This window comes from Achromobacter sp. SLBN-14 (assembly GCF_006715415.1).
Classification (GTDB): Bacteria; Pseudomonadota; Gammaproteobacteria; order Burkholderiales; family Burkholderiaceae_B; genus Achromobacter; species Achromobacter mucicolens.
In genome coordinates, this window is record NZ_VFNE01000001.1 from 5,288,640 (window position 1) to 5,344,513 (window position 55,874).

Here is a 55,874-nt window from a genome sequence, read left to right on the forward strand (position 1 = left end):
AGTCTTGCGCTGGTCGCCTGTCAGGATGGGCAGGCACCGCTCTTTTCCCCGGGTGCGGCGGACGGGCTGCTGGGCGGGGCCGACGCCGACCGGGGGCGGCGGCTGATCGCCGAACGCGGCTGCACGGCCTGTCATACGGTACCGGGCGTCAGCGGCCCGGCGTCTCGCGTTGGCCCGCCGCTGGGCGACATGGCGCGGCAAGCTTACATTGCCGGGCTGTTGCCCAACACCCCACAGAACATGGTGCGCTGGCTGATGGACCCGCCCGCCGTCAATCCCCGGACGGCCATGCCCGACACGGGCCTGCGTCAGGCCGACGCTGAAGCGATCGCGGCCTATCTGCTGCGGGATGCCGGCCGCGGCAACGCGAGGGCGCCATGAAGCGTTGGACGCGAACCGCGGCCCTAACGCTTGCGGGCGCTGCCGTCACCGGGGGCGTGCTGGGCGGCGCGGTGGTGTATTTCGGCGGGTACGACGTGACCGCCACGTCGCCGCACACCACGCCGGTGCATCATCTGCTGGACGTCGCGCTGACGCGGGCCGTGAAGATGCGATCGGCGGACATCACGGCGCCCGATCTGGACATGCCCGCGCGCATCCAGAATGGTTCGCGCCTTTATCGCGCCAACTGCGCACAGTGCCACGGCGGGCCCGGCGTCGCGCCGCAACCGTACGCGCTGGGGTTGAATCCGGCGCCCGCCGCGCTTGTGGGGTCTGCACGCACCCGTACCGCGGCAGAGATCTTCTGGCTGACGCGCCAAGGCATCAAGATGACCGGCATGCCGGCGTGGCAGTACCGAATGAGCGACGACGAGATTTGGGATGTGGTGGCATTCCTGCGCGTCTTGCCCGCGATGTCTGCCCAGGACTACCAGCGGGACGGCGCGGCACAAGCGGCCGCCGCGCCGCGTGCATCGGCGCAGCCCCCGGTCCGGGAGGCAGACGCCATGGCGGGCCGCATCGCGCTTCAGCAGTACCTTTGCGTCACGTGCCACGCGATTCCGGGTGTGCCGGGGGCATGGAACTACGTGGGGCCGGCGCTGGATCAGATGGGCGAGCGGGCGTATATCGCGGGTGTCCTGCCCAACACACCCGACAACATGGAGCGCTGGTTGCGCGACCCCGCCGCCGTCAAGCCCGGCACGGCGATGCCCGACCTCGGGGTCAGCGAACAGGATGCCCGAGACATTGCCGCGTTTCTACGCACGTTGCCCGACGGGCCTTGAGCGCCCGGCCGGGGCGGGCTGCTCGCGCAGGCCATCGCCGCAAGCCGGTCAGGAACAGCACTTGCTCGCCCGTTCACTACCCTTGATGCACAGGAGCCGTCCATGACTCAATCCAAATCCGGCAGCGCTCGTGATTCCATTCCGGGCCAGCCCGATGTCAACGCGGGCGCGCTGCGCCCGTCCGGTCCCGCCACCACGCCGGAACGCGTGCCCGATATCGACCATCCGCCGAGCGCGCGCAGCCACGACCAGCCGGGCTTCGATCAGGCCGTTGCCCAGGAGGAAGCCGAGGCGCGCAGCGGGGCGCCGACCGGCGGGAGCGGCAATCGTCCCGCGCCCGGCGGCGAAGAGGAATCGCAATGATCGTCGAAGTCTTTCAACGCGCGGATGGTCATTGGGGCTTCCGGGGCATTGCGTTGCTGGGCGTTCAGGAGGATGCGGGCGCTTATCCGACGCGCGATGCCGCCGCTGCCGCGGCGCGTGCCGCATATCCCGGCGAGACGATCTCCGAGGTCGACGCGACGATGGACACCCCGCCGCAGCCGCATTCGGATTGACGCACGGCGCGTCAACATCGCTCCTCTGGCCGCTTCGCTTGCACATGGCCTGCCGGGTCGGGCCGTGAGGTCAGCGCGCGCCGCTCCCACGGACCGTGTTTCTTAGCCGCCGCGCGCCCAGCACGGTGCCGGTGGCGCAGATGGCCAGGCCGCCCAGGCTCAATAGAATGATTGTCAGGTCACGGCCCACGCCGGCATTCAACAAGGCGGGCGTGTCCCAGCTGTGCAGGAAGTAAAAGAGCCAGCGTCCGGCGCGCTGCGCGCGCGACAGGCTTAGCACCGGTTCGCCGGTGCGCAGGTCTACGTAAACGCGATCCCCCGCTGCGTTATCGAAGTCCAATTGCAGCAAGGGCAGGCCACGCGGCGCGCCGCCGTTCATGGCTTCGGCGTGGCGGGCGTAGTAGTAGGCATCGTAGTGGTCAAGCACCTGTGCGTGCATTGCCGCGTCGGGAAACAGCGCGCGGGCGGCGTCGATGACGGCTTGCGGCTGCCAGTCGGTCTGCACGATGAGCGCGCCGTCGTGCCGGCGGATGATCCGGCTGTCGGCCGATGCGTCGCGCGCCAGCACGTAGGGGTCTCCGGCCATCCACCGCCATTCGAGCTGGACAGCTTGAAAGCCCGCGTCATGCAGCGCTTGCAGCACCGGCAACGGCGCCATGTTTGCGGTGCCTACCGCCGTGCCTACCGCCGTGCCTACCGCCGTGCCTGCCTGCACGCCCGTCATGGCTTGCCTGTCGGGCCCTGCGTGGGGCGCGGAGAAAATCCCGCCGGGATTCATCGACATGAGTCCGCTGAAGATCCATGTGCACACGAACGCGCTGAAGACGAGGCCCGTGATGTGGTGCCAGCGCATCCAGACCTCGCGGTACGGCGTGCGTGCGCCGGACTTGTAGCGGCCGCGAAAGCGCCAGCGCCACACGCCGACCACCACGCCGCTGATCGCCAGCACGGTGCACAGGGCGGACAGCACAATCACCGTCCAGCTCCAGACCGGATCGACGGAGCGGTCGCGCGCCATGTACAGCCAATGCAGCCACGCGCCCACGTAGTTCCAGCGCTGCTGCGCAAGGGGCGCGTCCAGGACGACTTCGCCCGTCGCCGAAGAGACATACAGCGTGCCGTCCGCTTTCCCCGACATGCTTACCTTATGCAGCGGGCGATGGCGGTCCAGCCCGCGCGAATGCGTCCAGCGGTCCTCGTCGACCAGGCCCGCATGGCGCGCGGCGCCCGCCGGCCAGAATGCGCGGGCGGCGGCCACCGCCATGTCCGCCGTCACCGTCCCGTCAAAATTGCCTGTCGACGCGGACCATGCGCGCGGACCATCCGGGGTCGGCAGGATGAACGTCGCCTCGCCGCGCACCGACGTCAGCACGGCGGGGCCGGGCGCGGCATGCGCCGCGTCGGGCATACGGTAAGCGTCCAATGCCAGCACGGGCAGGCGGGCGAAACGCTCTTCAGGCGTCAACTTGGGGTAGCCGACATACAGCATGACAATCCCGTTGAGAAACCACCCAAACATCAGCAGGCAGCCGGCCACGCCCAGCCAGCGGTGGGCCAGGTAGGTCAGCCTGCGCAGACGCGCCTTGGCATCCATGGTCGCGCCCTTCAGAACCGGTGGTTCAACGTCAGCTCGAACCGGCGGCTGGGCCCGTAGAACCACTGCGTATTGGTGTAGTACGCGGTGGTGAAGTACGCGCGGTCGAAGACGTTAAAACCCCGGGCCGTGATGGCGGTGTCCTTGTTGACGTCCCAGCGCAGCGCGAGGTCGGTGGTCGTATAGGACGGCAACTCAATGGTGTTGGCGCTGTCCGCATAACGTTTGCCGACATACCGCAGCCCGCCCATTGCCGTCCAGCCCGGCTGGAAGTTCCAGCTCAGCCACAGGTTTGCCAGGCGTTGCGGCACGTTGGGCGGCACATTGCCCGCGCGCGACACGGCCGCGCCGCCGACCGACTCGGAGAAGTCGTCGTACTTGGCGCGCAGCGCGGTGGATTTGGCATCGATCGTCCAGCCGGGCGCCAGCGCCAGCGACAGGGACGCTTCCACGCCCCGCGACGACTGCTCGCCCACCTGCACGCGCAGGCTGGGATCGTCGGCGTCACGCGACAACAGGTTCGTCTTGCGGATCTCGTAGGCCGCCAGCGTCCACTCGCCGCGGCCGTCCAGGAAATTCTGTTTCAAGCCGATTTCGATCTGCTTGCCGCGCGACATGTCGAACCCCGCGTTGGCCGGGCTTAGCATCAACAGGCCGCTGACCGGATCGGCCGCTTCCGCGTACTGTGCGTAGACAGCCAGATCCGGCGTCAGGTCGTACACGGTGCCCACGCGCCAACCCACGTCGGCATACGTACTGGACAGGGTGCGTTGGCCGGTGACCAGATCGTCGCGCGTCACTTTCGCATGGTCGTAGCGCAGCCCGCCGATGAGGGACCACTTGCTCGTCAGCGCGAGGCGGTCTTCCACGAAGAGCGCAAACTGGTCGGCCTCGTTGCGATAGCGCGGAATGAACGGCACGTTGCTCTGGTAGTGGCCATGTGCCGGATCATAGGGATCCACGGGGCCCGAACTGCCGGTGTACGTGTTGTTGATGTGCTTGAACGTGGCGTGGTTGACGTCAAAGCCCACGGACACCGTGTTGTCCAGGCCGGCCAGTTGGCCCTTGAACACGGCGCTGGTCGTCAGGCCGGTCTGGCTCTGGTCGTGCGTGATCTGCGTGTTGTCCGAGCGGTCGATGAGGCGCGTTGCGGGGTTGTACACGTCCCGCTCGGCATTGCGCCAGTCGCGGTCGCTTTGCACGTGGTACAGGCGAGCTCGCACCGTGGTCGCGTCGTTGGGCGTCCAGACGGTGTCCAGTTGCGTCCACTGATCGCGAAAGCGCATGAAGCTGTCGGACACGTTGTAGTTCTGCTTGCGCACCGCGTCGTCCTGCTCGCCGTTGATGAGCGGCGTGCCGAAATACCGCATCGGGCGCTGGTAGCCGTAGGCGTAGCTGAGCGTCATGTTCAGGTCCGGCGTCGCGTCCCACCGCAGCGCGCCGGAGAACGTGGCATCGCTCGCCTGGCCCCGGTCCACATAACCGTCCGTGTAGTTGCCGCTGACGTCCAGGCGATACGACAACGTATCGCTGAGCGCGCCGCCGCTGCCCAGGCCCAGCCGCGCCGTGTCCTGGGTGCCGATCGTGGCCTGCACTTCGTTCTGGATGGGCCCGCGCGTCGGACGCTTGGGGATCACGTTGACGACGCCGCCAATCGCGCCGTCGCCATAGATTTCGGACGCGGGCCCGCGCAGCACCTCGATGCGCTCGACCGACCACGTATCGAACGGAAACGTCAGGCCGACGCCGCCGTACTGGCGCAGCCCGTCGTACAGGCGCATGACCGACGTGCTGTCGGTGAAGCCGCGCACCGACAAGGCGCTGTTGCCGTTGCCCGGATGAGGCGCGGCCGAAAAGCCCGGCGCGCGGGTGATGGCCTCGATCACGCTGGCATCGCCGCGGGACTCGATCTGTTCCCGCGAAATGATATCGACGCTGGCCGGCGTCTGCATGGGCGTCAGGCCCAGATTGGAGCCCGTGGAGGCTTCGGTCGTCAGGGCGGTTTCGGCGCCGCCCACCACGGTGATGGGGGCGAGGGTAGCGGGGGAGGTTTGGGCGGCGGCGTTGAAGGCGGCCAGGAGCAGGGACGTGCCGAGGCACGCGTGCGAACGAGCGATGGTCAAGAGGATCCCTCTTCTTCGATGTCTTCGACAAGATCTGCCGACCGCGGAAAAGCCGGTCGGCAAGGCGCGGCCGGGCCCGGCGCTAGGCGCGGGCGCGGCGGATCAGGAAGACAGGGAAGGCGGGGCGCGTGAACCGAGGGGCGGCCCCAGCGCGGGCAGGGGCGGCGCCGCGCGGTGGACGGGAGTTTCTGGGGCTGCGTAGGCGGCTTGCGCCGTCAGCACGGGCGCAAGACCCGTCTCCGGCAGAATCGCATGCGCCGCCAGCGCGCCAAAGGCGCAGGCATCGCTTGCCGCATGCTTGGACTTCGGCTCTGCCGGCAGGTCGAAGGTCACGCTGATCGCGCCACCGGCTTCGCACAACGAGAGCATCAGCGACGTCGTGGACGGCGCCGCCATGAAGCCGCTCGGGATCAGGGCGCGCAGCACGAAAGCGGCCATTGCCAGGCAGACGAGAAACCGCCAAGGCAGGCCGCGGGGCTTTTGCGCAGAGTCCCGGTGAGTAGGCATGGGCGGGATTCTATTACAGAACTTCACGCATTCTGACCGAATGGAATCGTGTGCGGCGTTCTGTCGCAGGGACGCGTCGCCGCGCCGTCAATGCTTGCCAGGCGGCAGCCGGGCAGACACTCCCGCAAGCTATTCGCGCCGGTCGAACACCACGCACGTGGTGGTGGCGTGCGCGTACAGCTTGCCGTTTTCGTCCTCCACGCGAGCCTGCGCCGTCGCGATCTGTTTGCCGTTGTGCACCAGTGTGGCCGCGGCGCGAAGCGGACCGGTGGATGGCGATGCCGCGCGCACGATGTTGACGCTGAGTTCGACCGTCGTGTAAGTGCGGCCCTGCGCAAGCGCGCTCTGGATCGCACAACCCAGCGCGGAATCCAGCAGGGCCGAAAACCAGCCGCCATGGATGGTGCCGAACGGGTTGCAATGCCGCAGCTCGGGCAGGCCGATAAACACGGCCCAGCCCGAGTCCGCCTCCGCCAGCGTCATGTTCATCGTGTCGTTCATGGGCGGGTAGGGCAGCTCCCCGGCCATCATGGCATGCAGGATCTGCAATCCGTTCATGCCGGCGATCTGATCCGGACGGGCGATATCCGGCTTGCCTCCGCCTGCGACAAGCCGATCGAGTGCAGCCTTGTGCTGGGCCGCCCAGCCCGTCTGTTGATTCCTGTACATGCGAAACCCCTCGTGGTGAAGCCCCCGGCGGGCGGTTGCCACGCCGGATGCGGCGTGAATCAACCGGTCATTACCCGGGAAGCCATGGGTTCAGGGGTAGCCTGCTCGCCGGCCGGACGGATCTTGAACCAGATTGCATACATGGCCGGCAGGAACACCAGCGTGATGATCGTGCCTGCGAACGTGCCACCGATCAGCGTGTAGGCCAGCGTTCCCCAGAACACCGAGTGCGTCAACGGGATGAAAGCCAGTATCGCGGCCAGCGCGGTCAGGATGACCGGCCGCGCTCGCTGCACCGTTGCCTCGACCACCGCGTCGAAGGGCGCAAGGCCTTCCTGTTCATTCTGGTGGATCTGGCCGATCAGTATCAGCGTGTTGCGCATCAGGATGCCGGACAGTGCGATCAGCCCGACCAGCGCATTGATGCCGAAGGGCTGCTGGAACAGAAGCAAGGTCGGCACGACACCGATCAGGCCAAGCGGGCTTGTCGCAAACACCATCACCATGGCGGCGATGGATCTCACCTGCAGGATGATGATGAGCAAGGTCGCGGCAATCATCAGGGGAAACAGCGGCAGCAGGGCAGCGTTTGCCTTGGCGGATTCCTCGATGGAACCGGCCTGTTCGATGCGATAGCCCGCGGGCAATTCGTTGATGACCGGTTGCAGCTGTTTGAGGATCGCGTTTGAAACGTCAGGCGGCTGAAGCCCTTCCGCGATGTCGCCGCGCACCGTAATGGTGGGCGTGCGGTCGCGGCGCCGCATGATGGGATCCTCCATGCGGACTTGTACCGTGCCAACCTGCGACAGCGGCACGCGTTGGCCGTCGGCCCCGGCGAGTGTCAGGCCGGCGATCTTGGCGGGGTCCAGACGGACATCGCCTGCCGCTCGCCCCACCACTTCCACCGAGCGGATGTCTTCGCGAACATTCGTCAGGGGCACGCCACTGAGCAGAAATTGCAGCTGCAGCGCCACCGAACTGGAGCTCAGCCCCACCGCTTGAAGCCGGTCCTGATCCAGCGTGAAATGCAGTGCGGGAACGCGTGCGCCCCAATCGGTGTTCACGGTGCGCATCATGGGATCGGCTCGCATGATGGACTGGACGCGTGCGGCGATCGCGCGCAAGGTGTCGGCGTCGGGACCCATGACGCGATAGGCGACCGGGAACGGAGAGGGCGGGCCGAACACGATCTGCGTGACACGAACCTGCGCCTGCGGCGCCAGGCCGTCCGCGATGGCCTGGCGAAGCCGGAACTTGAGGGATTCACGTTCCTTGTCGTTTCCCGTCAGGATGACGATCTTGGCGAATGATGGGTCGGGCAGCTCGGGCGACATGGCGAGAAAGAAGCGCGGGGCGCCTTGGCCGATGTACGCGGTGACAATCCGGGCCTCCGGCTGCGTGGCAAGCCACGCTTCGACTGCTGCGGTGGCCTGGCTTGTCTGTTCGATGGACGTGCCGTAAGGCATTTGCACTTCGACGAGCACCTCGGGACGGTCTGAAGTGGGAAAGAACTGCTTGTTGACCAGTCCCATGCCAACCACGGCCAGCGCAAAGACCGCGACCACCGTGCCCGCCACCAGCCATTTGCGGCCAATGACGCGCCGGAGCAGACGCCGGAACCGGTTGTAATGGCGGGTGTCGTAGATGGCGTGGTGGCCGCCTTCGATCTTCTTGATGTCCGGCAGCATCTTCACGCCCAGGTAAGGCGTGAAGACCACCGCCACCACCCACGACGCAATCAGCGCAATGCCCACGATCCAGAACATGTTGCTGGTGTACTCGCCCGCGGTCGAGCGCGCGAAGCCGTTCGGCATGAAACCGACCGCCGTGACCAGCGTGCCCGACAGCATGGGGGCGGCGGTGTGGCTCCACGCATAGGCCGACGCCGCGATACGGCTGTAGCCTTCCTCCATCTTGACCACCATCATTTCGATGGCGATGATGGCGTCATCCACCAGCAGGCCCAAGGCCAGGATCAATGAGCCGAGCGTGATGCGGTCGAAGTTCTTGCCGGAGGCCGCCATGATGACGAATACCGCCGCCAGGGTCAGGGGCACGGCGGCCGCCACCACGACGCCCACGCGCCACCCCATGCTGATAAAGCACACCAGCATCACGACCAGCAGCGCGACAAAGAACTTGACCATGAACTCATCCACGGCCGCGCCGATGTTGACCGCCTGGTCGGTGACTTTGGTCAGGCTCATGCCTAGTGGCAATGCGGCATTGATCTTGCCGACTTCCTTTTCGAGTGCGCTGCCCAGGTCCAGCCCATTCCATTCGTCACGCATGACGACGCCCAAGATCAGCGCCGGTTCGCCGTTGTTGCGCACCAGAAAGGTTGCCGGGTCTTCATAGCCGCGTTCCACGGTCGCCACGTCGGCCAGCTTCAGCGTGCGTCCCTGGGCAACGATGGGCGTCTGGCGGATCTTGTCCAGGCTGTCGAATGCGCCGTCCACGCGCAGGAACACCTGAGGCCCCTTGGTTTCGATGGACCCGGCAGGCGTAAGCACGTTCTGTGCGTTGAGCGCGGCAAAAATGGCTTGCGGATCGACGCCGAGCGTGGCCAGGCGGTCGTGGGAGAACGACACGAAGATGCGCTCGGGCTGTTCGCCGATGATGTTCACCTTCTTGACGCCCGGCACGTGAAGCAACTGCTGGCGTAGCGCCTCGGCGTCGCGCACCAGCAGGCGCTGGGGCTCGCCCTTTGCCTTGAGGGCATAAAGCGCGAACGTGACGTCGGCATACTCGTCGTTGACGATGGGGCCGATGACGCCGGGCGGCAGGCGCTTGGCTTCGTCGGCGAGCTTCTTGCGCGCCTGATAGAACTCTTCCTGCACGGCTTTGGGGGGCGTGCTGTCCAGCAGCGACACCATGGTGAACGCCAGGCCCGGCCGCGTGAAGGTCTCGGTCCGGTCATACCACCGCAGTTCCTGCAGCCGCTTTTCCAGCGGTTCGGCAACCTGATCCTGCATTTCCTGCGCGGTCGCGCCCGGCCACGCGGTGACGACGGTCATCTGCTTGATGGTGAAAGGCGGATCTTCGGCACGGCCCAGCTGGAAAAACGCCAGGATCCCGGCGACGGAGACGAGAAGAATCAGGAACAGCGTGATTGAGCGCTCGCGCACGGCGATCGCGGAGAGGTTGAAGCGGCCATCGCTCATCAACGCGCTCCCACGACGCCGGTGGCGTCCGGATCGCCGAGCCTGACCTGCTCGCCTTCATGCAGCAGATGCGCGCCCAGGGACACGACGCGATCCCCGGCCTTGAGGTCGCCGGCGACACGCGCCACATCGTCGCTCAGGCTGTGCACCTGAACGGGCCGGCGCGCCACCTGGGTGGGCGCGCCGTCCACGAGCCAGACGCCCGGACCGCCGCCGTCATCGAACACGGCGCCGATCGGCACCTGCAACATCGGCGCGCCATCCTGCGATTGCGGGATGTCGATCGTGACGGTGGCCCCCAGTGGCGCGTGGGCCAGCGCGCCTTCCAACCTATACCTGGCCTCGAACGTGCGTGTGACGCGGTCCGCGGCATCGGACAATTGCCGCAGTGTGGCCGGGGCAGGAGACTGACGGTCGCCGTACAACACCGCCTGGGCCGCAGAACCCACGGCTGGCCGTAATGTCTCGGGCAGTTGCACAACGGCCTCCCGCTGGCCGGCGCGCGCCAGCCGCACGACGGACTGCCCGGCGGCCACCACCTGTCCGGGTTCGGCCAGGGTGTCCACGACAACCCCGTCGGCATCGGCCAGCAGCACGGCGTAGCTCGACGCGTTCTTTGCAACGTCGGCACGGGCCTCGGCCGCCTTCAAATCCGCACGAGCGGTATCGGCTGCGGCTTTGATCTGCGCATACGCGGACGCCGACACGGCGCCTTCCGCCACCAGGCCGCGATAGCGGGCCTCGTCGTCGGTGGCCTGTCTGGCGCGGGCCCGCGCAGCCGCCACGGCTTCACGCTGCGCCCGGGCTTGCAGGCCAAGATCCTCAGGATCCAACCGCATGAGCGCCTGGCCGCGGGTGACGGGCTGACCCGTATCGACCAATCGCTCCAGGACCTTGCCCGACACGCGGAACCCCAGGTCGCTTTGAATGCGCGCCGCCACGACGCCCGAAAAAGAGCGCGCTGACGCGGAGGCGTTTTGCGCCACGCCCACTCTGACGAGCGGGGGGCCGACGCGGGGATCTGGCGGGGAAGTATCGCCGCATGCCGCAAGAGCGAGAGGCACTAGGCAGAAGGCAAACGGGACAAGCTGACGCCGAACCATGGAAGACCATCCTCACAAAGAAGGTCCCCATTCTAAACAAGTGACCAAAAAGGTCAATGGTCACAAATAAAATTTATGGCGCCAGACTTCGCAGGATCAGGTTCGACAATTGCACCGTGGCCTGCGCCCCGTTCGCCAGGTTGTGCTGAAGGAGCAGGGGGTTGATGTACGGCCGCATGACGAGATAGATCGCATCGGCCGTTTCATCCAGGGGCGTCTTGCGCTCGAAGTCACCCGTCTCGCGGCCTTCGCGGATCACTTGCAGGATGAGGCCCTTGATATGCGCTTCGTAGGCCTGTGCCGAAGGCCACGACTCGCTGGCCGACGTTCGCGCAATGTCGTAGAGCTTGCTGTCCTGGAAGAAGAGCTGGCTGCCGGCTTCCACCAACGCCGTGAACATGCGCCGCAGCCGGTCCGGCGCGGAACGCGCGTCGGCGACAGCGGTGTCCACGGCGACCATGATCGCGTTCAGGCGGTTGGCGCAAATGACCTCGCCGATCGCCTGTTTGGAGTCGAAGAACTTGTAGATGTAGGCCTTGGAGAAGCCAATGGCCTTGGCCAGATCCGACACGGTCGTCTTGTCGAAACCGTAAAGGCCGAAATATTCGGTGGCGGCTTGGACGATCTGATCGCGGACGTCGTGATCCGAGGGGCCGCGCGGCTGAAGGGCGGGGGATGTTGCTTTCGTCATGCGAGGAGCTTAACCCGAGGCAATTTTGTTGACAACGAGTGACTAAATCGTATTATAGTCACCCGAAATTGACAGCTCCGAGGACGCCCATGCACGCCCGTCATTCTCTTGTCCTGCTCTGCGCCAGCTTGCTGGCCGGGTGCGCGGCAGGTCCTGATTACCAACGCCCCGAGGCGCCGCTTCCCAGCCACTACACGCAGGCGCCGGACAGGCAGGCGGGACCGGGGCCCGTGCAAGGCCTGGATGCGTGGTGGCGCCAGTTCGACGACCCGCTGCTTGCGCGTTACGTGTCGTTGGCCATTGCGCAGAACCTGGACCTGGCGCAGGCCGCGGCGCGCGTCACGCAAGCCCGCGCGGGGCTGGGTGCGGCCAACGCGGCCTTGTTGCCGTCCGCCTCGGTGCGCGGCACGGCTGCGCGGTTGCACCAGTCGGTGGAGGCCCCGCTGGGACAAGTTGCCAGCGCCATGCCGGGGTACGACCGGTGGGGGAACCAATACGAAGCCAACCTGGAGGCAAGCTGGGAAATCGACCTGTTCGGCGGCCTGCGGCGTGGCCGTGAGGCGGCCATCGCTGAACTGCAGGCCACGGATGCGGCGGCGATCGCCACGCGGCTTGCCGTGGCGGCGCAAACCGCGGACACCTACATCGCCATTCGCAGCCTGCAGGCGCGGCTGGACATCGCGCATCGGCAGGTCAAGACGCAACAGGATCTTGTCGCCAAGGTAGGGCTGCTGCATGAACGAGGGCTGGCGGCCGAATATCAGGTGCGCCAGGCGGATGGCGCGTTGTCGCAAGTGCAGGCCACCATTCCGGTCCTGCAGACGGGGCTCGATGCGGCCATGAACGCGCTGGACGTCATGCTGGGCGCGGTTCCCGGAACCCACCGCGAGGAACTGACGGCGCACGCGCCGATACCCCCTGCGCCCCGCATCGAGGGCATGGGCTCCCCCGCGGATCTGCTGCAACGCCGGCCGGATCTGATCGCGGCAGAACGCCGTCTGGCGGCTTCCAATGCGCGGATCGGTGAAGCCATCTCCGAGTTCTACCCGAAGTTCTCGCTGAGTGGCTTGCTGGGCAGCGCAACGACCGTATCCAGCGGCAATCTGTTCTCCGCAGGAGCAAGCCAGTCCGCGGGCGTGCTGGGACTGCGCTGGCGGCTCTTCGACTTTGGCCGCATCAATGCGCAGATCGAAGGGGCAAAGGGCCAGGAGGCCGAGGCGCTGGCGGCATATCGCCTGGCGGTCCTGCGGGCGACGGAAGATGTCGAGAATGCATTTTCCGCGCTGGTCCACCGCACCGAGCAGTCGACGGTGCTGACCCGAGGCGAGGACGCGCTGACCCATGCGCGGGCGTCGTCGTTCGCCGCCTACAAGCGCGGCGCCGCCAGCCTGATCGACGTGCTCTATGCGGATGCCTCGCTCCTGCAGGCTTCGGACGCTCGGGCCCAGGCACAAGCCGAAGCGGCGCGGGCAGCCGTGGCGGCATACAAGGCGCTTGGCGGCGGCTGGCGCCCGGATGCGCCGGCGCAGATCGCGAAGGGGTAGCCCCGGCGAGGATCGCGCCGTTTCAGGTACAGGCATGCCACTTGCTGCGCCGCCCACCACGGGCAGCAGGTTGTGCCCGCAACCCACGAGGCGATTCCCGTGACCACACTCATTGAAAACCGGTATGCCCTTACCGTGCGCCGCTTCCCCGCGGTGTTCCTTGCCGGGATGTTCCCGTTGTTTCTTGGCGCGGCGCTCGCGGACGCTGCGTATGCGCAGACTTTTCACATCCAATGGAATAATTTCGCGTCCTGGCTGCTCGTTGGCGGGCTGATATTTGGGGCGGTGGCGCTGCTGTTTGCCATCGTCGACCTGTTCAGGGCCACGCAGCGGGCGCGCGGTGTGGTTCCCTATGCCGTGGTGCTGCTGGCAGCCTGGCTGGTGGGGCTGTTCAATGCTTTCGTTCATGCGCGCGACGCGTGGGCCAGCATGCCCAACGGCTTGATCCTGTCTGTCGTGGGCGCGGTGATGGCCCTCGTTGCCCTCTGGCTGGGCTTTCGCACGCCGCACATCCGGGGGCCGCTATGAAGAAGACGAAATTGCTTGCCGGCGTTGCGATGCTGGTGTTGGCGGGCATGTGCGGCGCGCAGACCGCAGGCCAGTATGGACCGTCGCCCGATCTGCCCAAGCCCGAACGGGGGCTGTTGCCGGACATGGTGATCGCCAAGCCCGCCAAATGGGGCGACAAGGTGCCGACGGTGCCCGAGGGCTACAAGATCTCGGCCATCGCCACGGACCTGAAAATTCCGCGTCAGACGCTCGTGCTGCCCAACGGCGACATTCTGGTCGCCGAGGGGCGTGGCGGGAGTGCCCCCGACCTCAAACCCAAGGACGTGATCGCGGGCATCATCAAGGCCCGGGGCACCAGTCCTGTCAAGGGCGGCAACCGGCTGACGCTGCTGCGCGATACCAAGGGCGATGGCACCTACGAGGCCTCCGTCTTTGCGGAAAACCTTAACGCGCCTTACGGCCTGGCCCTCTTCGGCAACCAACTGTATGTGGCCAATCAGGACGCGCTGGTGCGGTTCGCATACGAACCGGGGCAGACCAAGGCGAGCGGACCGCCGGAAACGGTCACGCCGCTGCCCGCCGAGATCAACCACCACTGGACCAAGGCGCTGACGGCAAGCGCCGACGGGCAGTATCTGTACGTGGGCATCGGTTCGAACAGCAATATCACCGAACGCGGCATGACGGCGGAAGTGGATCGGGCGCGTATCTGGCGCATCAACGCCAGCACGGGCGAATACAAGACCTATGCCACGGGCCTGCGCAATCCGACCGCGCTCACGATTCAGCCGGACACGGGCCAGTTGTGGGCCGTCGTCAACGAACGCGATGAGCTGGGTCCGGACCTGGTGCCCGACTACCTCACGACCGTCAAGGAGGGCGCGTTCTACGGCTGGCCTTACAGCTATTGGGGCAAGAACGTGGACGAACGCGTGCGGCCGCAGGATCCCGCCAAGGTTGCATCGGCCATTGCGCCGGATTACAGCCTGGGTTCGCACGTGGCGGCGCTGGGCGTGGACTTCTCGACCGCGACGATGGGCGACCGGTTTGCCAACGGTGTGTTCGTCGGCGAGCACGGCAGCTGGAACCGCGCCGATCCGGTGGGCTACAAGGTGGTCTTCGTGCCGTTCACGGATGGGCGCCCGTCCGGGCCGCCCGTTGATTTCGTCTCGGGCTTTCGCGACGACGACGGCACGACACGCGGCCGTCCGGTGGGCGTGACGGTCGATCCGAAGGGCGCGCTCATCGTGGCCGACGACCTGTCGAACACGATCTGGCGCATCACGCCTGCGCAGGCGCCCAAGCCGGTCGCAGCGGTGCGGCCTTAAATCTTAATTACCGAGGGCCTGCCGAGCGTGCGCGTTGCGCTGCGCCGCAGTATTCGCAGGCCCCGCACAGGAGCAAACATGGCAACACTTCAAGACATCAACATCGCGATTCTGGCCGTCGACGGATTCGAGCAGGTCGAACTCACGGGGCCGCGCGACCGTCTGCACGAAGAAGGCGCCCGCACCGTGGTGGTATCGGCGCGCACGGACCCGATCCAGGGCATGCACCACGACAAGCCCGGCGACAGGTTCCCCGTGGATCTCACGTTCCTGCAGGCTGCGTCCGAGCCGGACGTCTTTGACGCCTTGCTGCTGCCCGGCGGTGTGGTCAATGCCGACGAGATCCGGATGCAGCCCAAGGCGCAGGAACTGGTGCGCGCCTGCATGGACGCGGGCAAGCCGGTGGCCGTCATCTGCCACGGCGCCTGGCTGCTGATATCGGCCGGCGTGGTCAAGGGGCGCAAGATGACCAGCTGGCCGTCGCTGCAGGATGACCTGCGCAATGCGGGCGTGCAGTGGGTGGATGAGGAAGTGGTCGTGGACGGCGTGCTGGTGTCCAGCCGCAAGCCGGACGATATTCCCGCGTTCAATGACGCCTTCGTTCAGGTGCTGGGCAAGGCGGTCAAGGGGCGCGCGGCGAAGTAGGGCCGGGCGCATCGAGCAAAGCCGGTCAGCGCCTCACCCCGGCCGCATGCGCTACGCGCGCTTGAGCGCCACGGTCACCAGCACCGACGCGTTTTCCAGCGCGAACAGCGCGTGCGGCGCGCGGCCCGGCAAGTACATCAGGTGGCCGGGGTAGAGGACGTGCGTGGCGCCTTCGGCGGTGACCTCGATGCTGCCTTCCAGGCACTGCAGTGTGATCTCGCCGGCGACGTCATGCGAGGGCATCGTCTTGCCGGCGAGCAGCACCAAGCGCATGACCTCAAGGTCTTCGGACTTGAAAAGCGCGATCGACTGCTTTTGCGCTAGTGCGGCGCCATAGGGCTTGAGATCGATGACTTGCCCGGGATCCGCATGTTTGAGGGCCATGATGCATCCTTCGCAGGGAGGGGAGCTGTCAACGATACCCCATCCCTACGGCGGCGCCGCGGCCTGCGGTCAATTGATCTTGATGCCGCGTTCCTTGACCAGATCCTTCCACTGCGCCGTTTCCTTTGCCAGGTGGTCGCGCAGCGCGTCCGGCGTGCTGCCGATCGACTCGGCGCCAATTGAATCCAGCGTCGCCTTCACCTTGGGATCGGCCAGCGCGGCGCGCATGGCGTCATTCAGCTTGGCTACCGCTTCCGGCGGCGTGCCGGCGGGCGCAAAGGCAGCGAACCAGGGCATCAGCTCATAACCGGGCACGCCGGCCTCCTGCATCGTCGGCACGTCGGGCAGGGCAGCCGACCGCTTGGTGGTGGTGACGCCCAGCGCGCGCAGCTTGCCGCTCGCGATGTGGGGCTTGGCGGACGTGATGCTGTCGAACATGTAATCCACCTGGCCGCCCAGCAGGTCGGCGACGGCGGGGCCGCTGCCCTTGTAAGGCACGTGCAGCATGTCCACCCCGGTCATCGACACGAACATCTCTCCGGCCAGGTGAATGGAGGTGCCAACGCCCGCGGAGGCGTATGTGTAGTGCTTGGGCTGCGCCTTGGCCTTAGCGATCACGTCCGCGACACTGGTCGCGCCGGTACGCGCTGGATTGGTCACCAGCACATTGGGCACGACCGCCAGCAGCGAGATGGGCGCGAAGTCCTTGATGGGGTCGTAGTTCAGGTCCTGGTACAGCGCCGGATTGACGGCCATGCCGTTGGCGACGATCAGGATGGTGTAGCCGTCGGGCTTGGCGCGCGCCACGGCCGCCGCGCCAATGTTGCCGCCCGCGCCGGCGCGGTTCTCGACAATGAAGGACGTGTTCAGCTGCTTGCCCATCGATTCGCCCAGCGTGCGCGCGATGCTGTCCATCGCGCCGCCGGGCGGGAAAGGCACGATCCACTTCACCGGGTGATCCGGATAGGCATCGGCCTGCGCGGCGGTTGCGCCGGCCAGCAGCGAGGCGGCCAGCAATGCGCGGGCAAAGGGTCTGAATACATGGCGCATGCGCATGGTTGTCTCCGTGACTCTTGATTTATTGGTGGCGAGGTCCGCGCGCGATTAATACTCTGATCGACGGTGCCTGCCCGATGGGCGCAGTATCGCTTGCCTTTTTTTCAAGTGTCCAAGACTATATGGGTTTCAATTCATACCTCCAGGGTCTTAATCGCCATGGAACTCAGGCATTTGCGGTACTTCCAGGCGGTGGCCGACGCAGGCAGTTTCACGCTGGCAGCCTCGCGACTGCACATTGCGCAGCCGCCGCTCAGCCGCCAGATCAAGCAGCTGGAGGAAGAGCTGGGCGTGCAGCTGTTCGAGCGCACGACGCGGGCGCTGCGCCTGACCGAGGCGGGCCGTTTCCTGCTGGAGCAATCGCGCCTGCTGACCGCCCGTCTGGACGAAGTGCTGGAAGGCACGCGCCGGTTGGGCCAGACCGAGCGGCGCTGGTTCGGCATCGGTTTCGTGCCGTCGACGCTTTACGGTTTCGTGCCGGAATTGATCCGGCTGCTGCGCGGCGCGGATGAGCGGGTCGAAGTGGGCCTGATGGAAATGAACACGTTGCCGCAGCTCGAGGCGCTGAAGGCAGGGCGCATCGATCTGGGCATTGGCCGCATCCTGCTGGACGACCCCGCGATCGAGCGGCGCGTGCTGATGACCGAGCCCCTGATGGCCGCGGTGCCCTTGCATCATCCGCTGGCTGGCCAGGGCAGCGTCGCCGTCAGCCGGCTGGCGCGCGAGCCTTTCGTGCTGTATCCGGCGCGTCCGCGCCCGAACTACGCGGATCATGTGCTGGGCCTGTTTCGCGCGGCCGGCTACTCGCTGCAGGTGGTGCAAGAGGCCAACGAACTGCAGACCGCGATCGGTCTGGTCGCGGCGGGCCTGGGGGTGACCGTGGTGCCCGCCTCCGTGCAGCGCCTGCAGCGCCAGGATGTGGCCCACGTGCGCATCGAGGCCGATGCCTTCGTGTCGCCCGTGATCGTCAGCTATCGCAAGGACGATGCGTCGGCGTTTCTGGCGCGGGCGCTGGAACTGGCGGGGGAGCTTGCCAGGAAATAGGCGCGGCCGCGCGGTAGTGGCGTCGCGCTAAGTGCGGCCCGCGGGCGAATACGCGCCCACCACCTCGACGATCCAGTCGATGAAGGCGCGCAGCTTGGCGCTGACGTGGCGGTTGGGCGGGAACGCCACGTACATCGGCATCGGGTCCAGGCGCCAGTCCTCGAAGACCGGGACCAGCTCGCCTTTGGCCAGGTGCGGCGCGGACATGTAGTCCGGCAGCCACATCACGCCCATGCCGGCAAGTCCCGCCGCCAGGTAGGCATTGCCATCGTCCACCGCCAGAACGTAGCGGCCGTGCACATTGACGACCTCCTTGCCGCGCCGCATGGCATAAGGCAGCGCGCGCCCGGTGCGTTGCCATAGAAAACCCACGATGCGGTGGTGTGTGTCTTCGAGCTCGCGCGGGTGCGCGGGCTTGCCGGCCAGCTTCAGGTACGAGGGCGCGGCGTAGACACCCAGTTGCAGGTCGCCAATGCGGCGGGCCATCAGGGACTGGTCAGTCAGCTCGCCGCCCCGCACGACACAATCGATGTTTTCGCCGATCAGGTCGACGATGCGATCGCTGACGCCCATGTCGAGCTGGATGTCGGGATAGCGCGCGTGAAAGTCCGGCAAGGCGGGCACGAGCACCATGCGCGCCAGCGGACTGGGCACGTCCACGCGCAGCCGGCCGCGCGGCGCTTCCGCGGCGCTGGACAGGCTGGTTTCGGCATCGTCCATGTCGGCCAGCAGTTTGATCACGCGCTCGTAGTACGCCGCGCCATCGGCCGTGACATTGACCTTGCGCGTGGTGCGGTTCAACAGGCGCACCCGCAGGCGTGCCTCAAGCTGCTGGACCAGCTGCGTCACGCTCGTCTTGCTCATGTGCAGGGTTTCGGCGGCCTTGGTGAAGCTGCCGGTTTCCACCACGCGCGCAAACGCGGTCATTGCGTCGAATCTGTCCATGGCTGCTCGAAGAGAATTGGGATTGTTTGGATTCTACAAATAGTGATGGCTGCAGTTGACCGTTTATCCCCGGGGCGGGCGCTTTTACAGTTTGCCCAATGTCAACGCGGGCTGTCGGACAGCCCACCACCAGGAGAACGCCATGACCAAACGCGACGTTGTTTTTCCTCCCAATCGCCATGCGCTCTACGAGCGCAACCGTTATTCGCCGGCGGTTCGCTCCAACGGCTTTCTGTTCGTGTCCGGCCAGGTCGGCAGCCATGACGACGGCTCACCCGAGCCCGACCTGCGCGAGCAGGTGCGGATGGCCTTCCGGAATCTGAACGCCATCCTGCACGCGGCGGGTGCGTCGTTTGACGACGTCGTCGACGTGACGGTCTTCATGGTCGATCCACAGTCGCAGTTCGAAACCATGTGGGAAGTGGTGCCCGAATTCTGGGGCGAGGCGCCGTATCCGAACATTACGGCGGTGGGCGTCACCTGGCTGTACGGATTCCAGTTCGAGATCAAGGTCATCGCCAAGGTGCCCGACGCCGCGGCTGCTTGATCGGGCGGGGCTGCGTCTTATCAAGGCTTGCGGAAGACGACGACCTTGCTTGTCAACTTCTGCAGCGCCTCGTCGCGCTGATTCGATGTGATCGATTCCACGACCACGATGGCGCGATCGGGCTTGGAGCGCGATGGCGTGATGCTGATCACGGTGCTCGTCACCTTGACCACATCGTCCGGCCGGGTGGGCAGCGGCCACGCCAGTTCGGCGCCTGCGCCAATGACCCCGCGCGCCACGGGAAAACTCTCGACCAGCAGCTTCATGGTCAGCGCCGCCGTATGCCAGCCGCTGGCCGCCAGCCCCTGGAACAGCGTGTCGCGCGCCGCCTCCGGATCCAGATGAAAGGGTTGCGGGTCGAACTGCGAGGCAAAGCCGACGATCTGCTCGGCGTCCAAGGCATGGGTCTTGCTGACGAAGACGTCACCGACGGACAGGTCTTCCAGGTAGATCAGCGGCGGCTTGGGGGTCTGTGGCATCGATGGCTCCGGCGAGTATCTGGTGGGTGGGGCATTATGGGCGCGGGTTCGCGCCTCGCGCAATGCAGCGGGCGATGACCATCGCCGAAATCGGGTCCATAATCGGCATGTCTCGTTTTATGGATGTCGCACCATGGCAGAAACCCCCACGTCGTCGCAAGAGATCCGTCCGCTGGAGATCGGCGACATCACGGTCATCGACAACACCAAGCTCAAGAAGGCCGTCACGGCGGCGGCGCTGGGCAATGCAATGGAATGGTTCGACTTTGGCGTCTACGGTTTCGTGGCGTTCGCACTGGGCAAGGTGTTCTTCCCGGACGCTTCGCCCGCCGTGCAAACCATCGCCGCGCTCGGTACGTTTTCCGTGCCGTTTCTGGTGCGACCGTTGGGAGGCGTGTTCTTCGGCGTCATGGGCGATCGCTTCGGGCGACAGAAGGTGCTGTCGCTCACCATCATCATCATGGCCATCAGCACGTTCTGCATTGGCCTCATTCCCGCATACGCCACGATCGGCCTGTGGGCGCCAATCCTGCTGCTGCTGTGCAAGCTGGCGCAGGGTTTTTCCGTCGGGGGCGAATATACCGGCGCGGCGGTTTTCGTGGCGGAGTACGCGCCGGACAGACAGCGCGGTTTCCTGGGCAGCTGGCTGGACTTCGGCTCGATAGCCGGCTTTGTCGTGGGCGCCGGCATGGTCGTGCTGCTGCAGACCATGCTGGGCGAGCAGACGTTTCTGGACTGGGGCTGGCGCATTCCGTTCTTCGTGGCGGGGCCGCTGGGCCTGTTGGGCTTGTATCTGCGGCATGCGGCCGAAGAAACCCCGGCCTTCACGCAGCAGCTCGAACGGATGGAAAAGGAAGATCGCGACGCCGTGCAGGAAAAGCCGTCGGTGTCGTTCCGCGAGATCTTCGCCAAATACCGCCGCGCCTTGCTGGTCAGCATCGGCATGGTGCTGGTGACCAACATCACCTATTACATGCTGCTGACGTATATGCCGACTTACCTGTCGGGCAGCCTGGGCTACACCGAAGGCCACGGGGTGCTCATCATCGTCGTGGTGATGGTGGGCATGCTGTTCGTGCAGCCGGTGGTGGGTTTCGTCAGCGACAAGGTCGGGCGCAAGCCGTTTCTGCTGGTCGGCAGCTTGGGGCTCTTGGTCACCGCGATCCCGTCGTTCTTCCTGATCGGCAGCGACAACACCGCCCTTATCTTCCTGGGACTGCTGCTGATCGCCATTTTCCTGAACTGCCTGATCGGCATCATGGCCTCCACGCTGCCGGCGCTGTTTCCGACGCGCATCCGCTACAGCGCGTTGGCCAGTTCGTTCAATGTAACCATCATCTTCGCCGGGCTTACGCCCACCGTGGCCGCGTGGCTGGTCGAAGAGACCGACAACCTGATGATGCCGGCGTATTACCTGATGGCGGCGTCACTCATCGGGCTGATCACCTCGTTCTTCCTGCCCGAGACCGCCAACCGGCCGCTGCGAGGCGAGACACCGACCGCTTCCAGCCGCAAGGAAGCCAAGGTGCTGCTGCAGCAGGCGTACGAGCACATCGAACAAAGTGTGCAGGACGTCGATGCCGAGATCGCGGCGCTGGAAGAAAAGCTGGATGCGCTGCGTGTGCGCCGCCAACGGCTGGCGGACAGGCATCCAGGGATCGAATGAACGGCGTGCCGGCCCCGTGCCGGTCCGGCACGCGGCAATCACCGGAACCACCATTGCCGCCCGGTCCGCACCCGGGCGGCGCTTCATGTAAAGGAGCAGGTCATGAGCGTGCCATTCAAACAGGTGGATGTATTTACCAGCGAACCCTATCGCGGTAATCCCGTCGCGGTGGTGCTGCAGGCGCAGGGCATGACCGACGAGCAGATGCGGCGCATCGCCAACTGGACGAATCTGTCGGAAACCACCTTTGTGCTGCCGCCAACGCAGCCCGGGGCCGACTATCTGGTCCGGATCTTCACGCCGCAGGCCGAGTTGCCCTTTGCGGGGCACCCCACGCTGGGAACAGCGCACGCGCTGCTGGAAGCCGGCATCGTCCAGGCGCGCGGCGGCAGGCTGGTGCAGGAATGCGCCGCCGGCCTGATCGACCTGTCAGTCACCGAGATCACCGGCGGCAGTCCGCGTATTGCCTTCACGCTTCCGGAGGCCCAGTTGACCGAGCTCGGCGCAGACCTTGTCGATGAGATAGAAGGGATATTGGGTTCGGCGGTGCTGCATGATCCCGCGCCCAAGCTTGTCAACGTGGGCCCGGTGTGGACGATCGCGCAGTTGCCCAGCGCGCAGGCCGTGCTGACGCTGCGCCCTGACTTTGCCCGCATGGCCGAGTTCGACCGCCGCAACCAGGCCGCCGGCATCGTGGTGTATGGGGCGTACGGCGAAGGCGCGGAAAGCGCCATCGAAGTGCGCGCCTTTGCGCCCAGCCTGGGCGCAAACGAAGACCCGGTGTGCGGCAGCGGCAACGGATCGGTGGCGGCGTTCATCCGCGATGCGGGGCAAGTGCAGCAGTTTGGGACGGAATACCTCAGCACGCAGGGCGCGGCGGTGGGGCGGTCGGGCAGGCTGAACATCGCGTTCGGTGCGGACGGGGCCATTCGCGTGGGCGGGCAATCCGTGACGTGCATCGACGGCCGCATTGCAGTGTGAACGTGCGCCGGCATGCGGGGCGGCCGGCGTGGGGGGCGGCCGGCTCATGCGCGACCGGCTCAGGCGCGATCCGTGCCCGGTTTTCGGCCGGCGCGGCGTGCACTATGCTTGAACGTCGCGCATTGCAGCAAGGGTTGAGCGCATCACTTTCCTGCCAAGGAGGAGCAAGATGGCCAGCAAAAACACGATTTGCCTGTGGTACGACGGCGACGCGCTGGACGCGGCGAATTTTTACGCCCGGACGTTTCCAGACAGCGAGGTGGGCGCCGTCCATCGCGCGCCCGGCGACTACCCGTCGGGTCAGCAGGACGACATCCTGATGGTCAACTTCACCGTCATGGGCATTCCCTGCGTGGGGCTCAATGGCGGCGACGCATTTCAGCACAACGAATCGTTTTCCTTTCAGGTCGCGACCGACGATCAGGCCGAAACCGACCGCCTGTGGGACGCGATCGTCTCGAATGGCGGCCAGGAGAGCGATTGCGGCTGGTGCAAGGACAAATGGGGCGTGTCCTGGCAGATCACGCCACGGGCGCTGCTCGCGGCAGTCACGGATCTTGACCAGGCAGCTGCCAAGCGTGCATTCGAGGCGATGATGACGATGAAGAAGATCGACATCGCGACCATCGAGGCCGCGCGCCGGGGATGATGCCGCGGTTTGCAGGCGCTGGCTGCGGGTGCACTGAAACGGCGGGCCAGTTCCGCGGATTGGGATCCCGGTTTTGGGGGCCGTATCAGCAAGAATGACCTGTCGATAGAACAAAAATCCGGGGTCGGATGACAGGCCCCGGTAAGGATGTTGCGCGCGTGGGAAAGCCCCGTAAAATCCCGCAGCCGCCGCGATATTTCGGCGAAATCTCCTGACTTTCGAGATGTACGTCGATCTTCTCACTCTTTACCTGTTGGCAGTCGGAACACTGCTTGTCAGCGCCGGCCTGATGTTCTGGGAGCAGCGGGCCAATCCCAAACGCAGCAAGGAACTGCGCATCCTGGCATCTGGATTCGCCACGCTGGCTGTCGGCTGCGCGGCAGCGCTGTATCGCCGCGACTTGCCTGGTGTCAGCGGCGCGGCGATCAGCAATCTGGTCATCCTGGGTGGCTACCTGCTGGTGCTCAATGGCGTTGCCGCGTTGAGCGGACGGCGTTATGTGCGCACCGCCGTCTGTGTGCTGGTGGGCATGGGGCTGACCTGGGTGATCGGCGGCGTGCGCTGGCTGGACGTCATGTGGACGCACGTAAGCTCAGTGCCGATTGCGCTCGTCAGCGGACTGACGGCCTGGGAGCTGTTGCGCTGCCAGGCGCTCAAGCCACGGCGCTCGCGGTACATCGTGGTTGCGGTTGCCGGGGTGCATACCGCCGTGTATGCGGCACGTGCGCTTGTCCTGCCGTGGTTCGCGATCGAGTCCGGCGGCCAGGTTCTGGCGCTGGCCGGCAAGCTCACCATCTATGAAGGCGTGCTGTATTCCGTGGTGCTGCCGATGATGCTGCTCAAGCTCATCCGCGACGAAACCCACAGCCAGCTGCTGATGGAATCGCAGACCGATTATCTGACGCGGCTGGGAAACCGGCGCTGGTTCGTCGAACAAGGCGCGCGCATCCTGAACGGCAAGGAAGGGCGGGGCACGGTGGCGGTGATGGCATTCGACCTGGATCACTTCAAGTCCGTCAATGACCGCTATGGACATCAGGCGGGCGATCAGGTGCTGAAATCATTTGCCGAAACCGCGCGCGAGGTCCTGGGTGACGACACCATTCTTGCGCGCATCGGCGGCGAGGAATTTGCCGCCCTGCTGTGGGGGGATGACGCGAAGGGCGCCCACACGTTGGGCAAGGCCATGGCCGAGCGTTTCGCGGTCACCGTCTCGAACCGGATGGACGGCATTGGCATTGCCGCCACGGTAAGCATCGGGTTGGCCCGCTTCGAGGGCGACACGCCCACCATCATGAACGCGCTGGCCATCGCGGACCAGGCGCTCTACCGGGCCAAAAAAATGGGCGGCAACCGGCTGGAACTGGCCGGCGAGCCCGCGCCGGTCACGGCTTGATCGGCAGGCCCCCTGGGGTCATTGCTGCGCCACGTAGGCCTTGCGCGTTGCGTCGTAGGCGTAGATGACGGCGTCGGCCGGACCCAGCTTGCGGGTCTTGCCCGGACCGGAGATGGTGTTGCCGGAGAACTGCACGGTCACGCGCGGCAGGTCGGCGGTGCCGGTGGCGCTAAAGACCAGTTCGCCCTCGCTGCGCGTGCACGGCATGACGTCGCCGTCCGCACAGGCCGGACCGTTGTCTTCGCCTGCAATCACCTCGCCCGCATACGCCCACACCTTGTCTTTGGCTTCGTCCTGGCGCTTTTCCGGCGGCGTGAAGACGAGCAGCGTGTAGCCGCTGATCGTGATGCCGTTGTCGAACGTCTCGGTGGGCACCGCCAGCAGCAGCTTGCCGGCTGCCGTGAGGTATTCCCGCGGCTTGCGCCGGGTGTCGACTTCCGGCGGCCGCTCGTACGCGCCGAACTCGCCGATGGTCGGTTCCATGCCACGGAACTTCCAGGGGCTTGACGGCGATGCGGGATCGCGGATGAAGGTCGCCTCGGCAAGGTTCACCGTCGTCATTGGACCGACGTCTTCCTCTCCCGGCTTGCCATAGCGTTCGGCGGTTTCCCACACGAAGCCCGTGTAGTACGGCGTGCCATCCAGTTCGAAGGCGTGGCCGAACCAATAGGTGGCCACGCTGCCGTTGGCCACGTCGGCCGAGTCGGCGCCCTTGCTGTCGACCTGGTGGATCGCGTAGAGGACCGATGCGGGGTCGGGCAGGGCGGCCTGCGCGCTGGCGGCGGGGGAAGGCGTGGGCGCGGCCGTGGCCGAGGCTGGGTTAGCCGGTTCCGCGGCAGCGGATACTGCGGCAGCCGGTGCTGCGGCAGCCGGTGCCGCGGCGGCCGGCGCTCCGGCAGCCGGTACTGCCGGCTTCTCTTGCGCTGCGTTCCCAGGCGTCGGGCTCATCGCCGCGAATGCGGCAGTGATCGCCGCCACCAGGAGGGCGGCCGCTGCCGCGTTGCCCGTCCGCAAACCCTTTCCTTCCGACTTGCGTGTAGACGCCATGTTCTTCTTCTCTCTCTATCGCGATATGCAGCCATCGCCGGTCGCCGCCGGCGCGCCATCGGGTCGCGGCGCGCGTGGGCGCCGCAAGACGGGCTGCATGGGGAATTAATAGTGCCAAATCGACCGGCGGGCTCGACCATAGAAGGGGGGCGAGAAGGGTGTCAAGGCAACTCTTGCGCGGCATAGAGGCCCGCGCATGCCGCCGGCGCCCGCGGCCAAGGCGGGCGCGGGCGTGCGTATGCCCAGGAATTGCGGGGGATTCGCAACGGAAGGGACGCGGCGGGCATGGGTAAAAGGCCCTTAACGCCCTGTTACCTTGGCAATACTCAGGGTTACCGGAAAGGCGGCGTGGCGCGATCCGGGCTCCGTCGGATCGCGCCACGCGCGTGCAAGCGTCTGCGGCGGCGCCGCAGTCTCTTGCATGCCGGTCAAAGGTCACTCGGCCTCGATCTTCGCCTCTTTAACGACCTTGCCCCACTTGTCCAGGTCCGACTGGATCACCGCCGCGTATTCCTGCGGCGTGCCGCCCTGGACTTCGATGCCCGCGGCTTCCAGCTTGGCGCGCACGGCCGGCTGCTTGAGCACCGCGTTGATCTCGGCGTTGAGCTTGGCGACGATCTCCTTGGGCGTGCCTGCTGGCGCAAGGAAGCCGCCGTTGGTGTTGGCGTCGTAGCCCTTCAAGCCTTGTTCCTGCGCGGTCGGCACGTCCGGCAGCGCCTTGGTGCGATTCGCGGTGGACACGGCCACCGCGCGCACGTTGCCGGCCTTGACCTGCTCCTGCATCGCGCTCAGCGTGTCGATGTACAGCACCGTGCGGCCCGCCAGCAGATCGGGGTGCGCGGCGGACGAACCCTTGTACGGGATCAGCAGCATGGGCGCGCCGCTGACCATGCGGAACATTTCGGCCGCCATTTCCTGCGCGCTGCCGCGGCCAGACGTGGCGACCTTGGCGTCGTCGGGATGCGCCTTCATCCAATCGACGAGTTCGGGCAGGGTTTTGGGCGGGATCTTCGGATAGACCGCGAACACCAGCGGAATTTCGTGGGTGTAGACGATCGGCTCGAAGCTCTTTTGCGGATCCCAGCCCAGGTTCTTGAAGAGGTACTTGTTGATGTTGTGGCTGCCGCCCACGATGCCGATGGTGTAGCCATCGGGCTTGGCGTTGGCGAGCAGCGCGGTGCCCAGGTTGTTGGAGGCGCCCGGCCGGTTGTCGACGATGACGGGCTGGCCCAGCGACTGCGACAGCTTTTCGCCGACGACGCGCGCAATCATGTCGATGCCGCCGCCCGGCGGCGCGGGCACGATGATGCTGATGGGACGGGCGGGATAGCTCTGCGCCGCGGCCAGGCCGGGCACGGCGGCAAGGACTGCCGAAAAGGCCAGGGTCTTGGCCAGCGTGGTGAAGGTCATGCTTGTCTCCTCGGGGTGGTCAACTTCTGTCAACTCTGTGAGGCGCCCCGGCGTGCTGCAACCGGGGCGCGGGTTGGGGGCGCAGTCAGGGCCTTAGCCGCGCCCGGTAAATGGCATGGCGCTGGCCATGACGGTCATGGTCAGGACGTTGGCGTCCAGCGGCAGCGACGCCATGTGGCGTACCGCCTTTGCAACGTGCACGGCGTCCATCATGGGCTCGGGCGCGACCGTGCCATTGGCTTGCAGCACGCCTCGCGTCATGCGTTCGGACAGTTCCGTCATCGCGTTGCCGATGTCGATCTGCCCGGCCACGATGTTGAAGGCGCGGCCATCCAGCGCCAGCGACTTGGTCAGGCCCGTCACCGCATGCTTGCTGGCGGTGTAGGGCGCGGTGAAGGGGCGGGGGGTATGCGCGGAGATCGACCCGTTGTTGATGATGCGGCCACCCTGCGGCGACTGGCGTCGCATCAGCCCGAAAGCCGCGCGCGCGCAAAGGTAGACGCCCGTCACATTGGTGTTGATGGCGTTGAACCACTTTTCCAGCGGCAGTTCGTCCATGGGCACGGCGGGGGCGTTGACGCCGGCGTTGTTGAACAGCAGGTCCAGCCGGCCGAAGCGGCTTTCAATGGTGTTGAACAGGGCTTCGACGCTTTCCGGGCGGGTGACGTCGGTGGGCACGGCCAGCGCGGTCTGGCCGCGTGCGGTGGCCTCTGCCTGCAGGGTCTGCAAAGGGTCTGCGCGCCGGCCGGCCAGCACGACGGTCCAGCCGTCGTCCAGTAGCGCGACGGCGGTGACGCGGCCGACGCCGCTGCCGGCGCCGGTGACCAGCGCAATCTTTTGGGTGGTGCTTTCGTTCAAAGCGTGACTCCTGGGGCGGATGAAATAGCGATGGGTGATGGAAGGAATCGGCGTGAGCCGTCAGGCGGCGCGAGGGCGGGCAACGGTCATGGTCAAAGCCCCGATATGGGCCACACCCGCGCTGACGACGTCGCCAGGCGTTAACGGGCCAACGCCCGCAGGCGTGCCGGTGTAGACGAGATCGCCGGGCGCCAGCGCCACCGACCGCGACAGCATCGCCACCAGTTCGGGCACGGACCACAGCAGGCCGGACAGGTCCGCGCGCTGGCGGTCTTGCCCATTGACCGCCAGCCACACCGCGCCTCGGCGAGGATGGCCGCACACGGTGGCCGGCACGATCGGCGTGCAGGGCGCGGAATGATCGAAGGCCTTGGCCGGCTCCCAAGGACCGCCCGCGCGCTTGGCCTGCTGCTGCGCGTCGCGCCGGGTCATGTCCAGCCCTGCCGCATAGCCCCAGATGTGCCGCGCTTCGACGTCCTTGGGTTCGATGTCTTTTCCGCCGCGGCCAATCGCCACGACCAGTTCGATCTCGTGGCAGAAGTCCGCTGTGTCCGCGGGATAAGGCAACGCGCCGCTGGCCGGAAACACGGCGCTGGCAGGCTTCATGAACCATGCTGGCATCTCGGCGGGAGGTCGCTCATCTGGCAGCCAGCGGTAGTTGCGTCCGATGCAAAAGACGCGCGCGACCGGAAAGCGGGCCGCGCTGTCGGCGATCGGAAGCAGGGTGGGTGCAAGCGCGGGAAAGACCAGGTCCGTCATGAGAGTTCTCAATGCGTGCCTTGCGGCTCAGGTCGTCAGGCTCATGGACGGACGTTCGCCGGCCAAGGCCTGCGCGATGCTGTCCAGCACCATCTGGCCCATCGCGGCGCGCGTCTCCCAGGTGGCGCTGGCGCGATGCGCCTGCAGCGTGGTGCGATCCGACTGGCGCAGGGCCGCCGGCACGCGGGGCTCATCGACAAAGACGTCCAGCCCCGCACCCGCGATGCGCCCGGCCACCAGCGCCTCGGTCAGGTCGGCCTCGTTGACCAGACGCCCGCGCGCCACGTTCACCAGGAAGCCGCGCGGGCCAAGCGCATCCAGCACCTTGGCGTTGACGATGCCCTCGGCCTTGTCGGCCGCGGCGCTCAGCACCAGCGCATCCGAGCTGCGCGCCAGTTCGATCAGGTCGGGCACGAATTCATGCGGCAGGTCGTCCATGGCGCGCAAGTCGGTGTAGCGGATCTGGCATCCGAAGGCCGCGGCGCGCGTGGCGACCGCGCGGCCCACACGGCCCATGCCGACAATGCCGACGCGCATGCCGCTGAAGCGGCGCGCGAGCGGGATGGCGCTGGGCGAGGGGAATTGTTCCCACAGGCCTTCCCGCACAAAACGGTCACCCGCGCACAGGTTGCGGCAGGCGGCGATCAACAGGCCGATCGCCAGGTCGGCCACGTCCTCGGTCAGCGCGCCCAGCGTGGCGGTGACCGGCAGGCCGCGGCCGCGGCAATAAGCCAGGTCCACCGCATCGGTGCCCACGCCATTGACCGCCACCACCTTCACGCCCGGCAGCTGTTCCAGCATGGCGCGCGAGATGCCGGTGTGGCCGCCGGTGATGACGGCCTCGATGCCGGCGCCGTGCTCGCGCAGCCAGGCAGCCTGATCCGGAATCTCGAAGAACTTGTGCACCTGATACCGCGAGGCCAGCTCGTCGTTGACCGCCGGGATCAGGATGGGATTGAGTTGCAGGACCTGGGGCTTCATGTCGGTTCGGCTCTGTTGGGGGACCGGCTGCGGGTCCGCGTTGAACATGGATCCCATGGTATTTAATGATTGATTTGTAAAGCAATATTGATCTATAAAATCAACATATAAACTTTGCTACAGAAGATCATGGGCACCTGGATATCGATGGCCGAAGCGTGCAGCCAGCTTGGCGTGCGGCCGCAAACCATCTACGCCTACGTCAGCCGCGGCAAGCTGGAAGTGATGCCCGATCCGGCCGATACGCGCCGCAGCCTGTATCGCGCCGAAGACGTTGCTGGGCTGGCCAAGCGCAAGCAGGCGGGCCGCAAGCACGAAACCCTGGCGACCAACACGCTTTTCGGCGCCGAGCCCAGCATTCCCACGGCCATTTCCACCTTTCACCGGCAACGCCTGTACTACCGCGGGCAGGATGCCGTCGCGCTGGCCGCGTCGGCCAGCCTGGAGGAGGTGGCCCAATTGCTGTGGAATTCCGGTCAGCTGGCAGACTTTTCGTGCGCGGCGCGCGTGTCTACGCCCGGCCGGGTGGCGGCCTTCACGTCGCTGGCCGCGCTGGCCGCCACCGGGCATTCCACCCGCGGCCGCATGACACGCGTGCTGCACACCGAGTGCCAGAGCCTTGTCGGCCAACTGGCCAATGCATTTGGCGCGCAGCACGGCAAGCGACCGCTGCACCTGCGTTTTGCGCAGGCGTGGAAGCTGTCGCCGCAATCCGCTGAGCTTTTGCGCACCGCCATGGTCCTCTTGGTGGACCACGAACTGACCAGCTCCGCATTCGCCACGCGCATCGCGGCGTCCACGGGCGCGTCGCTGCCGGCGTGCCTGCTGTCCGGCCTCACCACCTTGTCCGGGCCGCTGCACGGCGACGCGTCCGGCCGCGTCAAGGCGCTGTTCGATGACGTGGCGCGCCAGGGCGAGGACCACGTGATCGCCCATTACCTGTCTACGGGCCTGCCGCTGGCGGGGTTTGGCCATCACCTGTATCCCGACGGAGACCCGCGCGCAGCCGCGTTGCTGGCGCGCTTCGAACCGGCCGAGGTCATCACGCGCTTCATTGGCAAGGCCACGCAACTGACGGGTCTGCATCCCAACATCGACGTCGCCCTGGCCGCGCTGGCGGCGCATTGCGGCCTGCCGGACGATGCGGCATTCGGGCTGTTCGCCACGGCGCGCAGCATTGGCCTTCTGGCGCACGGCCTGGAGCAACTCAGCGTTGCGCAGGTCATCCGGCCGCGCGGCCGTTACGTCGGGGTCTTGCCGCAAGCGGCGTAGCGGCACGGCAATGTTCGGTATGCTGCAACGTACCGGACAGGAGACTGCCATGACACGCACGCAGAAAGAGAGGATGTTGGCCGGAGAGCTGTACACGGCCGCCGACGCCGAGATCCAGGCGGACCAGCTTGCCGCCAGCGCCTGGATGCAGCGGTACAACGCGCTGCTGCGCGAGCCGCCCGAACAATGGCATGCGCTGCTTCGCGAGCGCCTGGCCAGTGTGGGCGAGGGCGCGCTGATCCGCCCGCCGTTTCATTGCGACTACGGCTACAACATTTCGCTGGGCGCGAACGTCTTCATGAACTTCAATTGCGTGATCCTGGACGTCGTGCAGGTCACCATCGGCGAAGGCACGCAAATAGGCCCGGCCGTGCAGATCTACACCGCAGACCACCCGCACGCCCCCGAGCAGCGGCGCGCGATGCTGGAGTTCGGGCGGCCCGTGCACATCGGCAGGCAGGTGTGGATCGGCGGCGGGGCGATCATCCTGCCCGGTGTGACGGTGGGGGACGACGCGATCATCGGCGCGGGCAGCGTGGTGACGCGGGACGTGCCCGCGGGTGCAAAGGTCGTGGGCAATCCGGCGCGGGTGCGCGGATAGCGCATGAGCGCGCCACGCGTTTCGCCACAAGGCGCGGCGCCAATCTCAAGGAGAAGACCATGCCCATGTTCATCACAATCGGCTACGGCGATCAGGCGGGCTACGACGGCACCCCGGTGTCCGTGCGCGAGGCTGCGCATGCGCACGACGCGGCATTGCAGCATGCGGGCGTGCTGATGGGGATCGCGGGCACGCCGGTTCAGGTGCGCAATCCGGACGCGTCCGGTGTGGTGACGGCGAACGGGCCGTTCATGAATGCGCCGCTGCCGGTTGCCGGTTTTGCCGTCATCGAAGCGGCCGATATGGCCGAGGCCATCGAAAAGGTGTCCCGCACGCCCTGCGCCGTGGCGCACGGCGTGGTGGAAGTCTGGCCGCTTGAGCGCCGGTAGCGCGGATTACCGGTCGACCGAGCGCATGTCGCAGGTGGTTTCGGACGATGTCGTCGTGAACGTGAGGATGGGTAGGCAATCCGGCTGGCGGAAAGCCTACCATGATGACGCTGTCCGCGATGCACGGGCCGGCTACTGCGCCCCGGTCACGCCCGACACGTACTTCGCCAACGCCTGCACCTGCTCATCGCTCAAGGCATCAAAGGCCGGCATCACGCCGATGCCGTTACGCACGGCCTGCGTGACGCGGTTGGCATCGGGCTTGAGCTCGTCCAGGTTGGGACCAATGGTGCCTGCCGCGCCGGCGTCGGCCAGCGTGTGACAGACGGCACAGGCCGGGGTGGTCGCTTTCAGGAACAAGGCCCGGCCCGCTTCGGCATTGGGCGGTTCGGCCGCCCACGCCTTCGCGCCCGTCAGCAACCAGACACCTGCCGCGAGCGCAAAGGAAGCCCGCCACCCGATCGGGCGGCGGGTTGCTGCATGCTGCTTGACTTGACTGTTGTGCATCGATGCTGCCTCGATCAGGACACGTTGATGGCCAGACCGTGGTCGCGCCAACTGCTGTTGATATAACCCGGCGCGTTCTCGAACCGGTTTTCCACCTGCACATTGCCTTCCGTGTCCTCGACGCGGCTGACCAGCATGTGCTGGCCGGCGGACAGTTCCACCGGTAGCGCGAACTGCCGCCAGGCGTACTTGCCAAGATCCGGTCCGATCAATGCGGCCTGTTTCCAGGTCTTGCCGCCGTCGATCGACACGTCCACGCGCTTGACCGCATGCATGCCGCCGAAGGCCACGCCGCGCACCACGACCCGCCCGGCCTTCACCGGCTGGCCGTTTGCCCCCGGCGCGTTGATCCAGGATTTGGGTTCCATGGCCCAGACCGACGGTTGGTCGGGGCTGGGCTTGGCGTCCATGGGCGTCAGGCGATAGCCGGTCTGCTGGATCTTCGCGGGGCTCTGTTCGGCGGTGAACGCCAGCCGCTTGATGTACTTGACGTTGTTCACGCCGGTGTAGCCCGGCACGATCAGGCGCAACGGGCCGCCGTGCGCCAGCGACAGCGGCTCGCCGTTCATCTCCCAGGCCAAGAGGGCATCCTGCATCGCCTCGCGCGGCACCGAGCGTTCCACCAGCAGCGATTTGGGATCCAGACCTTCGGGGAGCACTTCGCCGCCGGTACCGGTCATGAAGGCAGGCGTGCCTTCCAGGCCGCCCAGGCGTTCGACAAGGGTGCGCACCGGTACGCCCGTCCACATCACACAGCCGGCCGCGCCCACTTCCCACGGCGTGCCGCTGGGCTTGTGGGGAAAGAACCCGCGGCCATTGCCCGAGCACTGCAACACGGTCGCCAGCGTTTCCATGCCCAGCGTCTTCAGTTCGCCCACGGTAAACGTGCGGGGCTGCTTGACGCCTTCGATCTCGACCTTCCATGCATCGCGGTCGTTCAGGATCGCGGCATCGGGCGGCGGCAGGTTATTGCGCACGTATAGCTGGCGCGACGGCGTGATGACGCCATCGCCGAACGCGCTGCGGCGGGTCTCGATGGTGTTGGCGCTGTGCACGATGACGCTGTCGGCGTCTTTCCACGCTGCGTAAGGCGGCAGCGGCTTGGCGGCGGGCGCGACGGGGGTAGCGGCGGGCGCAGCGGCGGGCTTGGCGGGCGCATCGCTGGGGCGCGCGATGCCGGCGGCGCCCAGCCCGGCCGCGGCCAGGGCACTGGCGCTGCCGGCCAGCATGCGGCGCCGTGCGGGGTTGCGTGGGGTTGTCTCCATGGCTTGCCTCTCTGGTTGCCGCGTCCCGCGGAACAGGCGCGGTGTTGTGCTTATGGGCGGCCCAGCGCTTGCGGCCTTCCGCATCATCGGCAATGCCCCTCTTTATGTCAACGGGTTCTAAAGAACTATAGGTTTGTGGACATTTCAGATATAAGAGTTTTGGATATTTGGTCGGGCAAGCACGAAGCAAGCTGCGCCAAGGCGCGCATGCAAGCCTCGTAACCCATGTTGCACCGTCGCAGAACGCAGCGCTACGCTGGTGAACCAGGGCTCTGACTTCCATGGAGGTTGTCATGAATACGATCATCTTTCCCTGCGTGGCCATGCTGGCTGCTGGCGTCTGCCTGACTGCGTCCGCGCAGACCGTCACGCCGCTCAAAGGCCAATCCCCCGAACTTACCCAGCAAGACATCGCGGCATGCCAGTCGCAGACAGGCAGCGCGGCCAGCACCAGCCCGGATTCGCGCGAGGCTGGTGGCCGTGCGCGTGGCGCGGCGGCTGGCGCGGCCGCGGGCGCCGCGGTGGGCGGTGCGCGCGGACAACAGCACGAGGAGGTCTACGACCGCATGGACGACGACACCAAGCAGGCGTACCGGCAAAACCAGGCAAAGGACGCAGCGGCGGCGGGAATGGTGGTGGGCGGGTCGCGCCAGCGGCAGGATCGGCGTCAGGACCGCGCCAGCCAGAACCAGCAGGCTGCGGCAGCGTCTTCTGCGTACGCCGCCTGCATGCAGCAGCGGGGGTATCAGGTGACGCCTTGAGCGGCAAGCGTGCGTCGCGGTCCAGCGCGGCAAAAGGAAGGCGGGTCTAGGATGCGCGTTCGCCTTGCAGGTAATCGTCCACCGCGCTGCCGACGGTCGGATGAAAGCGGTCGTCGCTGAATAGCCGCGACAGCTCGAAACGCTTGAGCTTGTCGCGCACGGGATCCTTCATTTCCGCGAAGTGCAGCGCGACCCCTTCGCGCGACAGGGTTTCGCACAGTTCGCGCAGCATGTCGGCTGAGGTGACGTCCACGCTGGTGACGGGTTCGGCAGCCACCACCACGCGCCGTACGGGCGTGGGCGAGGCCTCCACGGCTTCAAGCAGGCGCTGCTGGAAGAGTTCGGCGTTGGCGAAAAAGAGCGGGGCGTCCCAGCGGAACAGGACCAGTCCGTCGATCAGCGTGGCATGCGGATAACGCTTCAGGTCGTGATAGCCGCGCAAGTTCGGCACGCGGCCCAGCACCGCGAAGTGCGGGCGCCACCCATCCCACAGGAATTCAATGATGGCGATGACGACCGCCAGGCAAATGCCGGGGATCGCGCCGAAGACGGCGACACCCGCAAAACACAGCATGGACAGCCAGAACTCCCATTGCTGAATGCGGTAGATGCGCCGCAGATCCCTGAATTCGAAGAGACCGATGGCGGCGGCGATCACAACCGCGGCCAGCGCACTGTTGGGCAGGTGGCGCAGCAGATTCGGCGCGGCGATCAGCAGCGCGGCGACGGCCACCGCGCCGACCACGCCGGTCAGTTGCGTGCGCGACCCCGCCGCCTCGGCCACCGGGGTGCGCGATGCGCTGCTGCTGATCGGAAAGCCCTGGAAGAAACCGGCTGCCAGGTTCGCCACCCCCAGTCCCACCATCTCCTGATTCGGATCCACACGCGTGTTCGTGCGCGCCGCGTAGGTGCGCGACAGCACGCTGGTGTCGGCAAAGGCAATCAGCGCCACCGCGCAGCCGCCCAGCACGATCTTGACGAGGTCGGCGTTGCTGAGCCACGGCCACGCAAAGCTTGGCAATCCTTGCGGAATCTCGCCCAGCACCTTGACGCCCTGGGCGTCCAGTCCGAAAAGCTTGACCGCCAGCGTGGCAAGGATCACGGCAATCAGGATGCCCGGCACGCGATCGAAGCGCTTGAGCAAGAGAATCACGGCCAGGCTTGCGGCGCCGACTGCCAAGCTTGGCCAATGGGCTTGGCCATCGGCCACGGCCAGCGCCAACTGTTGCATCTCGCGCAGCGGGCCGGCGTCATCGATGGAGATGTCGAACAGCTTGGGCAACTGGCTGACCAGCACGGTCAGCGCGATGCCGTTCATGTAGCCGTAGCGGATGGGTTTGGACAACAGCTCGGTGATGAACCCCAGGCGCATCAAGCCCATCACGATGCAGAACAGCCCCGAGACAACGGCCATCATGCTTGCCGCGGCGATGGCGCGCATGGGGTCGCCGTTGGAGACGCTGAGCACGACAGCCAGGATGGGCGCCGCCAACGCGGAATCCGGTCCCAATACCAGGATCCGGCTTGGACCGAACAACGCATACGCCAGGAGCGGGATGATGGTGGCGTACAGGCCGTAGACGCCGGGCACGCCCGAGGCTTCGGCGTAGGCGATGCCCACCGGCACCAGCATGGTCGTCAGGACGAGGCCGGCGGCAATGTCCTTGGGCAGCCACGCCGCCTGATAGGACTGCAACAACGCCAGGCCGGGCAGCCAGCGCAACCAGCGCGGCGCATTCTGGACGGGGCGGCGGGGCGTTTCGGTAGCCATGGAATTCCGGTAGGAAAGCGTGCGCTACAGCTTGGGGACTTATCCGCGTTTCATTGCGGGCAAGGGGGGGCGGAATCTTCCAGCATCTGGCGCAGCCGGGCGCGGCGGCGCTCCAGGTCGGCGATCTGGCGTTCGACGGATGCCAGCCGCCGGCGCTGCACCTCGGACGTCTCCGGGCATGCCGCAGCGCCTTCGATCAGCCGCATGCAATCGGGAAACCCGCGGATTTCCGCCAACGAGAAGCCGGCAGCGATGAGGCGCTGGATTTGCCTGACTTGCGTGACGGCGGCTGCGGGAAAAGTACGGTATCCATTGTCCGCCCGGGCCGAGACAAGCAGACCCTGGTCGTCGTAGTGGCGCAGCGAACGCAGGCTTGCGCCCGTTCTGCGGGCAAGCTCGCCGATCGACATGGGGGGGGAAGGCGCGGGCGTTTTCATGCGGGAAAGATTAGCAGATGGGGACTTGACCTTGACATGGGTGTGAGGGTTGAGACTGGCCGTCCTTCAATCTTTCGGATGCATCAGCATGCAACGCAGAACTTTTTTCCGCCGGGTGGCGGCGGCGGTTTTGGTCATCGTGGCCTCGGCGGCCGCGCACGCGCAGCCCCTGCAATACACCGTCAAGGCGCCCGATGGCGTATTGCTCGCCGTCCAGGAGGCCGGCAATGCCGATGGCCCGCCCGTCATCTTCGTGCACGGGTTGCTGGGCAGCCACCTCAACTGGGAGGCCCAGCTTGCCAGCCCTGCGCTGCAACGATACCGGCTGATCACCTATGACCTGCGCGGCCATGGTTTATCGGGCAAGCCGGCGGACGCGGCGGCGTATACAGACGGCCGGCGCTGGGCCGACGATCTGGCCGCGGTGATGAAGGCGACCGGGGCCGCGGACCCCGTGGTCGTCGGCTGGTCGCTTGGCGCTGCCGTGACGACCAACTACCTCGCCGCGTACGGCGATGCGGGAATCGCGGGCGCCGTCTATGTGGGGGGTGTGATCGAGCTGGATCCGAAGCAGATCGTGCAGCATCCCGCGCTGTATCGAGACATGGTGTCCCCCGACCTGAAAACCCACTTGGACGCGGAGCGCGAATTCATCGGTCTGTGCTTTGCGCAGCCGCCCGACGCCGTCACATTCCAACGGCTGCTGGCCAATGCCGCCATGGCGTCCTTTGACATGCAGGCCGCCGTGCAAGGCATGACGGTCGCGGCGGCGCGCGGCCTTGGCTCGGCGCGCAAGCCTCTGCTGCTGATCTACGGAGCAAACGACGCCTTGGTCCAGCCTCATCCGTCGATCGAGCGGGCGCGGCAACTGAACCCGCGCGTCAAGAGCACGGTATACGCGGCATCGGGGCACGCGCCGTTCATGGAGGAAGCGGACAGGTTTAACCGGGACCTGGCGGCGTTTGTGGACAGCGTCGTCGCCCGCTGACGGGCCCGGGCGGGCCGGGGATGCTTGCCAAATGTTGCTTGTTGCGAAGCAGCATCGCCTGCTATCTTCGAGCCCGTTAGCGCGTTCGCCCTGATCTGGACATATCCGATGCCCGCCACCCAACCCCTGATTTCCGGCTCGCAACCGGCGCGGCCCACCGACACGCTGGGTTGCTCGGCCAGCCAATTGGCGTTGGACCAGGAATTCCATGGCGGCGGGCTGACGCTCTATCGCAAGCGCACCCACCACGATTACTTCGGCAGCGTGCAGACGCCCGCGTCCGATCGCGGCTTTCTCGTGGGCGTGGCGCTGCAGGGCGGTCATCGCCGTCGCATCCTGCACGGTCATCACGCGTCCACGCATGATTTCGATGCGGGTTCGATCTACATCCGCGACTTCACCGACGATTACCGCGCCGACATGCTGGGCGGTTTCGACTTCCTGCTGGTCGAGCTGTCGCGCGCCTTCATCGAGCGGATCAACGACGAGAAGGGTGGGACGCGCGTCAGCAGCCTGACGCCGCGCGCCGGGCAGCCGGATCCGGTGCTGGGCCATCTTTCGCAGGTGCTGGCGAGCGTCGTGGCAAATCCCGCGCAGACCAGCAGCCTGTTCGTGGAGCATCTGAACCTGGCCCTTGGCACGCACCTGCTGGCGCAATACGGGGCCGGGGCCACCAGCGGATGGGCCGCGTCGGGCGGTGCCCGTGTGCTATCGCGCAAACTGGAGGCGCGCGCCAAGGACATGCTGCTGGCGTCGCTGCGGGAAGACGCGTCGATTGCGGATATCGCCGAGGCCTGCAATCTGTCGCGCAGCTATTTCATCAAGGCGTTCCGGCAAACGGTCGGCACCACGCCGCATCGGTGGCTGCTAGAGCAACGGGTGCAAAAAGCGCAGGAGTTGCTGCGCACACCGGGCCGGTCGATCACCGACATCGCGCTTTTGTGCGGCTTTGCCGACCAGGCGCACATGACCCGCGTGTTCACCAGCGTGGTGGGCGTGGCGCCCGGCGCCTGGCGCAGGGAACACGGCCGGTGACCCATTAGCCGCTCCGCGACAGGCCATGCAACGCGCATGGCGCTTTCATACAAATCAGGACGCAAGTGCGCAAGACGCGGGCGCTGCCCGGCAGTAACGTCATCGCAATATCCCGCCCATTCTCCCGGATGATCCGATAGCGTCCCCATGAGTCGACTTGCCGCCGGCGCCGCACCGGCCACGCCGCCCGCCGATCTGGCCGCCTTGCACGCCCAGGCCTTTCCCATGCTGCCCAGCGGCATGATCGAGCGCGCCGCGGCGTACGGCGAAGAAGTTTCAGCCGAGCCGGGCTGCGTGCTGCTCAACAGCGGCGACCGCGAAGCCGCCTTCTACATCCTGCTGCACGGGTACATCGAGGTGCTGGAAGCGCAAACGGGCGGCATCCTGCGCAGTCTGCTTGTGCATCGTGACGGCGAATTCACCGGCAGCCTGGACCTCTTCACGGACAGGCCGAACTCGGTCACCGTGCGCGCCAGCACCCCAAGCCGGCTGCTGCGCCTGAGTCGCCCGGCGCTCGAGTCGCTGATATTGGAACACCGGCCGATGGCGGAAATCATCCTGCGCGCATTCGTGCTGCGCCGCATCGGCTACCTGCGCCAGCGGCCCTATGGCGGCGCGATTCTGCGCTCGACAGCGCGGGCAGGGCAGGAAGACCCCGTGATGGATCTGGCGGTGATCGGAGGCGGCCCCGCAGGCCTGGCCGCTGCGGCCTACGCCGCGTCCGAGGGCTTGCAAACCCTGTTGGTGGGCGGGGCGCTGTCCTGCGGCGACGCGCCCGGGCTGGACATACTGAACGGTTTTCCCGGCACGATCACGGGATTGTGCGACGGCCCGCTGCTGCGCCGCGCCGAGGATCAGAGCAGGCGCTTTGGCGCGCACCTGCTGCCGCTACGCACCGTCAGCCGCTTTGACGGAGGGAGTTATCCCTACCGCGTGTGGCTGGACGACGGCCGGATGATCGAGGCGCGCAGCCTGATCGTGGCGACGGGAACGCAGGCTGGCGATGGCCCAGGGACGAGCGCTCAAGCGAATACCGCGTGGCTGGATGGGTGGCTCGATACGGACGACCAGGGCTATATCCATACGGGCCTGGCCGCAGCGGGGTCGATGCGGGCGCGCGATTACGAAAGTTCGCAGCCGGGCGTATTTGCGGTGGGCGCGGCGCGCGCGGGGTCGGTGAAACACGTGCTGGCGTGCATCGCAGAGGGCGCCGCCGCGGTGCGGATTGTGCATCGGTTTCTGGATGCGTCGGCGCATTGACCGCCGGTCGCTCATCCAGAAGCCCTAATACCCGCAAGGATTTTTTAGTCAGACCATAATTATTTTTCCCTTTTCGCAGCCGGTAGTTTGCGAACATGCGCTTAAAGCTTTCAAGCCAGAAGAGCGCATCGGGAGACAACCATGATCTGTAAGCACGCCGCGCGCAAGCGCGTCCATATCGTCGCGGCCGGCTTTATCGCGGTTGCCGCGTTCGCCTTGCCCGGTCAGGCTTGCGCGCAGGCCGCCGACAGCTACCCCAGCAAACCCATCCGTCTGATCATCCCTTACCCGCCGGGCGGCGCGACCGACGTGATCGGGCGCATCGTGGGCCAGCGCCTGAGCGAAGCGATCGGCGGCCAGGTCGTCATCGAGAACCGGGGCGGGGCAGGCGGCAACATCGGCGCCGCCGAGGTAGCGCGCGCGCAGCCCGACGGCTATACGCTCCTGATGGGCGCCTTGACCTCGCACTCGGTCATGGCGACCCTGGAGAAAGACAGCATTGCGTACGACCTGCGCAAGGATTTGGTGCCCGCGGGGGTGGTCGGCTTCGTGCCGCTGGTGGCCGTGGTCAATCCCAAGCTGCCCATCAAGTCGCTGGCCGAACTGGTGACCTACGCCAAGGCCAATCCGGGCAAGCTCAACTTTGCCTCTTCGGGCGCCGGCGCGCCGCAGCGCATGGCCATGGAGCTGTTCAAGCAGATCGCGGGCGTCAACATTGTGCATGTGGCCTATCGCGGCAGCGGGCCGGCCATGACCGATCTGGTCGGTGGGCAGGTCGAGACGATGACCGAGACGGTGCCCGCCGCGATCTCCTTCATCAAGTCGGGCCAGCTGCGTCCGTTGGCGGTGCTTACGCCGCAGCGCATCTCGATGTTGCCGGACATTCCCACGGCCGAAGAGCAAGGCTTCAGCGGCTTTAACGTCAGTTCGCTCTTCGGGGTGATGGCGCCTGCCGGCACGCCGGCGCCCATCGTGGCCAAGATCAACAAGGCGCTGACCACCGCGCTGGCAAAGGACGACGCCAAGGCCCAGATGCTGCAGCAAGGTGTTTACGCGGACCCGCTGGATGTGGACGCTTCCAAGGCGCGCCTGAACGCGGAGATCGAGCAATGGGCGAAGGTCATCCGCGAAGGGGGAATCACCGCCAAGTGACGGTTCAGGCGTAACACGCGCGGCCGAGGGGGGAATGCCTCGGCCGCGTGATGCGCCCCTAGACCGCCCAGCAGGCGCAGCCCAGGGCGCCCCAGAATCCTTTCAGGTCGGAGACGGGCTGTTTGCTGGCCCAGGCGCCAGCGTGCTGGTGGCCGTGGACATTGCAGTCGTTGGCGCAGGCGCAGGCGGCCGCGGCTTCCCGCAGGGTGGCCTGCAGCGGCTTGCCTTCGCTGTCGCCCCAGGCGCCGTAGCCGCCGAACAGGCGTGTGGGCGACCAGTCGGGCATGGCGGGCGGCGGCGCCGCCTCGTCGTGCGCCGCGAATTCACCCGCGCCCCAGACCACTTTGCCGCCCACGACCGTGAGCAGGCTGCTGGTGTCCGCAATATCGGACTCGGGGCAAGAGAAGAAGTCGCGATCCGGCACAACCAGATCGGCCAGTTGGCCGACGGCGATGCGGCCCTTTTTGCCTTGCTCGTTGGAAAACCAGGTGACGTTCTCGGTCCACATGCGCAGGGCAGCATCGCGGTCCAGGCAGTTGCGTTGCGGCGTCAGGCGCAGGCCGCCCACCGTCTTGCCGGTGATGAGCCACGACAGCGATACCCACGGGTTGTAGGACGCCACGCGGGTGGCATCGGTGCCGGCGGACACGTTGACGCCTTTTTCGAGCATGCGTTTGACGGGGGGCGTCGCTTCGGCGGCGCCCGGGCCGTAGCGTTCGACGAAGTATTCGCCCTGGTAGGCCATGCGATGCTGCACGGCCACGCCGCCGCCCAGGGCGGCAATGCGGTCGATGGAGCGTTCGGAGATGGTCTCTGCGTGGTCGAAGAACCAGTTCAGCCCCGCCAGCGGCACGTCCTTGTTCACGCGTTCGAATACATCCAGCGAGCGCGAGATGGTCTCGTCGTAGGTGGCGTGCATGCGCCAGGGCCAGCGGTTCTGCGCCAGGATGCGCACCACTTCCTCGAGTTCGCCTTCCATCTCGGGTCCCATTTCGGGACGCGGTTGGCGGAAGTCTTCGAAGTCGGCGGCGGAAAAGACCAGCATTTCGCCCGCGCCGTTGTGGCGGAAATAATCGGTGCCTTGCTTGTACTGCGAAGTGGCCGTCCAGTTCAGGAAGTCTTCCTTTTCCTGCTTGGGCTTTTGCGTGAACAGGTTGTAGGCCAGGCGGATCGTCAGTTGGCCGGCGTCGGCCAGTTGCTGGATGACCTGATAGTCCTCGGGGTAGTTCTGGTTGCCACCGCCCGCATCGATGGCGCCGGTGACGCCCAGGCGGTTCAGGTCGCGCATGAAGTGGCGCGTGGAATTGAGCTGGTATTCGAAGGGCAGCTTGGGACCCTTGGCCAGCGTGGCGTACAGGATCGACGCGTTGGGCTTGGCAAGCAGCAGCCCGGTCGGGTTGCCGGCCGAGTCACGCACGATCTCGCCGCCGGGGGGCGCCGGGGTGTTCTTGTCGTAGCCGACCGCGCGCAGGGCGGCGGCATTCAGTAGCGCCCGGTCGTACAAGTGCAGGATGAACACGGGCGTATCGGGCGCCACGGCGTTCAGTTCTTCAATGGTGGGCAGGCGCTTTTCCGCGAACTGGTGTTCGGTGAAGCCGCCGACCACGCGCACCCACTGCGGCGCGGGCGTGATGGCCACCTGGCGGCGCAGCATGGCCATGGCGTCGGCCAGGCTGGTCACGCCGTCCCAGCGCAGTTCCATGTTGTAGTTCAGGCCGCCGCGGATGATGTGCAGGTGGTTGTCTATCAGTCCGGGCAGCACGCCGCGTCCGCCCAGCGCAATGATGCGGGTGGCCGGGCCGGCCAGCGGCAGAATGTCGCCAGCGGCGCCCACGCGCGTGAACCGGCCGTCCTTGATGGCGACCGCGTCGGCGATGGGATTGGCGGGGTCCAGGGTGGTGAACCGGCCCTGATGCAGGATGAGGTCGGGGGCGCCTTGGGGCGCGGGGTCCAGGGTATCAGCCATTGCGCTTGTCTCCACATGCATCGGCGGGTTGTTGGGCGGTGTCGGCGGACGGTTTGGGGCAGCTTGGCAGTTCGCCGAACATATGCGGTTTTACCTGTTCATGGATGAAGGACGTGCGGGCGGGCTCGTCCGCCAGCAGGCGCTTGACCAGCGGGGGAATTTGCTCCCCCGCCAGGATGCCCAGCAGGCCAACCAGGGCGATGACGGGCGGCGCCGGCGATCGCACATTGAACAGGGCATAGATGATACCGACCAGCAGGCCGAGTCCCAACGATACAAGGTAGACCTTCATGGGTATGCTCCTGTCAGCCTTCGTGGGCGTTGAACATGGACTTGGCGTAGAGGATGCCCAGGCCGTAGGCGCCGCCGAACTTGCTGGCGATGCCAGTCGTCATGTCGTAGGTATCGATGCGCGCCCAGTCGCGCTGCATCTCCAGCAGGTATTGCAATGCCGTGATGGGTTGGCCGCCTGCCTGAACGATACGCTCAATGGCGCGGTTGTGGGCTTCGGCGGACACGTCGCCGCAGGCGTCGGCGATGACATAGACCTCGAAGCCCTGGTCCAGCGCGGACAGGGCCGGGCCGACGATGCACACGCTGGTCCACAGGCCCGCCAGCACAATGCGCTTCTTGCCGATTTCGTTAACCTGCTTGATGACGGCGGCGTCTTCCCAGGTGTTCATGGAGGTGCGGTCCATCAGCGGCCGGCCGGGGAACGGGACGGTGACTTCCTCGAACATGGGGCCGGAAAAGCGCTTTTCGGCAACGGTCGTCAGGATCGTGGACACGCCAAAGCCGGCGGCGGCTTGGGCCACCAGCGCAGCGTTGCTGCGCAGTGTGACGGCATCGATCGAATGGGTGGCAAACGCCATCTGCGACTGGAAGTCGATCATGATGAGCGTGTGGTCGTGCGGGGACAGCAGCTTGGCGCCGGGCGTGGGGGTCGCATTGATGGGCATGGATGACTCCTTCGGTTGCCATAATGGAGGACCCGCGCAATGTGCCAGCCGGCCGGCCTGCCGTATTGAACGATAGTCCGCCGGTTTGTAGATTGTGATTGCGGCGGCGTTGCTGTCCCGACTCAGGAGAAACTCATGGGCCTGGCTTTCCAGAACGAACTGCATGACGATTTCGGCACGCGGCCGGTCGCTTACCTGTCCTATGGCGGGGCGGATCTGGGAGAAATCCTGGCGGTGGGCCGCGCGGTGGGTAGCGGCGACGACACTGCGTTCTTCGAGGCCTGGATGGCGGCGGGCGACCGTCTGGCCGCCGAGGCGCAAGACGCTGAACGCCGCAACCTGCTTGCCAGCGCGAGTGAACTGCATCTGCGCGCCAGCGCCTTCTATTCGACGGCTTACCGGCCCTTGTACGGCGCGCCCACGGACGCGCGGCTGCTTGCGGCCTTTCGCAAGCAGATGGCGGCGTTCGACCGGGGACTGGCGCTGTCCGCGCATCCGGTCAGGCCGATGCGCATTGCGCTGGACGGCGCGTACATGCCTGCCTATCTGGTGCCGGCTGCGGGTCAGGAGGCCGACATCAGGCCGCTCGTCATCTTCACCAACGGTTATGACGCCACGGTGACCGACATGTACTTCGCGAGCGCCGTGGCCGCCGCGCGCCGGGGCTACCACGCGTTGGTGTTCGACGGCCCCGGGCAGGGCGGCATGCTTTACGAACAGGGCGTGCCCATGCGTCCCGATTGGGAGACGGTAGTGAGCGCGGTGGTGGACTGCGCCGTCGCGCTGCCCATCGTCGACGCAAGCCGAATTGCCCTCAGCGGCTGGAGCCTGGGCGGGCATCTGGCGCCACGCGCGGCGTCGGGCGAACCGCGGCTTGCGGCCTGCATTGCGGACCCCGGGCAATGGAGCGTCGCGGGCCTGTTCCGGCCGCTGGCGGTCAAGCTCGGCGCCAGTCCGGAAGGCGCGGCGAACATGGGTGAACTGGAAGGGCCCGTGATGGACCGCCTGTGGCAGTTCGTCTCATCCAGTCCGGCTCTCACGTGGAAGGTGGTGCAGCGCGGCTTCTGGGTGCACGGCGTGGATAATCTGCGCGACTACCTGCGCGCGGTGGAGCTATTCACCCTGGACGGCCGTATCCAGGACATCACGTGTCCCACCCTTGTAACACTGGCCGAAAACGACCCGCTTGCAGCCGGCACGCAGCAGTTCTTCGATCAGTTGCGCTGCCCCAAGACCCTGCTGCGCTTCACGGCGCAAGAGGGCGCCGGCGATCATTGCGAATCGGCGAACCGGTCGCTCTTGAACCGCCGCGTGCTCGACTGGCTGGACGGCGTCTTATAGGGCGCGAAGGCGGGCTGCCTATAATTGCATCCGATCCCCGCTTTCTGACGGCAGCCCTGCCGTGCCTCATGTCGACCTTGCCATTGCGCGTGCTGTCGGTGATTCCACCGATGACGCAGCTGAACACTCCCTATCCGTCCACCGCCTACCTGACCGGCTTTCTGCGGTCGCGCGACGTCACTGCGTTCCAGGAAGATCTGGCGCTGGCCCTGGTGCTGCGCCTGCTCTCGGCCGACGGCCTGCGGGCCGTGGCAAGCCGCATCGACGCGCTGCCCCTGGAAAAGCACACGCAGCCCATCCAGGCATTCGTCGCCATGCAGTCGCGTTATCTGGCCACCATCGGCCCGGTGATCGCCTTTCTGCAAGGCCGCGACCCCACGCTGGCGCATCGCATTGCTGGGCGTAACTACCTGCCCGAAGGGCCGCGGTTTGCGACGCTGGACGTCTACATGGACGAGGACGGCGGCGATCCCCTGGGCTGGGCGTTCGGCGCGCTGGGGTTGCAGGACCGGGCCAAGCACCTGGCCACGCTGTACCTGAATGACCTGGCCGACGTGCTGCGCGACGCGATCGATCCGCGTTTCGAGTTCGTGCGCTATGCCGAATCGCTTGCGGGCAGCCAGCCCACGTTCGACCCGCTGGCCGAGGCGCTGGATGCCCCGCTGAACCTGGTGGACGAGACGCTTCGTGAACTGACCGAGGCCGCCCTGGCACGCCATACGCCGACGATGGTCCTGTTGTCGGTGCCGTTTCCGGGCGCGGTGTACGCCGCCTTCCGCATCGCGCAGGCCATCAAGGCGCAGGACCCCAGCATCGTCACCGTGCTGGGTGGGGGCTTCGTCAACACCGAATTGCGCGAACTGAAAGACCCGCGCGTGTTCGATTACTTCGATTTCGTCACGCTGGATGCCGGCGAGCGTCCGCTGCTGGCGCTGCTGGAACACGTGCAGGGCAAGCGGTCGCGCCAGCGCCTGGTGCGCACCTTCGTGCGCGATGCCGACAGCGGCGCAGTGCGCTACATCAACCTGGTCGAGCCCGACGTCGCATTTGCCGAAGTGGGCACGCCCACGTGGGACGGCCTGCCGCTGGACCGCTATCTGTCGCTGCTGGACATGCTGAACCCGATGCACCGGCTCTGGAGCGACGGCCGCTGGAACAAGCTGACCGTCGCGCACGGCTGCTACTGGAAAAAGTGCAGCTTCTGCGATGTGGGGCTGGACTATATCGGCCGCTATGAGGGCGCGTCGGCCTCCGTGCTGGCCGATCGCATCGAAACCATCGTGGCCGAGACCGGGCAGACGGGTTTTCATTTCGTCGACGAAGCCGCGCCGCCCAAGGCGCTCAAAGCCTTGGCGGCCGAGCTGATCGAACGCAACACCGGGATTTCCTGGTGGGGCAACATCCGCTTCGAAAAGACCTTCAGCCCGGAACTGTGCGAACTGCTGGCCGACAGCGGCTGCATTGCGGTTTCAGGCGGCCTTGAGGTCGCCTCGGACCGGCTGCTGAACCTGATGAAAAAGGGCGTGTCGATCGACCAGGTGGCGCGCGTGACGCGTGCGTTCAGCGATGCCGGGGTGCTGGTGCACGCCTACCTGATGTACGGTTTTCCGACGCAGACTGTGCAGGACACTGTCGATGCGCTGGAGTACGTGCGCCAGCTATTCGAGAACGACTGCATCCAGAGCGGGTTCTTTCACCGCTTCGCCTGTACGGTGCATTCGCCGGTGGGCCAGAATCCGGACGAATACGGCATCACGCTCAAACCCTTGCCCGAGGTCACGTTTGCCAAGAACGACGTGGGCTTTCATGACCCCACGGGCGTGGATCACGACGCGCTGGGCAAGGGCCTGAAGAAGGCCATCTACAACTTCATGCACGGCATCGGGCTGGAAGAGGACGTGCGCAGCTGGTTCCCGTTCAAGGTGCCACGCACGACGGTGGCGCGCAATCGCATCGCGCGCGCGTTGAACCAGCGCGGCTGATGCAGCCGCCGGTCAGGCCGCCGGCGGAGCCTCCTGCACCGTGGAAAGCACGGGCTCGGCCGCCTCGGCGCCGGGCACCGCGTGGGTCAGGTCCTCGGTCATCTCGTGGTCCAGCGCGCCCTGGAAGAGGTCTTCGGTCACGCGCAGTTCCACCCCCACCGGCGACATCTGCGCGGCCGCTGCAAAGGGTGCCACCGGCGCCGGCGCAGGACGCTCGTTGCGGCGCCAGACGAAAAAGGTGACCAGCCCAAGGTTGAGCAGCGCAAAGCACCAGAACAGGCCCGCTTCGCCGAACTTCGTCATCACGGGCGAGATGGCCAGCGGGCTGAGCGCCGAGCCCAGCGAATTGATGAGCAGCAAGCCCTGGATCATGCGCACCAGCGCGTCGGCGGGCGCGCGATCCGCCGCATGGCTGACGGCCACCGGATAAATGGCGAAGACGCCACCGCCCAGCAGGAACAACAGCGGCATCAGCAGCGGCGAGGCGGGCGGCAGCAACAGGATCAGCACGCTGAGAACGGCGCAGAACACGGCCAACGCGATCAGCACCACCTGCCGGTCGCGCCGGTCCGACCAGCGTCCCACCGGATACTGCAGGACCATGGCGCCCAGGATCACGGCGCCCATCATCTTGCCGACCTCGGCAACGTCCAGCCCAATACGCTGCAGATACAGCGGCAGCAGCGTGTAGACGGCGGCAATCGCGACGCCCGACCCGAAGCAGCCCATCACGCCCGTGGGCGTCATGCGCGCCAGATGCTGCGGCAGCAACGGCTCGACGCGTTCCACCAGCGGCGAGACGCGCGGAATGATGACCATGGGCATCACGGACAGCGACGCCAGCAGGCCGGCCACCATGAACGGCGCCATGGGGCCCAACTGAGTGATGGCGCCCAATTCCAGCTGGCCCAACATGCCCGAGCCATACAGCGCGATCATGTACAGCGCCAGCAGCCGCCCGCGCACCTTGGCGTCGCCCGCCAGCAGCAGCCAGCTTTCCACGACCAGGAAGACGCCCACGCTCGCCCACCCGTTGATCAGACGCAGCACGAACCAGGCTTCGCGGTTGAAGATCAGTCCCTGCAGCAGCACCGTCACGGCGATGAGCGAGGCAAAGCTGCTGTAGGCGCGGATATGGCCGATGCGCAGGATCAGGCGGTCATTGAAGATCGCGCCCAGCGTCAGACCGATGAAGTATGACGACGAAATGATGCCGATGACGGTGGCCGACTCGCCGGCCGCGTCCAACTGCAAGGTCGTCAGGGAAGAGATGAAGGCGTTGCCGATGCAGACAACGAACAAGCCAAGAAGGGGCCCGAGCACCAGGCCCAACAACTGCCGAGACATGAAATCCTCGATTTCCAGAACAGCACAAAGCATCCGGTGCGACCGGACAAACGATCAATGGGGTTGGGGGGATGCGTCATGGTTCGCCTGGCTTGGGGAGGGCAATGCCATGCGCTTGGGCGCGGGCCGGGCGTCGCAAGGCGCGCGCGGCGGGAATCCGGCGCGGATTGTAGCGCCGATTGCCGCGGTGTCCCGGTCCGTCCGCGCGCGGGCTCTTAATAGGCATATTGGAAGAGACCCGCGTTATTGCCGAATATTCATTTCGGTTCGCGTCAATCAAGAAAATCGCGGTGCGGGAAATGTGAATTTCTGATTAATCAGACTAAATCCGAGTATTTGTGCTCAATATTTATCTGGAAGAGTTTCCTAGCATTGACCCCTGATGCGAACGTCCTGCGTCGTTTGCGACGGAATGGAATTGGCTGCGCCGCTTCCAATCTACTCGCATGGCGCGTTGACGACGTGGTTTTAACAGCCAATCTATGCAAGGGGGGCAAATGCGCTCAGGGTGCGATTCTGTGGAAAGCGGCGTGTATGCGGTTTCAAAGGCAACCGGTCACGCCAAAGTAAAAAATTCCATATTCACCGATCGCGGAAACTCTGGACCAAGCGTTTTCAAACGCCGCCGCGCAACGTGTTTTATCGCCGGCGTGGCGTTGCTGGCGCCGGTCTCGGCGCTGGCGGACATCATCGGTGATAGCGGGGTGGCCGGCCTGGGCGGCGCGACCGGCATGCGGGGCGGCGATGGCGGCGCGGGGCATACCGCGGTCGTGATCACGGACACCACGCCGTTCGAGAACGCGGAACGCCTGATCGGCGGCGCGGGCGGCGGTGGCGGCGGCGGGGGCGGGGGCGGGGGCCAGGTAAGCGGCAGCGGCGGCGACGGGGGCAATGGCGGCCAGGGCGGGCACGGTGTCGAGCTGGCCTCGGACGGCGCGGTGCTGACCAACCGCGACCTGCTGCAAGGGGGGGCCGGTGGCGGAGGCGGCGGCGGCGGCGGCAGCTCGTACAACCGGGGGTCGGCCGCAGGAGGGCGAGGCGGCGATGGCGTAGGCGGCGCGGGCGGCGGCGGCGGCGGTGGCGGCGATATTCCCTGGAACAACGAACAAGGAGTATCAGTGCCCATGCTGCCAGGCGACGGTGGCAACGGCGGTCAGCCAGGGTTGGATGGGACCGCGGGTAACTATCGGTATGGCGGGGGCGGCGGTGGGGCGGGAGGCAGCATCAATCCCTTTGGTTGCGGAAGCGGGGCGGGCGCCGATAGTGGTTGCGGGGGGGCGGCCGGGGACGGCGGCGGTACAGACCTGGGCGCGGCCGGCGGGCAGCCCGGCGCGTCCAGCAACCTGAATGGCAAAGACGCCGAGCACACGGTGTCGAACCAGACCGGCGCCGGAGGCGGCGGTGGGGGCGCACCCGGCGGCTTGGGAGGCAGAGGCGGCGGCGCTGTGGGCGGACCTAATGGGTCAAGCGCTGGCGGCACGTCGTTGGGCGGCTATGGCATACACGTCCTGGGCTCCAACACCGTGATCACGAACGCCGGCCGCATTGTCCCGGGCACGGGGTCGGGGCAATCGGTGGCGATCCTGTACGCCGACACGGCCCACAATTCGGTGCTGCGGTTGCAGGCCGGCAGCGAAATCCAAGGCACGGTGGACGCCACACGATCCACCAACAACACGCTCGTGCTCGATGGCGAGGCGGGCGTCGACCCGATCACGGGCGCGTCAATGGCCTTCGACGTGTCGAAGCTGGGCGCCGCGGGGGGCGTTGGCGCCACCAACGACGTCTACCAGGGCTTCTCTGCTTTCGAGAAAACCTCCGAAGGCACCTGGCAATTGATCAATGCGCCCACGCAGGCACGCACGCCCTGGCGCATCAAGGGCGGCACATTGGCCATCGCCAGCGGCGACAGTCTAGGCAGCACGCTCGATGCCGTGACGCTGGACGGCGGAACGCTGCAGCTCCAGGACGATGCGGTCCTCCATCATGACGTGGTCGTCAACAGCACGGGCGCAATTAGCGTCGGCGACGGACAGCAGTCGGTGCTGCATGGCGTGCTGACCGGAGACGGCAGCGGCTTTGCCAAGACGGGCGGCGGATCGCTGGCCATAGCAGGAGACGGCAACTTCCATGGCGTCACGCAGATTGACGCCGGCACGCTGCAACTCGGCGCGGGCGGCACAAGCGGCGCCATCGGAAGCGGCGCCGTCATCAACCACGGCAGGCTGGTGTTCAACCGCGCGGATGACGTCGTGATCGCCAACGCGATTGCGGGCACGGGGGACGTGGTGCAAGCGGGCTCGGGCCTGACGACGCTGACGGGCCCGCTGACTTACACCGGCTTGACACACCTGTACCAGGGCGAACTAGCCATTGACGGTACGACGCTGGGCTCGATGTCTAGCGTGGCGGGCGTCATGGCAAAGTTCCCGCCGCAACACACGCTGACCTTGCGCAATGCAGAGTTGAACGGCTGGATGTATTTGCCGGACACGTTGAATGTGGATGCCTCCAGCCGCTGGAACATGTTCACGGACCCGGACAATCCCGCATTCAACCCCGCATACGCGACCACCAGTCACGGGACCGCAATCAGCTTCGCTGGCGAGATCAACCTTGCCGGCCGCATCAACTTCATGCCGCCCGGCACGGCCATTGGCCCATCTGGCGGCACCGTGCTGGTCGCCAACAATCTGAACGGCCAGGGCGGTATCGTTCAGCTGCATGTGCAGTCGACGGAAACCGGGTTCACGGATCTCATTCGGCTCAACGGCGGCGCCGTCGGAACGACGCATCTGGTTCTGCAAATGGGTGAATCCTCCGTTGGGGACGCGCTTACGGGCGACGGCGTGATGGTGGTCGAGGCAAATGGCCCGACCGACAACGCGTTCGTGCAACGGGAGGAAACGCCGGGCGCTAACCGCAGAGGGGCTTTTCTTTATCGGTTGCAACACGGATCAAGTGTCGTCAATGGCGTACAGGCGTCTCCGCATAATTGGTATGTGCGCACCGAAGCGCGGCCCGAGGTTTCGCTGTATTCCCAACTGGGCAATCAGGCCGCGCGCCATGGCGAACTGACCGTCGGCACGCTGAACGAACGGATGGGATCCACCGAGAGCCTGGCCCGCAAGGTTTACCCCTTTGTATGGGTGCGCGCCCTGGCCGACACTGGGCGCAATCGCGGCAATGGCACCGGGTTGGCCGCGCAGGACATCGCGACGCGCTCCAGCGTGGCGGGCGTCCAACTTGGAACCGACGTGTATGTGGACTTTCAAGGCTTGTCGCGCCGCAGTGCGGGGGTGTTTGCGTCTGCCAGCACCATGAAGACCGACGTGGACCATTATCTGAACGTCAGCAATGAAACCGTCGATGCCGGGCGCAGCAATCAGTCGGCATACAGCCTGGGTGGCTACTACACGCTGCTGGACGGAAAGGGCGGTTATCTGGATCTGGTCACGCAGGTCAGCCGCTACGACGTCAAGGCGAACTCGGCGGCCGGCGAAGGCCAGTTGAACACCACGGGTTGGGGCGGCTTGATCTCGGCGGAGGCTGGAAAATCATTCGCCGTCGGCGACGAAGCCAGCAACCTCCGGCTGGAGCCCCAGGCGCAGGTGATCTATCAACGGATCAAGTTCTCGGGCAGCCAGGACGACGCAAGCGCGGTGGAGTTTCCCGGCGTGAACAGCTTGACCGGCCGGTTGGGCATGCGTCTGTCCAAGACATGGGATGGAGATTCCGCCAAGGCCAGTACGGCTTGGGCGACGGTCAATCTGCTGACCACCGCAGGCCACTCGTCAAGCCGCTATGCCACGGCCACGCAGGGAGACATCACCTTCAAGAACAAACTTGGCGGGCCGCGAGCGGGTCTGACGCTGGGGTACGACAGCCTGTTGGGCGGCAACACCTTCCTGAATGTTCAAGCGGGCACCGAGCAAGGTATCGGCAGCCGCAAGTCAAGCAGCTATAACCTCAATGCCGGGATCAAGATCATTTTCTAGCGATTCAGGATCATCACGCCCGGCGCTTAGTTCACCACGTAATTTTTGGCCTCGGCCTCGCCGGCCCATTTGCGCAGGGCCGAAATGAATTCCGGGCACACATTGCCGTCCACGCTGGTGTCGACGATGACGCTGTCTTTCATGCGCATCAGCACCTTGCATTCATAGACGCGCGTGCGGTTGGCATAGTGGCCCGTGGTGTTGGTCTGGAAGACCGGCGTGGGCGCCGCGTTTCTGTTGCCGGGGATCATGCCCACGACCTGTTGGCTGCTGCTGTCCACGACCCATTCCGTGTACGGAGCAGACTGGAAGTCGGACCATTCCAGCTCCATGGTGTTACCGACCGCACGGACCTTGGAGGGCTCGCCCAGCGCCGCGATCGCGTCGTCGATGGAGCGGCCTTCCATGTTCTTGGCCACGTTCACGCTAGGCGAGAACGACAGCCCGGACTTGAACACCTGGCTGAGCGAGGGCAGGGTGGAGCTTCCGCCTGTCGGCATCGGCGCGCAGCCGGCCAGACCCAGCGCGGCAAAGAGGCCCGTGAACAGGAGAATCGGTCCGCGGTTTCGGTTGGAATGCTGAGGCGACTTCATGTGTGTTGTCCAGGTTCCCGAGCCGACCGGCCTCGATCAGACGAGGGGCGGGCCGCTTGTTTCTGTTCGTGACGGAGCGCCGATGAAGGGGCGCCCGCTGCGCAGGGTGACGCAGGTCGAGGCAACGATCCCCCGCGTCGTGAAGTGCGACATTTTTACCGAAAAAAGGGGCCAGATTTCGTCAGACCATGTGTGAATTTTGTTACCTAATATGCCGCAACGTCGCTGCATACAGGGACAGAACCGGCGCAGGCTGCGCTAAGATCGTCCCCGCCCAATCCACTGGACTTCGTGACGATCATGCTCGCTCGCTTTCAATTCCTGATCCGCGCCGCATTTGCCGCCCTGGCCCTGGTGGCGGGGCTGGCCTCACCGATGGCGCATGCCGAAAAGCTCTATGGCGGCATTGCCACCGACGGCAAGCATTCGCGGATTTACTGGGTATTGCCCGAAACCGGGGGCAAGTCGGCAGAAGCGGCCGCGCTTGCCGAATGCCGCAAGGCGGGCGGCAAGGACTGCAAGGTGCTGAGCTGGTTTTCCGACAGCTGCATGGTGTACGCCCGTAATTCCGTCCAGGATCTGTTTCCGGGCAACAGCGTGTCGCCGGAGATGGCGGCCAAGAAGGCGATGCGCCGCTGCACGGCCGGCAGCCCCGATGGCAAGTGCCGGTTGACCACCATGCCGCTGTGCGTGGGCCCGGGTTACAGCGCCGCCGACATGCGGGCGCCCCTGCGGGCCTCGAAGGCGGAGCTGGAAAGTCTGTCCGCGAAGATGAACCAACGAGAATACTGGGGCGCCATCGCCGAAAACGACACCGGCGGACTGGTGTACTCGGATGGCTATCCCAACGAAAAGGACGCCCTGTCCAAACTGCTGGACTGGGAAGACTGCAAGGACTGCCGCAAGGTGCTGACGTACACGGACAGCTGCGTGGGGATGGCCTGGGCCAAGGGTGCCAAGGGCCGCGGCACCAGCTTCACGGCGCTCAACCCCGATCCGAAGGCCGCCCGCGACGAGTCGCGCGCGACGTGCACGGCCAAGACCGGCAGCCCGGCCTGCGTCGCCATGGTGCGTTGTTCGGGCCGTGCGTATATCGATGGCTATGCCGGCCTGGACGAAAAGCCGAAGTAGGCGCCGTGGCCAAGGCTGCTGGCGGCCAGGCAGCCCGAAGCGACAAGCGAAAAAAAAGGAAGGCGGCGCCTTCCTTTTTTTGTTTTCACCGGCCGATCAGCCCTTGATGAACGCCAGGAGGTCGGCGTTGATCACATCCGCGTGGGTCGTCAGCATGCCGTGCGGAAAGCCGGGATAGACCTTCAGCGTGCCATTCTTGAGCAGCTTGACCGCCAGGCGCGACGAGTCGTCGATCGGCACGATCTGGTCGTCGTCGCCATGCAGTACCAGCGTGGGCACCGTGATGGCCTTCAGGTCTTCGGTCTGGTCGGTCTCGGAGAAGGCCTTGATGCCTTCGTAATGCGCCTTGGCGCCGCCGTTCATGCCTTGGCGCCACCAGTTGTTGATCACGCCCTGCGAGACCTTGGCGCCTTCCCGGTTGAAGCCGTAGAACGGGCCGGCGGCCACGTCCAGGAAGAACTGCGCGCGGTTGTCGGCCAGGGCCTTGCGGAAGCCGTCGAATACTTCGATGGGCGTGCCGCCGGGATTGGACTCGGTCTTGACCATGAGCGGGGGGACGGCGCTGACCAGCACGGCCTTGGCGACGCGGCCCTGCGGCTCGCCGTGGCGGGCGACGTAGCGGGCGACTTCGCCGCCGCCGGTGGAGTGCCCGATGTGCACGGCGTTGCGCAGGTCCAGATGCTGGGCGACTGCGGCAGCGTCGGCCGCGTAGTGATCCATGTCGTGGCCATCGCTGACCTGGGCCGAGCGGCCGTGGCCGCGGCGGTCGTGCGCAATGACACGAAAGCCCTGGGCGAGGAAGAACAGCATCTGGGCGTCCCAGTCATCGCCGGACAGCGGCCAGCCATGGTGGAACATGATGGGCTGGGCCGTCTTGGGGCCCCAATCCTTGAAGAAGATTTCAACGCCGTCGGGGGTAGTGATCGTGCTCATGTCGGGTTCTCCGGGGTTAGTTGGACCGCAGGGATAGACTAGGGCCTTACGCGCTGCCGGGAAATCCTACGCTGGGCTTGGCGCGTCATACGAAGGTATAGGCGGGGTTTGGCGCCGGATGTGTCCAAACCGCCACCACCGCCTATCGGGCGGGCTGGCAGCCTTGCAATGCGTGCGCCACGCACCGCGCCATCGCTTCGCCGTCAACCGGCTTGTCCAGGTAGGCACACGCGCCCAGCGACAGCAGCCGCTGCTTGGCCGCCTCGGTGGGAAAGGCGGTCATGAAGATCAACGGGAACCGGCGCCCGGCCGCGATGAGCTCG

The 55,874-nt window shown here is 66.2% G+C and carries 53 protein-coding genes (2 of these 53 cut by a window edge); 26 read left to right on the forward strand and 27 right to left on the reverse strand.

Features of this window, described 5'->3' with window-relative positions:
- The 4 genes from FBY20_RS24205 to FBY20_RS24220 form a co-directional block, all read left to right on the forward strand.
- A protein-coding gene (locus FBY20_RS24205) for a cytochrome c family protein (protein WP_056318411.1) crosses the window boundary here: on the forward strand, positions 1 to 381 show its 3' portion. 48 nt of this gene lie to the left of the window's left edge; only the last 381 of its 429 coding nucleotides appear in the window; the start codon falls outside the window, past its left edge; the stop codon is at positions 379 to 381.
- Complete coding sequence (locus tag FBY20_RS24210; RefSeq protein WP_142055044.1) at positions 378 to 1,226, forward strand: c-type cytochrome; 849 nt, start codon at positions 378 to 380, stop codon at positions 1,224 to 1,226. The genes FBY20_RS24205 and FBY20_RS24210 overlap by 4 nt, the downstream gene beginning before the upstream one ends.
- A gap of 102 nt (positions 1,227 to 1,328) precedes the next feature.
- Positions 1,329 to 1,589: a hypothetical protein gene (locus FBY20_RS24215; protein WP_142055046.1), complete on the forward strand. Its 261-nt coding sequence runs from the start codon at positions 1,329 to 1,331 to the stop codon at positions 1,587 to 1,589.
- Entirely contained in the window at positions 1,586 to 1,783 is a 198-nt protein-coding gene (locus FBY20_RS24220) for a hypothetical protein (RefSeq protein WP_056318418.1), read from the forward strand. The genes FBY20_RS24215 and FBY20_RS24220 overlap by 4 nt, the downstream gene beginning before the upstream one ends.
- Positions 1,784 to 1,853: 70 nt before the next feature.
- Here the strand turns inward: FBY20_RS24220 and FBY20_RS24225 are convergent, their stop codons facing one another.
- The 7 genes from FBY20_RS24225 to FBY20_RS24255 form a co-directional block, all read right to left on the reverse strand.
- Positions 1,854 to 3,377, reverse strand: a complete 1,524-nt coding sequence (locus tag FBY20_RS24225) for a PepSY domain-containing protein (RefSeq protein WP_142055048.1) — start codon at positions 3,375 to 3,377, stop codon at positions 1,854 to 1,856.
- An 11-nt stretch (positions 3,378 to 3,388) separates the two neighbouring features.
- Positions 3,389 to 5,500 carry a TonB-dependent siderophore receptor gene (locus FBY20_RS24230; protein WP_142055050.1) on the reverse strand — a complete coding sequence of 704 codons (2,112 nt, stop codon included), beginning with the start codon at positions 5,498 to 5,500 and terminating at the stop codon, positions 3,389 to 3,391.
- Positions 5,501 to 5,602: 102 nt separating this feature from the next.
- On the reverse strand, positions 5,603 to 6,007 hold the full coding sequence (locus FBY20_RS24235) for a DUF2946 family protein (protein ID WP_142055052.1): 405 nt from the start codon (positions 6,005 to 6,007) through the stop codon (positions 5,603 to 5,605).
- 129 nt (positions 6,008 to 6,136) lie between these two features.
- Positions 6,137 to 6,676 (reverse strand): PaaI family thioesterase, encoded by a 540-nt coding sequence (locus FBY20_RS24240; RefSeq protein ID WP_056318431.1) that lies wholly within the window; start codon positions 6,674 to 6,676, stop codon positions 6,137 to 6,139.
- 59 nt (positions 6,677 to 6,735) lie between these two features.
- Positions 6,736 to 9,840 (reverse strand): efflux RND transporter permease subunit, encoded by a 3,105-nt coding sequence (locus FBY20_RS24245; RefSeq protein ID WP_056318434.1) that lies wholly within the window; start codon positions 9,838 to 9,840, stop codon positions 6,736 to 6,738.
- Positions 9,840 to 10,943, reverse strand: a complete 1,104-nt coding sequence (locus FBY20_RS24250; RefSeq protein WP_142055054.1) for an efflux RND transporter periplasmic adaptor subunit — start codon at positions 10,941 to 10,943, stop codon at positions 9,840 to 9,842. The genes FBY20_RS24245 and FBY20_RS24250 overlap by 1 nt, the downstream gene beginning before the upstream one ends.
- 73 nt (positions 10,944 to 11,016) lie before the next feature.
- Entirely contained in the window at positions 11,017 to 11,634 is a 618-nt protein-coding gene (locus FBY20_RS24255; protein WP_056318437.1) for a TetR/AcrR family transcriptional regulator, read from the reverse strand.
- A gap of 89 nt (positions 11,635 to 11,723) precedes the next feature.
- Between FBY20_RS24255 and FBY20_RS24260 the strand changes: the two genes are divergently transcribed.
- The 4 genes from FBY20_RS24260 to FBY20_RS24275 all read left to right on the forward strand — a co-directional run bounded on the left by FBY20_RS24260 (position 11,724) and on the right by FBY20_RS24275 (position 15,661).
- Positions 11,724 to 13,178, forward strand: coding sequence for an efflux transporter outer membrane subunit (locus tag FBY20_RS24260; protein ID WP_142055056.1), 1,455 nt, complete (start codon positions 11,724 to 11,726; stop codon positions 13,176 to 13,178).
- A 99-nt stretch (positions 13,179 to 13,277) separates the two neighbouring features.
- Positions 13,278 to 13,706: a DUF2231 domain-containing protein gene (locus FBY20_RS24265; protein WP_142055058.1), complete on the forward strand. Its 429-nt coding sequence runs from the start codon at positions 13,278 to 13,280 to the stop codon at positions 13,704 to 13,706.
- Positions 13,703 to 15,016 (forward strand): sorbosone dehydrogenase family protein, encoded by a 1,314-nt coding sequence (locus FBY20_RS24270; RefSeq protein ID WP_142055060.1) that lies wholly within the window; start codon positions 13,703 to 13,705, stop codon positions 15,014 to 15,016. Before FBY20_RS24265 ends, FBY20_RS24270 begins: the two co-directional genes overlap by 4 nt.
- A gap of 78 nt (positions 15,017 to 15,094) precedes the next feature.
- Complete coding sequence (locus tag FBY20_RS24275; RefSeq protein ID WP_142055062.1) at positions 15,095 to 15,661, forward strand: type 1 glutamine amidotransferase domain-containing protein; 567 nt, start codon at positions 15,095 to 15,097, stop codon at positions 15,659 to 15,661.
- 51 nt (positions 15,662 to 15,712) lie between these two features.
- Here the strand turns inward: FBY20_RS24275 and FBY20_RS24280 are convergent, their stop codons facing one another.
- Positions 15,713 to 16,045, reverse strand: a complete 333-nt coding sequence (locus FBY20_RS24280) for a cupin domain-containing protein (RefSeq protein ID WP_142055064.1) — start codon at positions 16,043 to 16,045, stop codon at positions 15,713 to 15,715.
- A gap of 69 nt (positions 16,046 to 16,114) precedes the next feature.
- A complete protein-coding gene (locus tag FBY20_RS24285; protein ID WP_142055067.1) occupies positions 16,115 to 17,101 on the reverse strand; it encodes a tripartite tricarboxylate transporter substrate binding protein in 987 nt (328 codons plus the stop codon).
- Between the two features lie 159 nt (positions 17,102 to 17,260).
- Between FBY20_RS24285 and FBY20_RS24290 the strand changes: the two genes are divergently transcribed.
- Complete coding sequence (locus tag FBY20_RS24290) at positions 17,261 to 18,145, forward strand: LysR family transcriptional regulator (RefSeq protein ID WP_056318456.1); 885 nt, start codon at positions 17,261 to 17,263, stop codon at positions 18,143 to 18,145.
- A gap of 27 nt (positions 18,146 to 18,172) precedes the next feature.
- On the opposite strand, the gene FBY20_RS24295 is transcribed toward FBY20_RS24290, so the two are convergent.
- Positions 18,173 to 19,090, reverse strand: a complete 918-nt coding sequence (locus FBY20_RS24295; protein ID WP_056318460.1) for a LysR family transcriptional regulator — start codon at positions 19,088 to 19,090, stop codon at positions 18,173 to 18,175.
- Between the two features lie 142 nt (positions 19,091 to 19,232).
- Between FBY20_RS24295 and FBY20_RS24300 the strand changes: the two genes are divergently transcribed.
- The gene (locus tag FBY20_RS24300) at positions 19,233 to 19,637 is read left to right on the forward strand and encodes a RidA family protein (protein ID WP_128828294.1); all 405 of its coding nucleotides are present in this window, start codon (positions 19,233 to 19,235) and stop codon (positions 19,635 to 19,637) included.
- 20 nt (positions 19,638 to 19,657) lie between these two features.
- Here the strand turns inward: FBY20_RS24300 and FBY20_RS24305 are convergent, their stop codons facing one another.
- Complete coding sequence (locus FBY20_RS24305; protein ID WP_142055069.1) at positions 19,658 to 20,116, reverse strand: MaoC family dehydratase; 459 nt, start codon at positions 20,114 to 20,116, stop codon at positions 19,658 to 19,660.
- Positions 20,117 to 20,249: 133 nt separating this feature from the next.
- Between FBY20_RS24305 and proP the strand changes: the two genes are divergently transcribed.
- The 4 genes from proP (at position 20,250) to FBY20_RS24325 (ending at position 24,808) form a co-directional block, all read left to right on the forward strand.
- Positions 20,250 to 21,782, forward strand: coding sequence for a glycine betaine/L-proline transporter ProP (proP, locus tag FBY20_RS24310; RefSeq protein ID WP_142055071.1), 1,533 nt, complete (start codon positions 20,250 to 20,252; stop codon positions 21,780 to 21,782).
- Between the two features lie 102 nt (positions 21,783 to 21,884).
- Entirely contained in the window at positions 21,885 to 22,763 is an 879-nt protein-coding gene (locus FBY20_RS24315; RefSeq protein WP_142055073.1) for a PhzF family phenazine biosynthesis protein, read from the forward strand.
- A 169-nt stretch (positions 22,764 to 22,932) separates the two neighbouring features.
- On the forward strand, positions 22,933 to 23,412 hold the full coding sequence (locus FBY20_RS24320; protein WP_056318482.1) for a VOC family protein: 480 nt from the start codon (positions 22,933 to 22,935) through the stop codon (positions 23,410 to 23,412).
- 223 nt (positions 23,413 to 23,635) lie between these two features.
- Positions 23,636 to 24,808 (forward strand): diguanylate cyclase, encoded by a 1,173-nt coding sequence (locus FBY20_RS24325; RefSeq protein WP_056318485.1) that lies wholly within the window; start codon positions 23,636 to 23,638, stop codon positions 24,806 to 24,808.
- 18 nt (positions 24,809 to 24,826) lie between these two features.
- Here the strand turns inward: FBY20_RS24325 and FBY20_RS24330 are convergent, their stop codons facing one another.
- From FBY20_RS24330 to FBY20_RS24350, 5 genes are all read right to left on the reverse strand, one after another.
- Complete coding sequence (locus FBY20_RS24330) at positions 24,827 to 25,756, reverse strand: hypothetical protein (protein WP_222119290.1); 930 nt, start codon at positions 25,754 to 25,756, stop codon at positions 24,827 to 24,829.
- 534 nt (positions 25,757 to 26,290) lie between these two features.
- Positions 26,291 to 27,265 (reverse strand): tripartite tricarboxylate transporter substrate binding protein, encoded by a 975-nt coding sequence (locus FBY20_RS24335; RefSeq protein WP_142055075.1) that lies wholly within the window; start codon positions 27,263 to 27,265, stop codon positions 26,291 to 26,293.
- A gap of 93 nt (positions 27,266 to 27,358) precedes the next feature.
- The gene (locus FBY20_RS24340; protein WP_142055077.1) at positions 27,359 to 28,123 is read right to left on the reverse strand and encodes an SDR family oxidoreductase; all 765 of its coding nucleotides are present in this window, start codon (positions 28,121 to 28,123) and stop codon (positions 27,359 to 27,361) included.
- A 60-nt stretch (positions 28,124 to 28,183) separates the two neighbouring features.
- Complete coding sequence (locus FBY20_RS24345) at positions 28,184 to 28,882, reverse strand: fumarylacetoacetate hydrolase family protein (RefSeq protein ID WP_142055079.1); 699 nt, start codon at positions 28,880 to 28,882, stop codon at positions 28,184 to 28,186.
- A gap of 27 nt (positions 28,883 to 28,909) precedes the next feature.
- A complete protein-coding gene (locus FBY20_RS24350) occupies positions 28,910 to 29,863 on the reverse strand; it encodes a 2-hydroxyacid dehydrogenase (protein ID WP_142055081.1) in 954 nt (317 codons plus the stop codon).
- A 129-nt stretch (positions 29,864 to 29,992) separates the two neighbouring features.
- On the opposite strand from FBY20_RS24350, the gene FBY20_RS24355 reads away from it, so the two are divergent.
- Genes FBY20_RS24355 through FBY20_RS24365 form a run of 3 tightly spaced genes read left to right on the forward strand, consistent with a single transcriptional unit; the run spans position 29,993 to position 32,125 of the window.
- Entirely contained in the window at positions 29,993 to 31,135 is a 1,143-nt protein-coding gene (locus FBY20_RS24355) for a citrate/2-methylcitrate synthase (protein WP_142055083.1), read from the forward strand.
- 49 nt (positions 31,136 to 31,184) lie between these two features.
- On the forward strand, positions 31,185 to 31,736 hold the full coding sequence (locus tag FBY20_RS24360; protein ID WP_142055084.1) for a sugar O-acetyltransferase: 552 nt from the start codon (positions 31,185 to 31,187) through the stop codon (positions 31,734 to 31,736).
- 59 nt (positions 31,737 to 31,795) lie between these two features.
- Complete coding sequence (locus tag FBY20_RS24365) at positions 31,796 to 32,125, forward strand: YciI family protein (protein WP_142055085.1); 330 nt, start codon at positions 31,796 to 31,798, stop codon at positions 32,123 to 32,125.
- Between the two features lie 132 nt (positions 32,126 to 32,257).
- Here FBY20_RS24365 and FBY20_RS24370 read toward each other — a convergent pair whose 3' ends face one another.
- Together FBY20_RS24370 and FBY20_RS24375 are read right to left on the reverse strand one after the other, a co-directional pair.
- Positions 32,258 to 32,632, reverse strand: coding sequence for a cytochrome c (locus tag FBY20_RS24370; RefSeq protein WP_082586202.1), 375 nt, complete (start codon positions 32,630 to 32,632; stop codon positions 32,258 to 32,260).
- Positions 32,633 to 32,646: 14 nt separating this feature from the next.
- The gene (locus FBY20_RS24375) at positions 32,647 to 33,897 is read right to left on the reverse strand and encodes a sulfite oxidase (protein ID WP_142055086.1); all 1,251 of its coding nucleotides are present in this window, start codon (positions 33,895 to 33,897) and stop codon (positions 32,647 to 32,649) included.
- A gap of 293 nt (positions 33,898 to 34,190) precedes the next feature.
- On the opposite strand from FBY20_RS24375, the gene FBY20_RS24380 reads away from it, so the two are divergent.
- A complete protein-coding gene (locus FBY20_RS24380; protein ID WP_142055087.1) occupies positions 34,191 to 34,658 on the forward strand; it encodes a YMGG-like glycine zipper-containing protein in 468 nt (155 codons plus the stop codon).
- Positions 34,659 to 34,704: 46 nt separating this feature from the next.
- Here the strand turns inward: FBY20_RS24380 and FBY20_RS24385 are convergent, their stop codons facing one another.
- A complete protein-coding gene (locus tag FBY20_RS24385) occupies positions 34,705 to 36,429 on the reverse strand; it encodes a SulP family inorganic anion transporter (protein ID WP_056318503.1) in 1,725 nt (574 codons plus the stop codon).
- 50 nt (positions 36,430 to 36,479) lie between these two features.
- Positions 36,480 to 36,866, reverse strand: coding sequence for a MerR family transcriptional regulator (locus FBY20_RS24390; protein WP_056318505.1), 387 nt, complete (start codon positions 36,864 to 36,866; stop codon positions 36,480 to 36,482).
- Positions 36,867 to 36,954: 88 nt separating this feature from the next.
- On the opposite strand from FBY20_RS24390, the gene FBY20_RS24395 reads away from it, so the two are divergent.
- From FBY20_RS24395 to FBY20_RS24410, 4 genes are all read left to right on the forward strand, one after another.
- Positions 36,955 to 37,854, forward strand: coding sequence for an alpha/beta fold hydrolase (locus FBY20_RS24395; RefSeq protein ID WP_142055088.1), 900 nt, complete (start codon positions 36,955 to 36,957; stop codon positions 37,852 to 37,854).
- A gap of 108 nt (positions 37,855 to 37,962) precedes the next feature.
- Complete coding sequence (locus FBY20_RS24400; RefSeq protein WP_142055089.1) at positions 37,963 to 38,889, forward strand: AraC family transcriptional regulator; 927 nt, start codon at positions 37,963 to 37,965, stop codon at positions 38,887 to 38,889.
- Positions 38,890 to 39,036: 147 nt separating this feature from the next.
- The gene (locus tag FBY20_RS24405) at positions 39,037 to 40,149 is read left to right on the forward strand and encodes a cyclic nucleotide-binding domain-containing protein (RefSeq protein ID WP_142055090.1); all 1,113 of its coding nucleotides are present in this window, start codon (positions 39,037 to 39,039) and stop codon (positions 40,147 to 40,149) included.
- 141 nt (positions 40,150 to 40,290) lie between these two features.
- The gene (locus FBY20_RS24410; RefSeq protein WP_063954246.1) at positions 40,291 to 41,301 is read left to right on the forward strand and encodes a tripartite tricarboxylate transporter substrate binding protein; all 1,011 of its coding nucleotides are present in this window, start codon (positions 40,291 to 40,293) and stop codon (positions 41,299 to 41,301) included.
- A gap of 58 nt (positions 41,302 to 41,359) precedes the next feature.
- On the opposite strand, the gene FBY20_RS24415 is transcribed toward FBY20_RS24410, so the two are convergent.
- The 3 genes from FBY20_RS24415 to FBY20_RS24425 are packed head-to-tail and all read right to left on the reverse strand — an operon-like array spanning position 41,360 to position 44,226.
- Positions 41,360 to 43,267: an amidohydrolase gene (locus FBY20_RS24415; protein ID WP_142055091.1), complete on the reverse strand. Its 1,908-nt coding sequence runs from the start codon at positions 43,265 to 43,267 to the stop codon at positions 41,360 to 41,362.
- Positions 43,260 to 43,559: a XapX domain-containing protein gene (locus FBY20_RS24420; RefSeq protein ID WP_142055092.1), complete on the reverse strand. Its 300-nt coding sequence runs from the start codon at positions 43,557 to 43,559 to the stop codon at positions 43,260 to 43,262. The genes FBY20_RS24415 and FBY20_RS24420 overlap by 8 nt, the downstream gene beginning before the upstream one ends.
- 13 nt (positions 43,560 to 43,572) lie before the next feature.
- Complete coding sequence (locus FBY20_RS24425; protein WP_056318528.1) at positions 43,573 to 44,226, reverse strand: hydrolase; 654 nt, start codon at positions 44,224 to 44,226, stop codon at positions 43,573 to 43,575.
- A 135-nt stretch (positions 44,227 to 44,361) separates the two neighbouring features.
- On the opposite strand from FBY20_RS24425, the gene FBY20_RS24430 reads away from it, so the two are divergent.
- Complete coding sequence (locus FBY20_RS24430; RefSeq protein ID WP_142055093.1) at positions 44,362 to 45,567, forward strand: S9 family peptidase; 1,206 nt, start codon at positions 44,362 to 44,364, stop codon at positions 45,565 to 45,567.
- Positions 45,568 to 45,635: 68 nt separating this feature from the next.
- On the forward strand, positions 45,636 to 47,549 hold the full coding sequence (locus FBY20_RS24435; protein ID WP_174245447.1) for a radical SAM protein: 1,914 nt from the start codon (positions 45,636 to 45,638) through the stop codon (positions 47,547 to 47,549).
- Between the two features lie 12 nt (positions 47,550 to 47,561).
- On the opposite strand, the gene FBY20_RS24440 is transcribed toward FBY20_RS24435, so the two are convergent.
- Complete coding sequence (locus FBY20_RS24440) at positions 47,562 to 48,896, reverse strand: MFS transporter (protein WP_056318531.1); 1,335 nt, start codon at positions 48,894 to 48,896, stop codon at positions 47,562 to 47,564.
- Positions 48,897 to 49,552: 656 nt separating this feature from the next.
- On the opposite strand from FBY20_RS24440, the gene FBY20_RS24450 reads away from it, so the two are divergent.
- Positions 49,553 to 52,894 (forward strand): autotransporter outer membrane beta-barrel domain-containing protein, encoded by a 3,342-nt coding sequence (locus FBY20_RS24450; protein ID WP_160144434.1) that lies wholly within the window; start codon positions 49,553 to 49,555, stop codon positions 52,892 to 52,894.
- Between the two features lie 26 nt (positions 52,895 to 52,920).
- On the opposite strand, the gene FBY20_RS24455 is transcribed toward FBY20_RS24450, so the two are convergent.
- Positions 52,921 to 53,487 carry a hypothetical protein gene (locus tag FBY20_RS24455; RefSeq protein ID WP_056318534.1) on the reverse strand — a complete coding sequence of 189 codons (567 nt, stop codon included), beginning with the start codon at positions 53,485 to 53,487 and terminating at the stop codon, positions 52,921 to 52,923.
- A 300-nt stretch (positions 53,488 to 53,787) separates the two neighbouring features.
- Between FBY20_RS24455 and FBY20_RS24460 the strand changes: the two genes are divergently transcribed.
- Positions 53,788 to 54,618 (forward strand): DUF4189 domain-containing protein, encoded by an 831-nt coding sequence (locus FBY20_RS24460; RefSeq protein WP_255452477.1) that lies wholly within the window; start codon positions 53,788 to 53,790, stop codon positions 54,616 to 54,618.
- Positions 54,619 to 54,714: 96 nt separating this feature from the next.
- On the opposite strand, the gene FBY20_RS24465 is transcribed toward FBY20_RS24460, so the two are convergent.
- Together FBY20_RS24465 and FBY20_RS24470 are read right to left on the reverse strand one after the other, a co-directional pair.
- On the reverse strand, positions 54,715 to 55,551 hold the full coding sequence (locus FBY20_RS24465; protein WP_056318536.1) for an alpha/beta fold hydrolase: 837 nt from the start codon (positions 55,549 to 55,551) through the stop codon (positions 54,715 to 54,717).
- Positions 55,552 to 55,693: 142 nt separating this feature from the next.
- Positions 55,694 to 55,874, reverse strand: partial view of a response regulator transcription factor gene (locus FBY20_RS24470; protein ID WP_056318537.1) — the end only. The gene runs 203 nt beyond the window's last position; the window shows 181 of its 384 coding nt (coding positions 204–384); its start codon lies beyond the right edge, outside the window — the gene reads right to left on this strand; the stop codon is at positions 55,694 to 55,696.

Bases quoted from the DNA above. Each gene is read 5' to 3' on its own strand.
- FBY20_RS24210 (WP_142055044.1), top strand. From the start codon at position 378: ATGAAGCGTTGGACGCGAACCGCGGCCCTAACGCTTGCGGGCGCTGCC.
- FBY20_RS24215 (WP_142055046.1), top strand. From the start codon at position 1,329: ATGACTCAATCCAAATCCGGCAGCGCTCGTGATTCCATTCCGGGCCAG.
- FBY20_RS24220 (WP_056318418.1), top strand. From the start codon at position 1,586: ATGATCGTCGAAGTCTTTCAACGCGCGGATGGTCATTGGGGCTTCCGG.
- FBY20_RS24225 (WP_142055048.1), bottom strand. From the start codon at position 3,377: ATGGATGCCAAGGCGCGTCTGCGCAGGCTGACCTACCTGGCCCACCGC.
- FBY20_RS24235 (WP_142055052.1), bottom strand. From the start codon at position 6,007: ATGCCTACTCACCGGGACTCTGCGCAAAAGCCCCGCGGCCTGCCTTGG.
- FBY20_RS24240 (WP_056318431.1), bottom strand. From the start codon at position 6,676: ATGTACAGGAATCAACAGACGGGCTGGGCGGCCCAGCACAAGGCTGCA.
- FBY20_RS24245 (WP_056318434.1), bottom strand. From the start codon at position 9,840: ATGAGCGATGGCCGCTTCAACCTCTCCGCGATCGCCGTGCGCGAGCGC.
- FBY20_RS24250 (WP_142055054.1), bottom strand. From the start codon at position 10,943: ATGGTTCGGCGTCAGCTTGTCCCGTTTGCCTTCTGCCTAGTGCCTCTC.
- FBY20_RS24255 (WP_056318437.1), bottom strand. From the start codon at position 11,634: ATGACGAAAGCAACATCCCCCGCCCTTCAGCCGCGCGGCCCCTCGGAT.
- FBY20_RS24260 (WP_142055056.1), top strand. From the start codon at position 11,724: ATGCACGCCCGTCATTCTCTTGTCCTGCTCTGCGCCAGCTTGCTGGCC.
- FBY20_RS24270 (WP_142055060.1), top strand. From the start codon at position 13,703: ATGAAGAAGACGAAATTGCTTGCCGGCGTTGCGATGCTGGTGTTGGCG.
- FBY20_RS24275 (WP_142055062.1), top strand. From the start codon at position 15,095: ATGGCAACACTTCAAGACATCAACATCGCGATTCTGGCCGTCGACGGA.
- FBY20_RS24280 (WP_142055064.1), bottom strand. From the start codon at position 16,045: ATGGCCCTCAAACATGCGGATCCCGGGCAAGTCATCGATCTCAAGCCC.
- FBY20_RS24285 (WP_142055067.1), bottom strand. From the start codon at position 17,101: ATGCGCATGCGCCATGTATTCAGACCCTTTGCCCGCGCATTGCTGGCC.
- FBY20_RS24290 (WP_056318456.1), top strand. From the start codon at position 17,261: ATGGAACTCAGGCATTTGCGGTACTTCCAGGCGGTGGCCGACGCAGGC.
- FBY20_RS24295 (WP_056318460.1), bottom strand. From the start codon at position 19,090: ATGGACAGATTCGACGCAATGACCGCGTTTGCGCGCGTGGTGGAAACC.
- FBY20_RS24300 (WP_128828294.1), top strand. From the start codon at position 19,233: ATGACCAAACGCGACGTTGTTTTTCCTCCCAATCGCCATGCGCTCTAC.
- FBY20_RS24305 (WP_142055069.1), bottom strand. From the start codon at position 20,116: ATGCCACAGACCCCCAAGCCGCCGCTGATCTACCTGGAAGACCTGTCC.
- proP (WP_142055071.1), top strand. From the start codon at position 20,250: ATGGCAGAAACCCCCACGTCGTCGCAAGAGATCCGTCCGCTGGAGATC.
- FBY20_RS24315 (WP_142055073.1), top strand. From the start codon at position 21,885: ATGAGCGTGCCATTCAAACAGGTGGATGTATTTACCAGCGAACCCTAT.
- FBY20_RS24320 (WP_056318482.1), top strand. From the start codon at position 22,933: ATGGCCAGCAAAAACACGATTTGCCTGTGGTACGACGGCGACGCGCTG.
- FBY20_RS24325 (WP_056318485.1), top strand. From the start codon at position 23,636: ATGTACGTCGATCTTCTCACTCTTTACCTGTTGGCAGTCGGAACACTG.
- FBY20_RS24330 (WP_222119290.1), bottom strand. From the start codon at position 25,756: ATGAGCCCGACGCCTGGGAACGCAGCGCAAGAGAAGCCGGCAGTACCG.
- FBY20_RS24335 (WP_142055075.1), bottom strand. From the start codon at position 27,265: ATGACCTTCACCACGCTGGCCAAGACCCTGGCCTTTTCGGCAGTCCTT.
- FBY20_RS24345 (WP_142055079.1), bottom strand. From the start codon at position 28,882: ATGACGGACCTGGTCTTTCCCGCGCTTGCACCCACCCTGCTTCCGATC.
- FBY20_RS24350 (WP_142055081.1), bottom strand. From the start codon at position 29,863: ATGAAGCCCCAGGTCCTGCAACTCAATCCCATCCTGATCCCGGCGGTC.
- FBY20_RS24355 (WP_142055083.1), top strand. From the start codon at position 29,993: ATGGGCACCTGGATATCGATGGCCGAAGCGTGCAGCCAGCTTGGCGTG.
- FBY20_RS24360 (WP_142055084.1), top strand. From the start codon at position 31,185: ATGACACGCACGCAGAAAGAGAGGATGTTGGCCGGAGAGCTGTACACG.
- FBY20_RS24365 (WP_142055085.1), top strand. From the start codon at position 31,796: ATGCCCATGTTCATCACAATCGGCTACGGCGATCAGGCGGGCTACGAC.
- FBY20_RS24370 (WP_082586202.1), bottom strand. From the start codon at position 32,632: ATGCACAACAGTCAAGTCAAGCAGCATGCAGCAACCCGCCGCCCGATC.
- FBY20_RS24375 (WP_142055086.1), bottom strand. From the start codon at position 33,897: ATGGAGACAACCCCACGCAACCCCGCACGGCGCCGCATGCTGGCCGGC.
- FBY20_RS24380 (WP_142055087.1), top strand. From the start codon at position 34,191: ATGAATACGATCATCTTTCCCTGCGTGGCCATGCTGGCTGCTGGCGTC.
- FBY20_RS24385 (WP_056318503.1), bottom strand. From the start codon at position 36,429: ATGGCTACCGAAACGCCCCGCCGCCCCGTCCAGAATGCGCCGCGCTGG.
- FBY20_RS24390 (WP_056318505.1), bottom strand. From the start codon at position 36,866: ATGAAAACGCCCGCGCCTTCCCCCCCCATGTCGATCGGCGAGCTTGCC.
- FBY20_RS24395 (WP_142055088.1), top strand. From the start codon at position 36,955: ATGCAACGCAGAACTTTTTTCCGCCGGGTGGCGGCGGCGGTTTTGGTC.
- FBY20_RS24400 (WP_142055089.1), top strand. From the start codon at position 37,963: ATGCCCGCCACCCAACCCCTGATTTCCGGCTCGCAACCGGCGCGGCCC.
- FBY20_RS24405 (WP_142055090.1), top strand. From the start codon at position 39,037: ATGAGTCGACTTGCCGCCGGCGCCGCACCGGCCACGCCGCCCGCCGAT.
- FBY20_RS24410 (WP_063954246.1), top strand. From the start codon at position 40,291: ATGATCTGTAAGCACGCCGCGCGCAAGCGCGTCCATATCGTCGCGGCC.
- FBY20_RS24415 (WP_142055091.1), bottom strand. From the start codon at position 43,267: ATGGCTGATACCCTGGACCCCGCGCCCCAAGGCGCCCCCGACCTCATC.
- FBY20_RS24420 (WP_142055092.1), bottom strand. From the start codon at position 43,559: ATGAAGGTCTACCTTGTATCGTTGGGACTCGGCCTGCTGGTCGGTATC.
- FBY20_RS24425 (WP_056318528.1), bottom strand. From the start codon at position 44,226: ATGCCCATCAATGCGACCCCCACGCCCGGCGCCAAGCTGCTGTCCCCG.
- FBY20_RS24430 (WP_142055093.1), top strand. From the start codon at position 44,362: ATGGGCCTGGCTTTCCAGAACGAACTGCATGACGATTTCGGCACGCGG.
- FBY20_RS24435 (WP_174245447.1), top strand. From the start codon at position 45,636: ATGTCGACCTTGCCATTGCGCGTGCTGTCGGTGATTCCACCGATGACG.
- FBY20_RS24440 (WP_056318531.1), bottom strand. From the start codon at position 48,896: ATGTCTCGGCAGTTGTTGGGCCTGGTGCTCGGGCCCCTTCTTGGCTTG.
- FBY20_RS24455 (WP_056318534.1), bottom strand. From the start codon at position 53,487: ATGAAGTCGCCTCAGCATTCCAACCGAAACCGCGGACCGATTCTCCTG.
- FBY20_RS24460 (WP_255452477.1), top strand. From the start codon at position 53,788: ATGCTCGCTCGCTTTCAATTCCTGATCCGCGCCGCATTTGCCGCCCTG.
- FBY20_RS24465 (WP_056318536.1), bottom strand. From the start codon at position 55,551: ATGAGCACGATCACTACCCCCGACGGCGTTGAAATCTTCTTCAAGGAT.